The organism is Mesorhizobium mediterraneum, from assembly GCF_002284565.1.
In the GTDB taxonomy this organism is placed as follows: domain Bacteria; phylum Pseudomonadota; class Alphaproteobacteria; order Rhizobiales; family Rhizobiaceae; genus Mesorhizobium; species Mesorhizobium mediterraneum.
On the sequence record NZ_NPKI01000026.1, the window covers coordinates 1 to 57671 of the forward strand.

The following is a 57671-nucleotide window of genomic DNA, read 5'->3' on the forward strand; positions in this document are numbered from 1 at the left end:
CTGCCGGCCTTCAAAAAGGCCCTCACTGACCACCGAAATCCACTTCGCTCCCCGTGCAAAGCCCTCACAAGGGGAGAAGGGCTCGCCGCATGAGCCAGCTCGGCGCTACCATTACCCCCGAAGGTATCCGCTTCGCCGCATGGTCGTCTGCGGCCAGCCGGCTCTGGGTCTCGATCTTTGACGAACGGGGAAACCGCGAGATCGACCGGCTCGAACTCCGGTCGGAAGGCGAGGGCGTTCACGCGCTTTTCGTTGCCGGCCTCGCTGCCGGCACCCGATACGGCTTTCGCGCCGATGGCGACTATGCGCCCGAGCGAGGGCTCTGGTTTGATCCCGACAAGCTGCTGGTCGACCCCTATGCCGTCGAGATCGACAGGCCGTATGTCTGTGACGACCGGCTCGCCGCTCGCCGGGGCGAGGGGACCGACACCGCCCCGCTGCTGTCGAAGGCGATTGCCGGCGCCTTGGCAGAGCCGCTGGCTGCTTTGCCGCCGCTGTTCCAGCCCGGTGGACTGGTCTACGAAGTGCCGGTGCGAGCCTTCACCATGTTGCATCCGGACATCCCGAAGCAGCAGCGCGGCACGATTGCCGCCCTTGCCCATCCGGCCGTCGTCGAGCACTTGAAAAAACTCGGGGTCGGCGCGGTCGAATTGATGCCGGTGACGGCGTCGATCGACGAACGACATCTGCCGCCACTCGGGCTCCGCAACGCCTGGGGCTACAATCCCGTGACCTTCATGACGCTCGATCCGCGCCTCGCGCCCGGCGGTCTCGCGGAATTGCGGCAGACGGTCGCCGCACTGCGTGAGGCCGGCATCGGTGTTATCCTCGACTTGGTCTTCAACCACACCGGCGAAAGCGACAGGTTTGGACCGACGCTGTCGCTGCGGGGCCTCGACAGCCGCGCCTACTACCGGCATTGGCCGGACGGCAGCTTGGCTAACGACACCGGCACCGGCAATACGGTCGCTTGCGATCATCCGGTCGTCCAGGAAATGGTCCTCGACACGCTTCGTCATTTTGTCCGCCATGCCGGCGTCGACGGTTTCCGTTTCGATCTGGCGCCCATTCTAGGGCGGGTCGAGGGCGTTTTCGACACCGATGCGCCGTTGCTGAGAGCTGTTCGGAACGACCCGGTTCTTGGCGACAGGGTGCTGATCGCCGAGCCTTGGGATATCGGGCCGGACGGCTATCAGCTCGGCAACTTCCCGCCGCCTTTCCTCGAGTGGAACGACAGATATCGCGACGATATCCGCCGCTTCTGGCGTGGCGATCGCGGCATGATCGGCGCGCTGGCAACGCGGCTCGCCGGCTCGTCCGATGTCTTTGCCAAAGCGGGAGAGCGAACAAGCCGCAGCGTCAACTTCATCGCCGCGCATGATGGCATGGCGCTGGCCGATATCGTTGCCTACGAGCACAAGCATAACGAGGCCAATGGCGAGCAGAACAGAGATGGCCACAACGAGAACCTGTCGTGGAACAACGGCGTCGAAGGCGAAGCCGGCGATGAGGCCATCGCCAAGGCCCGCTTTGATGATCAATGCGCGCTGCTGGCGACGCTGTTTGCCTCGCGTGGAACGATCATGCTGACCGCAGGCGACGAATTCGGCCGCACGCAAAAGGGCAACAACAACGCCTATGCGCAGGACAACGAAATCACCTGGCTCGACTGGGCCGGCCGTGACCAGACGCTGGAGCATTATGCCTCTGGACTTGCCGCGATGCGTCGCGCCGCGCCGGCACTTTCCGACACGCGTTTCCTGACCGGAGAGCCGCGGCCCGGGTCGGAAGTACCGGATGTTGCCTGGCTGACCGAGACCGGGGCGCCAGTCGATGAGAGAAGCTGGCAGAACCCTGAGCGGCATCGCCTGGCCATGGTGCTCGGCGGCACTGGCGACGGGGGCTGCCGTCTTGCGGTCGTCGTCAATGGCGATCGTCGGGCCTGTATGTTCACGCTACCGGAGCGCGAGGGATTTTTCTGGGGCCCGGCCATGGAAACATCGGCTGGCGCTTTCGACATCTCGCAGCCGGTGCCTGGGCGAACGGTCGTTTTCATGATCGAGCGCAAGGTCGGGCCGGCCCGCATCGAGGAGAACCCATGATGGCTGATGACAATGCCGAGTGGTGGCGCGGCTGCGTCATCTATCAGATCTACCCGCGCTCCTTCCAGGACACGACGGGGGACGGCGGCGGCGATCTGCGTGGCATTGCCTCAAGGCTGGCTCATGTTGCATCGCTTGGCGTCGACGCCATCTGGCTGTCGCCCATCTTCAAATCCCCGATGGCCGATATGGGCTACGACGTGTCCGACTATACAGCCGTCGATCCGATGTTCGGCACGTCGGAGGAATTCGACGCGGTGGTCGCCGAGGCGCACCGTCTCGGCCTGAAAGTCATCATCGACCAGGTCCTGTCGCATTCGTCCGATCGGCATGAATGGTTCGTCGAAAGCCGCTCAAGCCGCGATAACCCCAAGGCCGACTGGTATGTCTGGGCCGATCCGAGGCCTGACGGCACCGCGCCCAACAACTGGCTGTCGGTCTTCGGCGGCCCTGCCTGGGAGTGGGATGCGACCCGCAGGCAATATTACATGCACAATTTCCTCGCCTCGCAGCCGGACCTGAATTTCCACAATCCGGAGGTTCAGGACGCCTTGCTGGAGACGGTGCGGTTCTGGCTGGAGCGCGGCGTCGACGGTTTCCGGCTGGATACGGTCAACTACTACGTCCATGACCGCTGGCTGCGCAGCAACCCGCCGCTGGCATCGAGCGTCGCCGGCACCAACACCGAAACCAATCCCTACCTCTACCAGGAGCATCTGTTCGACAAGACGCAGCCTGAAAACCTCGCTTTCCTCAGGCGTTTTCGGGCGCTACTCGATGGATATGAGGGTCGCGCCGCTGTCGGTGAGGTCGGCGACGAGGACCGTTCATTGCAGACGCTCGCCGCCTACACCGCCGACGGCGACAAGCTTGACATGTGCTACACTTTCGACCTGCTCGGTCCGCAATTCTCGGCAGCACACGTACGTGGCTGCGTCGAGGCCTTCGAGCGCGCAGTGTCCGACGGCTGGGTCTGCTGGGCGTTTTCCAACCACGACGTCGTTCGCCACGTGACGCGCTGGACAAGACCCCACGGCGATCCGGAGAGGGTCGCAAAATTCTCGATCGCGCTGCTGTCATGCCTGCGTGGATCGATCTGCCTCTATCAGGGTGAGGAGCTTGGGTTGGAGGAGGCGAAACTGGCGTTCGAGGATCTGCGCGACCCCTACGGCATCCGCTTCTGGCCCGGGTTCAAGGGCAGGGATGGATGCCGCACGCCGATGGTCTGGGAGAAAGGCGCCGAGAATGCCGGTTTTTCCACCGGCAGGCCGTGGCTTCCGGTGCCGGATAGCCATCGCGCCCGCGCGGTTGATGTCCAAAACGGCGAGGAGAAGTCGGTTCTAGCCAGCTACCGGGCGATGCTCGCCTTGCGCAAGCAGCATGTGGCCCTGGTACAGGGCTCGATCCGGTTTCTCGATGCAGAGGGTGATGTCCTTGCCTTCATTCGTGAAGGCGGCGGCGAGAAGCTGCTCTGCGTCTTCAATTTCGCCGACGCGCCGGCCAACTGGCCGTTGGCGCCGGATGTAGATGTTGCAGAGACAATCGATCTTGGCGGCACTGGGGCCGCCTTGCAGAGCAAAATTCTGTCGCTGCCGCCGCTGGGCTGCTTCCTCGGGCGAGCCGGCTGACCTTCCTACCTGGCCGTCATTGAACGAGCACGGAGCGCCCGCAAGTCGCGCCCAAGACCCGGACATCGGCCTCGCCGACACGCACGCCCAGTGCCGCAAGCACGTTATAAACCAATTCGTCGACAGGTGCAGTCACACCGTTCAGCAGCGCCACAATTGCTGGCTTCACCGTTCCAAGCAGCGCGGTTACATCAAGCCCGAGGCCCAGCGCACTGACCGAAAGCGACAAATTGTTGACCAGCGACGTGGTAAGAGATTGCGTCAGGTTTTTCGTGGAAGCGGTCTTTATCGTCTTGTTTGCGATTTCGGTGCTGTTGAAGGTCAATGCCGTCGGCTCGGTGTTGGTGATCTCGAAGGCCGCAGAGCCATTCACGCCGATCAGATTTAGGGTGAGAAACAGAAGCTTCACGCTGACCTGCGCGATTTCGGCATTTTGAAACGACTGTGGGTTGCTGAAATCGGCGAAGGCGGAGGGGCTGTTGTCGGCATCGCTGGCGCCAAGGTGCAGCGATGCTAGGCTCGGCCGTGCGGCAATGGAAACCTTCAAACTGTCGGGATGCCCCGTCGGGCAGCTGATGTCGGTCAGCTTGGCTTCGGCAGAGGCCACCTCGACATGCAGCGGCAGTTTGACGGCCAGGAGGCTGATGCCGCCACCGAGAGTCGCATTGCTGCCGCCGACCGACGCCACCAGCTTGATCCGTGTCTGCGCCGTTCGCACCACGGCGCCCTTCTCGCCAATTGTCAGCCATGGCGAGAATTGCGCAGGTTCGCCGATGGCAACGGCAAGCGTGGTGGAGACAAGCCCCGGAATCGTGGCTCCGAGATTGAGCTCGACCTGCTTCGAGCCGTTGGCCAGTGCGGCGGCGGTAGTCAGTATGCCCATGGCGCTAGCGTCGACCGAGAAACCGGCCGACTTTTGCCCGAGGCCCAGTTGGCCAATTGATCCAAGGTCGACAAGATGATTGAGCGGTATCTTGACCGTGCTGGTGGTCCTTGAGGCGATTGTCTGCAAAGCAAGCTTGCTGGTGCTGCCAACGGGTGAAACGTCAGCCATGGCCGTCGCTATCTGGCCCACCGTAGCTTTCGAAGCCAACACCTCCGAATAGCTGACACCTGTCAGCTGCAACTGAACGGCAAGTGCGTCAAAGAACGAAAGCAGGTTGACGTCGGCAGCGATCAGAGCGTTGTAGTCCATGACGCTGAGCGAAATGTTGCCGCCCAGGAGGCCGCTGAGAAGCGAGTTCAGGATGCCGCCATTGACGCTGAGAAGCCTGGACCCGACCGAAAACATCGCCTGCGGCGCTATGCTGGCAACGGCTTGGGTGCCGATCACCGGAGTCGCGATAAGCGAACTCGCGAAATAGCGGGCGGGTATCTTTTGCAGCGCGACATGGACGGCGTTGTAGGGCGTCTTGCCGGCCTCGAAGCGCTTGTCAACGCCGAGCGACGACTCTGGTGAATATCGGCCGGCGGTGACCGACACCACGGTTTTTCCGAGAGTAGGAACGATTGTCTGTCCTGCCTTCTGAACAACAATACCCGGCATTCCGTTATCGCCGAGCGTGGTCACCACCGCGGCCTCTATGTTGTTGATGTTGGAAGCCGCCGTGATCGCGGCAAGATCGACCAGTGACTGCGCCTCCCGGCGCTCCACATAGATCGAACCTTCATCGATGGCGAAGGCAGCCAGCGCCAGCGCGAACGGTGCGCACAGCGCCGTCATGACGGTGAAGTTCGCCTTCGGGTCGCCAAGCATTGAGCGAGCAACCCGGCCGATCCTCCCCAGTAAAGGTTCCGACATTCAGATGCCCCCGACCCGTATTGTCGACTTGCGTGAGATCGTGCTTCCCGGCATGGGCAGCGCCGGGAATAGATTCCAGACGGGCAGGTTGCTGGCATCGTATTGGATGGAGACCACGAACTGTTTTCCGTCGGCCGTGCTGTCTTTAGCCTGATAGGTCAGCTTGTCGGAATCGACAAAGGGATATCCACTGGCGTTGTTGTTGACGAAGCTGGTCACCAGCGCCTGGCGCTCGGTTTCGTTCAGCCCGGCAATTGCCGTGCGTGCGGCATCCGCCGCGATCTGCTGCACGGAGTTGCTTGCACCAAAATAGATACCATATGCAACCATGCCGAGCAAAAGCAGGATGAAAATGGGCGAAAGCAGTGCAAACTCGATTGCAGAGGTGCCGGAATTTTCTCTACATAGACGCCAGATTATTCTTAAGTGGAGTGTTTTTTGGCACTTTGTGGCGGCTGCCTTACTTTCTGTGCTGTTCATACCCTTTGCCCGTTGGGAGATGTGTGAGATCTATCGAAGCCCATCGTGCAATGTAACCCATGGTTGCTTAAAGGCGGCTTAAGACATTTCGACAAAGTGGAATCGACGACAGGTTTCTTGCCGGAAACGAAAATCTCGAAGTGAGAAAACGCAGCCAAGCCTATGGTTTCAATTACTGTTCTATCGGCCACGAGGTAGCTCTCGGCGCGCCTTACTTTGGGTGACCCCTAGAGCCTGTTGAAATAAAAATTCTCCACGTTACTGTCTGGCCACCAGCTGCCGGAAAGGGAACCGGCGGCGCGCTCAAAGGGGCCATCTAATCGGTTTCGGGGCGTCAACACTCAAGAGGCGTAGCTGTAGGGCCGTCTCGACAGGGAGAACTTCATGCTGAAAAATATGCTGAAGGCGACGGTATTCGCCACAACCATGACGTTGGCCGCGGGCACGTTCTACGCGCCGGCTTTCGCCGAGGTCGTCTATAACAGAGGCAGCGCCGCCGAAGTGGAGTCGGTCGACCCGCACAAGACCTCGACAGTCTACGAAGCCAATGTTTTGCGTGACCTGTTCCAGGGATTGGTCATGCAAGATCAAAAGGCGAATGTCATTCCGGGCGCCGCCGAGAGCTGGACGGTATCGGACGACGGCACCGTCTATACCTTCAAGCTGCGCAAGGACGGCGTCTGGTCGGACGGCAGCCCGGTGACGGCAGATGACTTCGTCTACTCTTTCCAGCGGCTGGAAGACCCGGCCACCGGCGCCGAATATGCCTCGATGCTCTATCCCGTGAAGAACGCCGAGGAGGTGAACACCAAGAAGGCCAAGCCCGAGGAGATGGGCGTCAAGGCAATTGACGCAAGTACCCTGGAAGTGACGCTGAAGGCGCCCACGCCCTACTTCCTCGAAATGCTGACCCACCAGGCGGCCTATCCGGTCAACAAGGCTTCCATCGAAAAGCTTGGCGCAGATTGGATCAAGCCGGGCAACCTGGTCTCCAACGGCGCCTTTACGCTGGCGGAGTGGGTTCCCAACGACCACATCAAACTGGTCAAGAATCCGAAATTCTGGGATGCTGCGACCGTCAAGATCGACACCGTCAACGTTATCCCGACCGAAGACCGCTCGTCGGCGATGAAGCGCTTCGAGGCCGGCGAACTCGACAGCTACGATGATCTCCCGACCGAACAGCTCGCCGATCTCAAGGCCAAGTTTGGCGATCAAATCCGCGTCGGGCCGTATCTCGGCACCTACTATTATGCGATCAAGACCGACAAGGCCCCATGGGATAATGTCGAGCTGCGCAACGCCATCTCCATGGCAATCGACCGCGACTTCATTGCCGAAAAGGTCTGGCAGAACTCGATGCTGCCCGGTTATTCGATGGTGCCTCCGGGCATCGAGGGTTACACGCCGGCAATGGCCAAGTATGCTGAGATGTCGCAAATCGACCGCGAGGACGAAGCCAAGAAGGTGCTTGAGAAGCTTGGCTACACGCCCGAGAATCCGCTGAAGATGGAAATCCGCTACAACACTTCGGAAAACCACAAGAACACCGCGGTCGCCATCCAGGAACAGTTGAAGCCGCTCGGCATCGAAATCACGTTGCTCAACACCGACACCAAGACCCACTACTCCTTCCTGGAGCAGAAGGGCGACTATGACGTCGCGCGTGCCGCCTGGATTGCGGACTACAAGGATCCGGAAACCTTCCTCGGCATCACCCGCAAGGCCAGTGGCAACAACTATTCGGTCTACAACAGCCCGAAATACGAGGAGGCCATGGACAAGGCGGCAGCCGCCGGCGGCAAGCCCGAAGAGCGCATGAAGGAACTCGCCAAGGCCGAGCGCATCCTCGTCGATGAGGTCGGCAACATCCCGCTTCTCTACTATAGTTATCACGATATCGTTTCTCCGAAGCTTCATGGCTTCGAGGACAACGTCATGGACGTGCATCCGTCGCGCTTCATCTCCAAGGACTGATTTTCCTTGGCCGAACTGCCGCTCTTTTGCAGCGCCGCGCGTCCTTCGGGACGCGCAAAGGACGCTGTAACGCTTTGATTTTGCGCATGGCCCTTCCGAACCTTCGGTTCGGTTCGGGGTCATGAGTTAGGGCGGCGGTTCCGGTTTGCTAGCAAAGCGGGGAACCGATGCTGCGTTACGTATTTCGGCGGCTCCTGACCGCCATTCCGACGCTGTTCGTCATCGTGACGATGGCGTTCTTCCTGATACGCGTCGCGCCGGGCGGGCCATTCAATCAGGAGCGGGGCCTGAGTCCGGAGATCAAGGCCAATCTTGAAGCGCAGTTTGGCCTGAACGATCCGCTCTGGCTGCAATATGTCCACTATCTCGGCAATCTGCTGCGCGGCAATTTCGGGCCGAGCTACAACATGCCGGATTTCACCGTCACCGAATTGTTTGCCAAGGGGCTGCCCATTTCGATTCAGATCGGCGCCTCGGCCCTGATCCTGGCGCTGCTGCTCGGCAGTCTCCTCGGCACCATTGCCGCGCTCAATCAGAACAAGCTTGCCGACTATTCGGTGATTGCGCTGGCTGCCGCTGGCAGCACTATCCCGACCTTCGTCATCGCACCAGTGATCCAGCTTTTGTTCGGTCTGACCTGGAAGCTGCTGCCGATCGGCGGCTGGGGGGATGGCGCTCTCCTCAACAAGGTCGGGCCTGTGCTGACCCTGGCTTTGCCGCAGATCGCCATCGTCGCCCGCCTGATGCGCGGCTCGATGATCGAATCGTTGCGCTCGCACCACATCCGCACCGCACGCGCGCTCGGTCTGTCGGACTGGTCGGTGGTCGTCAAGCATGCGCTGCGCGGCGCCATTCTGCCGATCGTCTCCTTCACCGGCCCGGCGGCGGCGGCATTGCTCACCGGCTCGATCATCGTCGAGACGATTTTCGCCGTTCCCGGCATCGGCCGCTATTTCGTCGAGGCTGCGCTCAACCGCGACTACACGCTGGTCATGGGCACTGTGGTGGTCATCGCTCTGTTCACCATCGTCTTCAACCTGATCGTCGACATCATGTACGCCTTCGTCGATCCGAGAGTGCGCTATGACTGACATCGCAGCCACCGTTCCGGCCGTCGTCGGCCGCTCCCTGTGGGCCGATGCCTGGGCGCGCCTCAAGGCCAATCGCGCCGCCATGTTCAGCCTGTATTATCTTGCCTTCATCGCGCTCCTCAGCGTGTTCGGGCCCTCTTTGGTGCCGCATCGATACACCACCATCTACGCCGACTATGTGCGCACGCCGCCGAGCTTCTCGGCCTATCCGAAGGCCGACAAGATCGAAACGGCGCTCAATGAGGCGATCAAGCGTATGCGTGTCGACATCAAGGAGTGGCGGCAGGAAGACAATCGCATCTTCGTCACCGTCACATCTTCCAAGCCGATCGACGACCGCAATGTCCGCTACCTCGACCGTTCCGATGCCTTCGACAACACGAAGATCGAGAGCAAATCGCCTGACGGCCTTGAAGCGGTGATGAGCGCTTCGATCAGGCAGCAGTATTTCCTGTTCGGCACCGACAATACCGGCCGCGATCTCCTGTCGCGGACGCTGATGGCCGGGCGCATCTCGCTGGCCATCGGCCTGCTCGCCGGGGTCGTCGCCGGCGTCATCGGCGTGCTCTATGGCGCTACTGCCGGCCTTGCCGGCGGCAAGGTCGACGAGGTGATGATGCGCATCGTCGATGTGCTTTATTCGCTGCCGTTCATCTTCTTCGTCATCATGCTGGTGGTCTTCTTCGGCCGGAACTTCGTGCTGATGTTCCTTGCGGTCGGCGCCGTGCTCTGGCTCGACATGGCGCGCATCGTGCGCGGTCAGGCGCTGTCGATCCGGCGGCAGGAATATGTCCAGGCGGCGGAGGCGATGGGCATCGGCCAGCGCGGCATCCTGATCCGCCACGTCATTCCCAACCTGCTTGGCCCAGTGGTCATCTACATGACGCTGCTGGTGCCGCATGTCATCATCCTGGAGAGTTTCCTGTCCTTCCTCGGGCTTGGCGTGCAGGAACCGATGACCAGCTGGGGCGTACTGATCTCGACCGGCGCCAAGAACATCGGCACCGCCAACTGGCTGCTCTTGTTCCCTGCCTTCTTTCTCGTCTCGACGCTGTTCGCGCTGAACTTCGTTGGCGACGGCCTGCGCGATGCGCTCGACCCTAGGGATCGTTGAGATGGACGCTTCCGAAACGATCCTCAACGTTAAAGACCTTCGCGTCCGCTTTCGAACGCTCGACGGCGTGGTCGAGGCGGTCAAGGGCATCAACATCCACGTCAATGCAGGCGAAACCGTCGCCGTGGTCGGTGAATCCGGGTCCGGCAAGAGCCAGACGATGATGGCAGCGATGAGCCTGCTGGCCTCGAACGGCGAGGCGACAGGCGTCGTCGACTATCGCGGCCGCAACCTTTTAACCCTAAGCAAGCCCGAGTTGAACAAGGTCCGCGGCCGCAAGATCAGCATGATCTTCCAGGAGCCGATGACATCGCTCGATCCGCTCTATTCGATCGGCAATCAGCTGATCGAACCGATCCGCCGGCATCGCGGGCTTAGTGCGGCGCAAGCACGCGAAGAGGCGCTCAAGCTCTTGCGGCTGGTTCATATTCCCGATCCCGAACGGCGGATGAAATCCTACCCGCATGAAATGTCGGGTGGCCAGCGACAGCGGGTCATGATCGCCATGGCGCTGGCCAACGATCCCGACATACTGATCGCAGACGAACCGACGACGGCGCTCGACGTGACGATCCAGGCGCAGATCCTCATGCTGCTCGCCGAGCTGCAGCGCAAGCTCGGCATGGCGATCGTCTTCATCACCCATGATCTCGGCATCGTCCGGCGCTTTGCCGACCGCGTCTACGTCATGCGCTACGGCGAAGTCGTAGAGGAGGGCGAGGCGGAAGCGATCTTCGTCAACCCGCAGCATGCCTACACCAAGATGCTGCTGGCCGCCGAGCCGACCGGAACCAAAGCGCCGCCGCCGCCAAACGCGCCTGTCCTGCTCGAAGGCAGGAATGTCGAGGTGAACTTCAAGATCGGCGGCGGGTTTCTTGCCGGAGAGCCGCTGGTGCTGCGCGCGGTCGATCACATTTCGATCCGCCTTCAGCGGAACCAGACCATCGGCATCGTCGGCGAATCCGGTTCGGGAAAATCGACGCTCGGGCGGGCTTTACTGCGGCTTCTGCCAAGCGATGGCCTCATCCGCTTTGGCGATCGCGATATCTCCTCCGCCGACCGTCAGACTATGCGGCCGCTGCGGCGTGAATTGCAGCTCGTCTTCCAAGACCCGTTCGGTTCGCTGTCGCCGCGCATGACCGTCGGCCAGGTCATCACCGAAGGGCTTCTGGTGCATGAGCCGACCCTGTCGGGTAAGCAACGCGATCTGCGCGCGGTCGAGGCCTTGCGCGAAGTCGGGCTCGATCCGAATGCGCGCAATCGCTACCCGCACGAATTCTCCGGCGGCCAGCGCCAGCGCATTGCCATCGCGCGCGCGATGATCCTCAAGCCCAAGGTGGTCGTGCTCGACGAGCCGACCTCGGCGCTCGACCGCTCCGTCCAGAAGCAGATCGTCGAGCTGCTGCGCAAGCTGCAGGCCGACCATGAATTGTCCTATCTGTTCATCAGCCACGATCTCGCCGTCGTGCGCGCCATGGCCGACTACATCATCGTCATGAAGCAAGGCAAGATCGTCGAGGAAGGGCCGACCGAGGCGATCTTCAGCAATCCGCAAGCTACCTACACGCAGACGCTGATGGCCGCGGCCATCGACGTCACTCGGTTTCGCTTAAGCGCGTAACGCGATCAGTCAGGCCTGCAGCGGAGGGAGATTTTTTCGGGAGCAAAACAGCCAACCACTGGCCGTTCCGGGAGAAGGAGACAGTTCATTCCGGCTAGGTGATTAGTATCAAGTCTGACCACACAAACCCTGAAGAGTGGGACCCACGTGATTGACCTTTCGGGATCAACGCCCACAAAAGCGTAAATGCGCAATGGGGATAAACCACGCATGCTTTGAGCTTGCATTCCAGACAGAGCACCCGCCTGATTTGCGTGACAGTTGGCTGTTGTTAACGAACATCCAGCGCAGGTCGATGTAGGAAAACGTCGCTAGTCGGGTCGAGCGCGGCAGATGCCGGCGAGAATGGTTCAGTCGAAGAAGCCCGCGTCCTCTTCCCTGAGATACTTCCTGGTTGCTTCGGCGTCGATATCGAGGCCCAGCCCCGGCGCTTCCAGCAGGTCCACCATGCTGTCCTTCACGATCTGCGACGGCAGGCCGATTACGAGGTCCTCCCACCAGGGGTCGGAGGCGCTCGGGTATTCGAAGGCGATGTAGTTGGCGGGCAAGGTGGCGCAGACATTGATCAACGCGCCGAGGCCGAGCAGGCCGTTCGCCGTGCCGTGCGGCGCCATCAGGATCGAGTGCATTTGGGCGTGCTCGGCTACCCATTTGAGCTCGGCGATGCCACCGATATCGGCCGGGTCCGGACCGATGATACGGACCGCCTGCGTTTCGATCAGCTCCTTGAAATTATGGCGCAGGTAGATCTGCTCGCCGGTATGGATTGGCGTCGAGGTGGAGGTGGTCAGCTCCCGATAGGCCTGCGGATTGACCCACGGCACATAGTCGCCAGTCAGCATGTCCTCGAGCCACATCAAATTGTACTTCTCGACCGCGCGAGCAAACTTAATCGCATCGGGCAGCATCCAGCCCGGGCCGCAGTCGAGCGCCAGGCTGACCTCGTCGCCCAGCACTTCCTTCATCGCGATCACGCAGTCGAGCATGTGATTGAAACCGCGCTCGCTGATCACGCCTTGATCCATGGCACCGTGATAGCCGGCCTTCTTCTGCGTCACGCCGTAATGGAAGCCCTCAATGGTGTCCTTCATGTTGGAGTGGAACGAGATTCCTTGCTTGATCATGAAGAAGTTCTGCGGCTGCTCCATCATCCATTTGACATCAGCGGCGTAGTCCTCCGGCCGGTCGCCCGTGCGTTTCTGGCGGATCGAGCCGTTGTAGACGCGCACCTTGTCGCGCACTTTGCCGCCGAGCAGTTTGTAGGCCGGCACGCCTGCAGCCTTGCCGGCAATGTCCCATAGCGCATGCTCGATAGCGCTCACCGCCGCGCCATAGGGCTTGAAAGAGCCGCGTTGGCGGATCTTCAGCATCACCCGCTCGACGTCGGTTGGGTCCTCGCCGATCAGGGCCTCGCGGAAATGCAGCACCCAGGGCTTGAGGTAGGGCTTGGTGTACTCGACCTCACCCAGGCCATAGAGGCCCTCGTCGGTGACGACGCGAACGATGGGGTGCTTGCCGATGACGGCACAGCGGAGATCGGTGATCTTCATGGCGCAGTCCTATTTCACAGACGAGAAAGCTGTCGGCGTGAGCAGCTGGCTGCTGATATTGGCAATGATCTGCCCGTCGCGCTCAGACTCGTCCCGGGCTCTGTGCCATGCCGGATCGGTGACGAAAGCCGCCCATTTCGCCTCACGCTCGGCCAGCGATTCCCAGGCGAGGAAATAGGTGAGGCGATTGCTGTTTTCGCCGATCGCCGTGGTGAAAAACCCGGCTTGGCGGATGCCATGCCTCTCCCAGATGGCCAGCGTTTGGTCGGAAAAGCGCTTGAGCAAAGCCGGCAGCCTGCCCGGCAGGCAGTCATAGATACGCAGTTCGTAGATCATGGTTTCGTCCGTTTCTTTCTTCGCCTCTCCCTTGGGAGAGGTCGACACGAATGGTCGGTCGTTGGCCCTGTGAGCCTGGGGGAATGAGGGAAGGGGTCTGGGCTAACTCCAGGTCCGGTCCCAGCTATATTCATTGTCCCAATGCTCGGTGGATTGCCATATCCCCGTGACCCCCGGTTGCAGGTGCAGCGAGATTACCTCGTCGACTACGTCGTCAATCCCCAGGCCCGGCTTGTCCAGAACAGTGATAAAGCCCTCCTTGACGAGCGGCTTGGGAACGCCGGTGACGATATCGTCCCACCAGTCGACATCGGCGGAGTGATATTCGAGCGCCATGAAGTTTTCGGTCGCGGTCGCGACATGCGCCGCAGCCATTGCCGCGATTGGACTTTCCGCCATATGGATCGCCATGGCGACACCATGGTCCTGTGCCGCGTCGCCGATCTTCTTGGTCTCGAGGATGCCGCCGGTGGTCAGCAAGTCCGGATGGATGACCGAGATGCCTGAGTTGAGCAGCGGCTCGAAGCCTTCCTTGAGATAGATGTCCTCACCCGTGCAGATCGGCACGGACGTAGCCTGCTGCAACTGCCGATACTGCTCGGTGTACTGCCAGGGGATCACGTCCTCGAGCCAGGCCGGTGCATATTTCTCGATCCGCCGGGCGAGACGGATGCCATCCTGCAGCGAGATGTGGCCGACATGGTCGATGGCGAGCGGGACCTCGTAGCCGATCACCTCGCGGACCTCGTGGATATATTGATCGAGCAGGTCGATGCCCTTTTCGGTGAAGTGGAGGCCGGTGAAGGGATGCGGCACGTTCTGCGCGTCATAGGCGGCATTGCGCGCCCGGCGTTCGTCCAACGTGCGTGCCCGGCCGCGGCTGGCATGCGTGCGGAAACCGTCGAGCACGCCAGCCGGCGCGACCACCGCGCCCGGGATGTGGGAGATCTGCGCCAGCCCCAGATCCATCTTGAGGAACGTGAAGCCGAGTTCCATGCGCTGCTTGAGGCGCTTGCCGGTCTCGGTGCCACTTGGCTTGTCGGCGTCGGTGTCGCAATAGACACGCACCTTGTCGCGGAACCGTCCCCCGAGCATCTGGTAGATCGGCACGCCATAGGCCTTGCCGGCGAGATCCCACAGCGCGATTTCGACCGCCGAGACGCCGCCGCCTTGCCGGCCATGGCCACCAAATTGCTTGATGCGGCGGAACAGTCGGTCAATGTCACAGGGATTCTCGCCGAGCAACCGGCTCTTCAGCATCAGCGCATAGGTGGCGCTAGCGCCGTCACGCACTTCGCCCAGGCCGACAATGCCCTGGTTGGTGTAGATCTTGATGAGCGCCGAGGTGAACGGCGCACCGACGATTTCGGCTACCCGCATGTCGGTGATGCGAAGGTCGGACGGCTTGGAGTTCGCGTTCACCCGATTGAGCGCCTCGTCGGCGCCACCCGTCTTTGGCATGGCTTGTCCTCGTTCTAGGTCAGCGGAGCTTGCCGCCCCGCACGCTGAGCATCGAGTTGCTAGTCCAGCTCGATCTCATGGGCCTGCAGGTAGTCGCGGTCCATCTCAACACCCAGACCAGGCTTCGATGTCAGCTTCAGGCTGCCGTTCGAAACGTCGAGAGGTCTGTCGATGAGGTGATCGTATTTGCCCAGGTTCCACTCCGACGTTTCGAGCTTGTAGAAGTTGGGAACGGTCATCATCACCTGCGCTCCCGCAACCACGTTGATCGGCCCAGCGGCGTCATGCGGCGAGACCGGGATGTAGTAGGCTTCGCATAGGGCGGAAATCTTCTTGAGTTCGGTAATGCCGCCGGTCCAGGTCACATCAGGCATGATGTAGTCAGCGAGCTTGTTCTCGAGTACCGGCACGAAATCCCATTTCGTGTGGCCGCGCTCGCCCCACGAGATCGCGGCACTGACCTTCTCACGCACCTGCTTGAGTGCGTTAAGGCTCTCGGGCGGACAGGGCTCCTCAAACCAGTCGATCTGGCCGGCTTCCTCCAGGCTCCGACATAGGCGAATAGCGGTGGGAACGTCGAAGCGGCCATGCGCGTCGATGAGAATGTCGACATCAGGCCCCGCCGTTTCGCGGATCAGCGCCGTGAGTTCGGCCGCTTCGCGCTCGTCCTTGCGAGTCATGCTGCCATCGAGGTAACCGTCCCGCTGTTCGCGGGACAGGCCATCGGCGGTGCGGCCCTGGTGGGGGAAAGGATCGAACTTGAGCGCTGTGTGTCCGGACTCGACGATGTCCAAAATTTCGCGGACCACAGCCTCCTTGCTGGTGAATTTGGCCTGGTTAGGATGGGTGTAGAGTGCGATTTCATCGCGCACCGGTCCGCCTAGCAGCTCGTAGATCGGCTTACCGAGGACTTTGCCCCGGATATCCCAGAGGGCTATATCGATGGCGCTCACGCATTCGACGGCGGCGCCGCGGCTGCCCATGTAGGTGAAGCTGCGGAAAATCTTGTGCCAGAGACGCTCGATATGAGCTGGATTCTCGCCTGTCACGGCGATGCCGATCTGCCGCAGGATCGTGCACAGGGCGCGGTTGGCGAGCCTTGTGGTTGTCGTGATCTCTCCCCAGCCGCTCACCCCTTCGTCGGTCGTCACCTCGACGAAAAGGAACTCTCCCCAATAGGAAGCATCGGACTTGATCAGCCACGGCCGAATGCTCGTGATTTTCATCTCAACTACCTTTTTCGAAATGGTCGGGCTAACGATGTTCTGGACCGGACATTCTATCCGGCCCGAGCGGCGTTGCGCGCTCGCATCTGTTCGAGAATATGCCGGCCTGAACCCTCGACATGGCGAGAAACGAGTTCGGCCGCCTTGTCGGCCTCTCCCGCCTTTACGAGCGCGATGAGTTCGCGGTGCTCGCGAATGATCGCGGCACGCCGTGCAAGCGTGAAGTTGAAACGCCGGCTCACGGCTCGCAGCACTTCGCGATGCTTCCACCAAAGTTCGGCGGCATGGCGGTTATAGTGCCGCTGGTACATCACGGTGTGGAAAGCCGTATCCAGCTCGCTGTGCCTGAACGTGTCGGCGAAGTTGTTCTCTTCGATCAGGCCTTGGAGACGTTCGAGCTCGGCGATGTCCTCGCCGGTCGCCATATTCACAAACCATCGCGTCAAGGCCGGCTCGATCAGAACACCGATTTCATAGATATCCCGCACAAAATCCTGATCTATGGGTCGGACGCGCGCCCCGCGGTTGGGGAGAAATATGACAAAACCCTCCCCGCGCAAGAGTTGCAGGGCCTCGCGCACGGGGTTGGTCGAGGTGCCATGACGCCGGGCGAGGTCGGTGACCACAAGCCGTTCGTTGGCGACGAGCCGCCCTTCGATGATGTCTTCCCTAATCAGTTCGTAAACTGAGGCGCCCTCGCTGGAGGCCCCTATGGGGTCAATCTCAGCCGGTGGCATGGCTTTAAAATCGCTTATTTCGGCCAAGGCCGGCTCCCCTATTCAGTACATACTCTGCCCGATATCACACACGGTTTCCCCAAACAATGTACGATCCTATGCGTTGACAGGCAATCCACGATCTGAAAACGTACAAGGTGATCGAAGGGATACATAGAATAGGGAGGCGTCCCGCGGTCGTACGAGCTAGGCCGCTTTGCCTCGGCGCAGGGCGGCATGGAGAACCAGGGAGGATACCTATGACGAGGATTACGCTCGGCAGTGCGGTCCTGCGCGGCACTGTCGCCACTGCTTTGATGGCATCGCTGATGTCCACATCGGCACTCGGTGCGCCGCCGGTCGACCTGAGCAAGTGGTCGCCGGAATATGTGCGCTCCATTGCCGGCACACAGGATTTTGACACGGCAGCCGATTGCGCCAAGGTCACCCCGCTCGACTACAAGGGACGGCTGACTTTCTGGTATCAGGGCGTGTTCGAGGGCGACCCCGACCTCCTGCGCCAGTACTACAAGGAATTCTTCGAGACCTTCCGCAAGACCTATCCGAACATCCAGCTCGAGGAACAAGCCCTCACCTATAACGACCTTCTTGACAAGTTCCGCACGGCGCTCCTGGGCAATGCCGCGCCGATGGCGGTCCGCCTGCAAATCCTGGGTGGTACCGAGTTCGCGTCAAAGGGCTATCTGGAACCGCTCAAACCCGAAGATGTCGGCTATTCGACCGATGATTTCTGGCCCGGCGCCATGAAGGCCGTAACCTGGGAGGACGTTACCTACGGCATTCCGACCAACAACGAGACGATGGCATTCATCTGGAACGCCGACATCTTCAAGCGGGCGGGCCTCGATCCGGACAAGCCGCCGGCAACCTGGGACGACGTCGTCAAATATTCCAAGCAGATCCACGACAAGCTCGGCATTGCCGGCTACGGCCTCGTGGCTCGCAAGAATGCCGGCAATACGCCGTACCGTTTCATGCCACAGCTATGGGCCTATGGCGGCGGCGTCTTCGACGAAGCCACCGCGAACCCGACCTATGAGGAGGTCCAACTCGGCAGCCCGCAGAGCAAGGCAGCGCTGCAAGCCTCATACGACATGTACGTTCGCGACAAATCGGTTCCGGTTTCGGCACTCACCAACCAGCAGGCCGATAACCAGCCCCTGTTCCTCGCCGGCCAGCTTGGCATGATGATCTCGCACCCGTCCGACTACGACGTGATGCTCGACCTGCAGAAGAAGGCGACAGGCACCGACAAAGACAAGGCGCAGACCGTCATCGACAACATGCGCTACGGCCTGATTCCGACTGGCCCCGACGGCAAGCGCGCCGTCGTGTTCGGCGGCTCGAACATTCACATTCTGAAGCCCGAATATGTCGAGGGCGGCAAGGTAGACGAGCCGGCTGCAAAGGCCATCATCTGCATGTGGGCGAGCCCTGAGTGGTCGCTGAAGATGGCCTACGCCGGCTCGAACCCAGGCAACCTTAATGGTTTCAAGACCAAATGGATGAAGGAACGTCTCGACAACATCGAGTTCCTCGATGTGACGACCTCGATGCTGCCATATGGCATCCCGTTCCCAGCGCTGCCGCAATCCCCCGAGATCATGAACATCATCGTCCCGGACATGCTGCAGAATGCCCTGACCGGAGCGATGACCGTCGACCAGGCAGCGGACGACGCGGCCCAGAAGGTCAAAGATCTGATGGGCGGACTCTAGTCCAAGCCTGACCTGCGATCTGGCCGGCTGCGCCGATAGTGCAGCCGGCTCGTTCCGAAGAACGAGGGCACGCCACAGTGACGATCGTGACCGGCAAGGCCGAGGCTCGCCGAATATTGCAACCCGGTAAATCCGGCTTGTTGCGGAAGATATGGGAGCATCGCGCCGACTACGCATACGTGCTCCCTGCGATCGCCGTGATGCTCATCGTCATCGCCTATCCGATCTACTACACGATCGAGCTGTCGTTCTTTAAGACGCCGCCTGGCCTACAGCTCCGCGACAAGACCTTTATCGGCTTCGACAACTACACGACCATCCTCGCCAGTCGTGTGTTCTGGAAAGTCACCTGGAACACTCTGATCTGGACAGTGGGATCCACTTTCATCTCTTTTGTCCTGGGGTTTGCCGCAGCGCTGGCGCTCCACCGCGATTTTATCGGCCGTGGTGTCCTGCGCGCTGTCCTGATCGTTCCCTGGGTCATCAGCGCGGTCGCCGCCTCCTATATCTGGAGGTGGATCTACCATTCGGACTTCGGGATCATCGGCGCAGTGCTGGTCGGCCTCGGATTGGCCGACCGGCCGCCGAATTTCATCGACAGCGTCAGCACGGTGCTGCCATCCCTGATCGTTGTCAATATCTGGCGCGAGTTTCCGTTTGCCATGATCATGATGATGGCCGGCCTGCAGACAGTCCCCGAACAGTTGCTGAGCGCTGCAAAAGTCGACGGAGCCAGTGCATGGCAGCGCTTCTGGCACGTCACCTTCCCGCATTTGCGCAACGTCTCGACAGTGACGATCCTGCTGCTCGCGGTGGCCAACTTCAATTCCTTCATCATCCCCTGGATCATGACCGGCGGCGGGCCGTCGAACGCATCGCATATCTGGATCACCCACATTTATGAGCTCGCCTTCGGCCGACAGCTCTGGGGCGTGGCATCGGCCTATTCGGTGCTCCTGTTCCTCATCCTGATGACGCTGGGCTACTTCTACGTCCGTGCGCTAAGCGGCAACGAGCGGAAAGAAGGGAGCGCATGAGCACGATTGTCGAGACAGCCCCTCGAGGTCAGACCCGGCGCCGCATGCGTGTCGACGGATGGCGGTGGGCCGGGCGCATCTTCCTCGTTTTCATGCTGCTTTACACCGCGCTGCCGATGATCTGGATGCTGATCACTTCGATCAAGTCTGGGTTCGCGGCGATGCAATTCCCGCCGCAATGGTGGCCGGACCAGCCTACCCTCGCCAGCTATCAAAAGCTGCTCGATCCGCAGAACAGCGTCGGTCAGGACTTCCTCCGCTTCTTCTGGAACAGCCTTTTCGTCTCGACCGTCACGACAATCCTTTCGGTGATCGTGGCTGTCCCTGCGGCCTACGCGTTTTCCCGCTTCAGTTTCCCCGGCCGAAACTTCCTGTTCTTCTCGGTGCTGCTGCGCAACATGTTCCCGGCCGTGATCTTTCTCGTGCCGCTCTTCATCCTGATGCGCGTGCTGGGGCTGGTGAACACACATGGCTCGCTGATCCTCACCTATCTCACCTTCGGCCTGCCGCTGGCGATCTGGCTGCTCAAGGGCTTTTACGACAACATCCCGGTGCAGCTCGAGCAGGCGGCGCGCATCGATGGCGCAACGCGGTTCCAGGCCTTCATCCTGATCGTGATGCCGCTCTCGACGCCGGGGATCATCGCCACCGCGATCTATTCCTTCATCGGCGCGTGGAACGAATACATCTACGCCTACACCTTCCTCTCCAAAAACGACCAGCTGACACTGCCGGTCGGCATCCAGCGCTTCTTCTCGGAAAATACGACGGACTTTCCGGGCCTGATGGCGGCCAGCTTTATGATGAGCGTGCCCGTCGTGGTGCTGTTCCTCGTCCTGCAACGATACTTCGTACGCGCCCTTACAGAAGGCGCGGTCAAGCATTAAGGAGTTGCCGATGGCCCACGTGGTCCTCAAAGATCTCGTCAAGACCTATGGCAGCTTCAAAGCCGTCAACGACGTTTCGTTGACGGTCAATGACGGCGAATTCGTTGCGTTAGTCGGCCCTTCAGGCTGCGGCAAGACGACCACGCTTAATCTCGTCGCGGGGCTGATCCCAATCACATCGGGCGACATCGTCATCGGGGAACGAGTGGTCAACGACCTCGACCCCAAGGACCGCGACATCGCAATGGTGTTCCAGAACTACGCGCTCTACCCGCAGAAATCGGTCTACAAGAACCTGGCGTTCCCGTTGCAGATGCGCAAACTCCCCAGGGACGAGATTGACAAGAAGGTCAAGGAAGCGGCGCGAGTGCTCGACATGACGCACTTGCTCGAGCGCAAGCCGCGCGAACTTTCGGGCGGACAGCAGCAGCGTGTGGCCCTGGGCCGTGCCCTCGTCCGCGACCCCGCTGTGTTCCTGATGGATGAGCCGCTCTCTAACCTCGATGCCAAACTGCGCGTGCAGATGCGGTCCGAAATAAAGCGGTTCCATCAGGACCTGAAGGCGACGATCATCTATGTAACGCACGACCAGCTCGAGGCCGTGACCATGGCAGACAGGATGGCGGTAATGAACGGTGGCTATCTGCAGCAATACGATTCGCCGGCACAGGTTTTCGCCCATCCCGTGAACATGTTTGTCGCGAGCTTCATAGGCAGCCCGGCGATGAGCCTTATTCCGCTGGAGGCATCGACGGCAAACGGCAACACCGTGTTGACCAGCGCGGAAGGCTGGAGCCTCGAGCTGTCGCAACTCAACGCGCGCAAGGTCCAGAGGGCGACGACCAAGAAGGTCGTGCTCGGAGCGCGACACTCGACGATCAAGCTGCACAACAGCGCGGTCCCCGGTGCCATTCCGGCCAAGGCCTTTACGGTGGAACCAACCGGAGACGTCACCTTCGTGCAGGCGTTCCTCTCCGGCGCCATCGTCAACATCAGCGTGCCTCCCAACATCGCCGTCGCACCTGACGAACAGATCTGGCTCGAGTTCGATCAGGAGCGGATGCATCTGTTCGACGGCGAAACTGAAATGGCCCTCACGGCCAACTGAGATAGGGCGGCGCGTGGAACGTGGGCGTAGATGACTGAGAGGCTTAAGATCACCGCGATCAAGCCCTATCCAGTATGGGTAGGAACGCGCAACCAGATGCTCGTCAAGGTCGAGACCGACCAAGGCATCTTCGGCTGGGGCGAGAGCGGCTTGAGCGGTCGCGAGAAGGCCGTGGCCGGCGCGGTAGAGCACTATCGCGAGTTCCTCATCGGCCGCGACCCGATGCAGATTGGCCGGATCTGGCAGGAAATTTATCGCAGCCAGTACTTCGAGGGCGGGCGAGTTCTGCAGGCGGCGATTTCCGCCATCGACATCGCCCTTCACGACATCAAGGGCAAGGCATTGGGGGTGCCTGTCTACGAGCTGCTGGGCGGCAAGCAGCGCGACCGCGTCCCCACCTTCGCCTCGACCGGAGACGAGGCCGAGGGGGATGTCGCCATAGAACGAGCCCGCGAACTCCGCGCGCAAGGGTGGCAGGCGATCCGCTTCTTCCCCGTCGGGCAAAACGGCAGGGACATCTTCGAGCCGCGCGAGTCGATCGGCGCCACCGCGAGTATGATGAACAAGGCGCGCGAGGCGCTGGGCGACGACGTCGTCCTCGGCATCGACTATCATCATCGGCTATCGGTGGCGGAGGCGGCGAGCTTCTGCAACAAGCTCGGCCGCGGCGTGCTTAATTTCCTCGAGGAGCCGATACGGGACGAGACACCGGAGGCCTACGAATCCCTGCGCACGATGACCGACATCCCCTTTGCCATCGGCGAGGAATTTGCCAGCAAGTGGCAGTTCCTGCCCTATATCGAACGCGGCATCCACCAGTTCAACCGGCTCGATGTTTGCAATGTCGGCGGACTCACCGAGGCGATGAAAGTCGCTGGCTGGAGCGAAGCGCACTACGTCGACCTGATGCCGCACAATCCGCTTGGCCCGGTGTGCACGGCCGCGACCATGCATCTCGCTGCCGCGGTCTCCAACTTCGCGTGGCTCGAGACCAGGGCGCCCGAAAGAAAGCTGGGCTTCGACAATTCCGACTTCTTCCCGGTGCAACCACAACTCGATGGCGCCGACTATCCGGTCAGTGACCTGCCGGGGCTAGGCGTCGAGGTCGACGAAAAGGCGGTCCAGGCGGAGAGCTTTCGTTTCTGGGAAGCGCCTCACCTTAAGCGCCGCGACGGTTCCGTTACGAACTGGTAGTTCTCTTTCAACCGGAGTCCACGATGACACATGCTCCTGACATCACGCGGCCGCCAAAAAACCTGATCGACGCGCTAAGGGAGATCGGCGCCGCGACGGTTGCCGGCACGCTTGGCCACATGGGATTTCGCAATCCGCACATGGTCGGACCGGTAGCCCAAAACCACGGGAAGTCGATCGTCGGGCCGGCGCTGACGCTGCAGTTCATGCCACAGCGGCCGGATCTATTCAGCGAGGGAGAATATGCCGATCCGGAGACGCAGTTGCATCGGCACGTGCTCTATCACGCGCAGGAGGGCGATGTGGTCGTGGTCGACGCGCGCGGCGACATGAGCTCGGGCGTCTTCGGCGATATGATGTCGACGTATTTCAAAGGCAGAGGCGGCGCGGGTATCGTCATCGACGGGTGCATGCGCGACCGGCCCAATGTTGAAAAGCTCGATCTGCCCCTATGGCTGCGCGGCTGGACGCCAAATTATCATGTGCAGACCAGCATCTACCCCAATGCCGTCAACGTTCCGATTGCCTGCGGCGGTGTCACGGTGATCCCCGGCGACATCATCGTCGCCGACGACGATGGCGTGGTGGTGCTCCCCGTCGCGATGGCCGCAAAGGTAATCGAAGAATCGCAGAAGCATCACGACTGGGAGGAGTTCTCGCGAGTGAAACTCATGGGAGGCGGTTCGTTGCAGCGCTACTACCCGCTGCATGACGATGCCCGCGGGGAGTATGAGGAGTGGCGCAAAACAAACCGCTTGGAGAACCCTAGTTAGCGCATGGATTACCCTGCGGCGGGCGGCAGACCGTCTGGCGGTATCGCCGGCGTCTACGAAAAAGTGGGGAGTCGAATTTCGCTTTGGGGCACCGCTTTCGATCTGGCAGCCGGGATTGACGTGATTCAGACTTCCTCGAAGTCCGCCGAATGTCGGCTCTTGACGGACTGTGTTGATTCTGGTTTCGGGTTTTCGAGAGTCACTTCTTGCCGACCTCGGCGAACAGGAGGGAGGGATCTTCGTTCTCGAAGCGAGGCGTTTGACGCGGTCCTAGAGGTCACGAGCGCGGTCGGACGAGTTGGTATTTGCTCGGCACACCAGGCCCCTAGTTTCCTACATCGAAACGCGCAAGTCAGCGCTGAAGCGCGAGGCCGAAGCTCAGGCTTTCCGCGTTAATGTTCAGGATGGTAAGGTGATCCTTGACGGCAAGGTCAGGGTTTAGTCCGAGCGCCAGGCTCCCAAACTTGCTGCCTGGTTGTCGCAGGGAGTCCGGACTGTGGAAGATCGGATTTCGATCATCCGATGGCTCGACAAGCTGGACGCGGCGATTGCTTTGGAGGCTACCTCCCTTCGATCGATAGGCGCGGTACTCGACAGGCCCTGCATGAACATTGTGATGTTTACCAACACATTCAGCCCGCATGTCGGCGGCGTTGCACACAGCGTTGCGTCGTTGTCGGAAATGCTGCGTGAGTTGGGGCATGCAGTCCTGATCGTCGCGCCGGACTATGCGGAAGCAGCTCGATCAGAAAGCGACATCCTTCGTGTCCCTGCGATCCAGAATTTTAACGGCAGCGATTTTTCAGTGCCGATTCCGTTCACCCGCTCGCTCGAGAAGACACTGAACGCCTTCGAACCGGATGTCGTCCATTCGCACCACCCGTTTCTTCTCGGCGACACCGCCCTTCGCACCGCGGCGTCGCGAGCATTGCCGACGATATTTACCTATCACACCCGCTACGAACTCTACGGCCACTACGTTGCGCAGGATGCACCGGTCCTCCAACGGCTCGTGCTCAGCCTGGCGGCTGGCTACTGTGACCTGTGCGATCATATCATCGCTCCAACTCACAGCATTGCCGACCTCTTGCGCCACCACGACGTCACCAAACCGATCACCACAATCCCGACCGGCATTGATCTGGCCAGGTTCGCCGATGGAGATCGGCTGAGATTGCGGAGCCGGTTGGGAATAGTGGAAACCGATTTCATCGTCGGGCACGTAGGCCGGCTGGCGCCGGAGAAGAACCTGACTTACCTCACTGAAGCGGTTTGCCTGTTTCTTTTGCAAAATGAGCGCGCGCATTTTGTCGTCGCCGGCGACGGTGCGTCAGCGTCCGAAATGCGCCGCATGCTGGACGAGGCGGGTCTTCAGGACAGGTGCCATCTGCTAGGCGTGGTCGAAGGCGCCGATCTGGCCGACGTCTATGCCGCCATGGACGTCTTCGCCTTCTCGTCGCGTTCCGAAACCCAGGGTCTTGTGCTCGTCGAGGCGATGGCGACCGGCGTTCCGGTAGTTGGGCTTGATGAACCTGGAGTCCGTGAAGTAGTACGCACCGGAAAGAACGGCTATCTCCTGTCAGCCGATGCGTCCCCAGGCCAATTCTCCAAGGCTCTCGCCAGAGTCCGCGCGCTCACTCCGCCGGGCCGAGCAGCACTGCAAGAAGAAGCCAGATTGACTGCGGCCTCCTACTCACAATCTTCGACCGCGCAGCAGACCGTCGATCTCTATTCGCACGCTGTCGCGAGCCATGCTGGTGCCCGAGCTACCCGCACCCGTTCGTTTGAGGCGACGCTCGAAGGTCTCAAGCAGGAATGGAGAATCCTCGCCAACCTTGCGAATGCCGTCAAGGACGCGGTGGCGACGCGCAGTGACTCCACAAAGTGACGGCTGTGGGACGCTGCGTTCGCGCCTGGACTGCTGCATCCGTCTTCAGCCTATCTCTTCCGCTGAAAGGAAATTTCGTCGGCTCGGTTCGTGTACCTGCCGGTCTCTCGATGCATCATCGATGTCTCTTTAATCTGCTGGCGATCCAGTCCAGGCCGGTAAACAATCCGACGCGATGAAATTCTACCCAAAACTTCGTCGCGAATCCGTTGACGAGAAATGCCCTGACAACATGAAACCCTGTCACAAGCCCGACGGACAAGTGCAGCGTTTGTGCGGTGATGGCCATTTCGACCAGGCCGCCAGGCGAGGCGCCGAGGGTCGCACTGGCCAGGTCCAGTCCCGTTAGCCAGCACAGAAGGGCAGCATAACCGAAAAGCAAGGTGGCAAGGATCAGAATGAAAACCGCGCTGCTGACGAAGACGCGAGGAAGCCGCAAGACCACCTCCCTCTTGAAGCGAGAGCCAATCGAAATGCCGATGAGAAACTGTCCGAACCAATAAGGTCCGCAGGTTGATGCCGTCGGTTGCCGAGCCATGGATGTCAAACAATGAGTGGCGGCAGAATGCAGACCAGAAGCGCCTGGCTGATGCTATGGCCGATACCGTGGTCCTCACCTACTCGCTTTGCACGATCCCGCACCCGAACGGCGCGCTGGCTGAGTTCCGCCGCGTCCTGAAGGCCGGCGGGCGGCTGGTGTTCATAGAGCATGGCGGCGGCGAAACTCCGCTCCCCGAGCACGCTGCAAGGGCGTCTTGTCGGACTGTGGGGCTGGCTTGCCGGCGGCTGGCATCTGACGCGCGAGCCAGCGTGGCTGATCGCGGACGCCGGTTTCACGATCCAGCGCCAAGAAAGAAGTTTCCCGCGCCTCTGGCAGCTCGGAATTCACACCACCGGGGAAGCGCTCCTCGGCGCTGAAACAAACGAAACACTTCGCGTTCAGCGCGGAAAAACGCCTGAAACAGGGATGGTTTAAATGCAACGGCACCGCTGCATTCCGCGGCGTTAATCATGGAGCGTTGCAATGTCGATAATGCGAGCAGCTTACCGCTCTTTCCGGGACTACCGGGTTCACCGTATGGCGGAACGGACCCTTGCGGCAATGGAGGATGCCCTCCTGAAGGACATCGGGATCAGCCGGTCCGAAATTGGTTTGGTGGTCCGCGGCTTGAAGCGCGGCCAAGAAGACAAGGCGGGCTGAAACCATGAAGCTTTCATTTAGGCTCCCGCTACTGGCCTGTGCGAGCGTGGCCGCCCTTCTGGCGGCGCCCGCCGCCAATGCCCATGACTCGGGCCTTCCGCACCGCCAGGCCAAGGCGGCGGCGGTTGCCGAGGATTCGACAAGCGTCCCGCTGTTCGAAAACCTAGGCAGCCATTCCTACCTTGTCACCACCGCTAACCCGCTGACGCAGGCCTATTTCGACCAGGGCCTGCGCTGGGCGTGGGCGTTCAATCACTCTGAGGCGCAGCGCGCTTTCAGGGCCGCGCAGAAGCTGGACCCGACCTGCGCCATGTGTTTCTGGGGCGAGGCTTACGTGCTCGGCCCCAACATCAACGCCGGCATGGATCCGGAGGCAGCCGCGAACGCCGCCGAAGCCGTCGCGCAGGCGCGCAAGTTGGCGCACCTCGCCTCCAGCCGGGAAAAGGACCTCATCGCCGCGCTCTCCAAGCGTTACAGCGCCGACACTTCGACCGACCAGGGCGCCCTCAACCGGGCCTATGCCACGGCGATGGCGAAACTGGCCGAACGCCATCCGCAGGACGACGAGATCGCCACGCTCTACGCCGACGCGCTTATGAACCTGATGCCGTGGGACTACTGGCTTGACAGCGGAGCAACGCCAAAGCCGGACACGATCAAGCTTGTGGCCTCACTGGAGCGGGTGCTGGGCCGCAATCCGGATCATGCCGGCGCGATCCATCTCTATATCCACGCCGTCGAAGCGTCCAAGACGCCGGAAAGGGCCGAACCCTACGCCGACCGGCTTGCCGCCCTCATGCCCGGCGCCGGACACATCGTGCACATGCCATCTCACATCTATCACCAGGTCGGCCGGTGGATCGACAGCCTGGAGATCAACCGCGAGGCGGTGGTCGCGGACGAGGCCTATTTCGAGCGCGTCAGCATAGCGCCGGAGAGCACGCCCGGTGTCTACACGGACGGCTATTATCCTCACAACCTGCATTTCTTGATGACCTCCGCACAGATGGCGGGCGACGTCGAGGCAATCGCCGGGGCGGCCAAAAAGCTCGAAGCGCTGGTCTCCGACACCATGGCCAGAAAGGTGGCTGGGCTGCAGCCGATCAAGGCGGCCACCTATTTTGCGCACGCCCAGTACAGCGATCCCGAGGTCATACTCGCGCTGCCGGTGCCGGCAAACGCCCTGCCGTATGTCGAGGCAACCTGGCGATATGCGAGGGGTGTCGCCTTCGCCGCAACGGGTGCGAGCGAGGCGGCGCGCGCAGAAGCCACCGCAATCCGCAAGCTCGCCGCCGAGACCGATTTTTCCACGGAGACGGCGGGAGGACTTCCGGCGCCGGACCTGCTGGAATTGAGCGCGCTAATCGTGGAGGCCCGCATTGCCCAGCACCAGGGTGACCTACAGGAAGCGCGCAACAAGCTTGAGGCGGCGGTCGCGATCGAGGACGGCCTTGCCTATATGGAACCGGCCTACTGGTATTATCCGGTCCGACAGACGCTCGGCGCGATCCACATGGCCATGGGCGAGCACGAGGCGGCCGCGGCAGCTTTCGAGCACGTCCTGGAGCAGACTCCAAACAACGCCTGGGCGTTGTGGGGCCTGCGCGAGGTTTTCCGCAGGACCGGCAGGGCAGCGGACGCCGAAGAGATGGATGCACGCCTCAAGGCCGCCTGGGTGGGAGCGCCGGACTTTCTCGGCATCGAACGGCTCTGAGCCGCGCTTAAGGTGCCGGCGTCGTTGTCGGCTCAGGAAACGTGTCGCAGCCTCGCAACCCGGCGGCTGCGGCACACAATTCCAGGTGTCGAGAAGACAGGCTTGGCCTGCACGCCTGCCTTTCAGTGCCCACACGTCATAGTGGAACCGCAACCCAACGCAGCATGGATCCCGAAAATCAGAAGTTTGAGCGGGGGAGCCACAAAATCGCAATACCTCGGCCGCAAGGGCTGCGCCGGTCCAACTAGGCAGCGGCGCGCTCAAGAGTAGAGGTAACCCATGCCGCGGATTGTCCTGATCACCTCCGGCTTGGAGGGATCGACCTCAATTTTCTTCCGCAGGCGCGAAACGCGAATGTCGATGCTGCGATCGAAGGGATCCCATCCGCGGTCGTGGGCGAGTTCGAGCAGTTGATCGCGGTTGAGTACTCGTCCGCGATGTTCGCTGAATACTTTCAGAAGCCGGAACTCCATCGCGGTGATCGCTATTTCGGCCCCGTCGGCGTTGTATAATTTGTGTGCGTCCGGGTCGAAGCGGCACTTGCCGAACTGGACCTGGTGGCCCGGAGTGCTCGCTTTCTCCGCAGCTCTTTCGCTCGCCGATGTTCTGCGCAGCACGGCCTTTACCCGCGCCAGCAGCTCCCGCAGGTCCACGGGCTTCGCGACATAGTCGTCGGCGCCAATCTCCAATCCGACAACGCGGTCGACGATTTCCGCCGATCCGGTCAGCATGATAATGGCAACGTCTGAGTGCTCTCGTAGATATCGCGCCAGGGAGAGGCCATCCTCTCCTGGCATTCGGATATCCAATATGACCACATCGACGTGCTGGCTATCAACAAGTTCACGCAGGGCAGGCCCTGCATTGGCCGGCGTCACGGCATAGCCATGATGCTCCAGATATTCCGCCACCGTGTCGCGGATATCCGGTTCGTCATCGCAGACAACTACGTGTGCGTGCGTCGTCAAAATCGACCACCGAGCAACTAGCCTAATGGAAAAGTTGCCTCTGGAGTGACGTGCAATTCAATGGATCTGTCAAGTATTGTTGTTAACCAAGTTCGAGACAAACGAAAGGAGCTCGTTAGGTTTGATCGGTTTCTCAAGATAGGGCCGTTTCGCGGCGCGCAGGAACATCTGCGCGTCCGGGCTGATCGTGTCCCCCGTCAGGAAGGCTAACCTGTCGAGCTCGGCCGGATGGAGCTTGGCAATCTGGTTGAACAATCCCCGTCCGTCCATGTTCGGCATTTTCAGATCGCTCAGGATCAGCGCGAAAGTGCGGTTCTGGAGGTGCAGCAGCGCTTCTTCGCCGGATCTGGCAAAGGTGACGTTGAAACCATCTCGTCTGAGCACCTCAGCGACCAGCTCACCCACTTCCTCTTCGTCGTCTACCACCAGACAAGCAATGCCGGTTGAATTCGGGAGCTCGTCTTCGGCCGTTTCGGCTCGTTCGTCGAGACGGTCCGAAGCAGGCAGCGAAAGTATGAAGGTCGAGCCACCCCCCTCGGGGGATTCGACCTCGATGGTTCCTCCATGGGATTGAACGATCCGATGACAGAAGGATAGCCCGATCCCGGTTCCTGCCCCAATCTCTTTCGTCGTGAAGAACGGCTCGAAAATGCGGGGAAGTATCTCTTTGGAAATTCCCGGACCCGTGTCGGCAACGCTGACGACTATGTTGCCGGTCGTGGGATGAAGCCGCGTTGAAACCGTGATTGTCCGTCGCCCTTCCCAGCCGTGCAGCGCCTGTTCTGCATTGACAAGCAAATTGATCAGCACCTGGGCAAGCTGATCGGGATCCGCCCAGATCGGGGGAAGACCAGGTTCAAGATGAACTGAAAGCCCGATGTCCGACGATCGAATCGAATAGCTCGCCACGTCCACCGCTTCGGAAATAATGTCATCGATCGCAACGTTTGAGGTTCGCGTCGGCTGCTGTCTGGCCATAGCCAGGAAAGTCTTGACGATCCTGGCGCAGCGTTCGGCTGCCTTGCTCATCTTGTCGGCGCGTTCCACGACCTTGGCGTCGGTTGCGGTCTCCTTCAACAGCGATGACAGGCCAAGCACCACCGAGAGCGGATTGTTGAGTTCATGCGCCACCCCCGCCAGCAATCCGCCGAGCGCCGACATTTTCTCGTTCTGGTGCAGCGTCTCGCGCTGCCGCTCCAATTCCTGCTGCATTTCGATACGGTCGGTAAGATCGTAGGCGTGGGAAACAATCACCTTCTCACCGTGGTAATCGATCAGTCGAGACGAAATCGAGCACCAGCAGGTTCCACCGTCCTTGCGTTTGAGCTGGGTTTCGAAATCGTCGACCAACCCCATCGCGAGCAGCCGCTCAACGTATCGCATCCGCGCTGAAGGATCGACATAGTAGTCGATGGCGCTGGTCACGTTGCCGAGCAGCTCAACGGTGGCGGGGCTGCGGTAAAGCAGCTTCCCGTCATGCGCGCGGGTCATCTGGATGTTGACGGGGCAGGCTTCGAGGACCTTGCGGACCATTTCATCCGCTTCCTTGGCGGCCTCCTCGGCCCGCTTGCGCTCTGTAATGTCGACACGGGTGACCACGAACCCGCCTTCGCGGGTCGGACAGTTCGAGACGAAAAACCAACCCCCGTCTGTGTGACGGAATTCCTGTTGCCGGAATTCGCGGCGGTCCCTTGCCCTCTCGGCAAGCCAGTCGTCGATCTTGTCCCGTGGAACCGGAAACTGGTTGCGCTCTGCGGTCACGCGGAGGAACTCGAACCAGTTCACGCCGGGAACGAGCACATCCGCGCTTATCGCGTGCATCTGGCGGTACCTGCTGTTGGCCAGCACCAGGCAATCGTTCCTGTCGTAGAGGGCAAACCCTTCGGCCAGAGATTCGATCGCGTCGATCAGCCGCTCGTTGGCCTTGCGCGTTTCTTGCTGGGCGGCGATCATGTCGGTGATATTCGTCGTGTTCGACACTATCACCTGCCTTCCCTGGAAATCGATCAGGCGAGCGGAAATCGAAGCCCAGAAGGCCTTGTTCTCGGTGTCGTACTGCTGGATCCGAAAATCATCGATCCTGCCCTTTTCGATCAGGGTGCGCTCCAATATTGCGCTATAGTCTGGATCGACATAGTGGTCGGTTATTCGAGGACGGTCGGCGTAGAGATCTCTGGTAGCAGGATTGCGGTAGAGCGTTTCTCCCTCGATCGTGGTCATGTGTATCGGCGAAGGGCAGGCATCGAGCACCTTTTGCAGCAGTGCCGTGGCGTCGCGCTCGGCAGCCTCGGCCTTCTTGCGCTCGCTGATGTCGGCGCGCGTTACGACGAAGCCGCCAAGATCGGTGGGATGTATCGATACCGAGTGCCATTTGCCGTCGGAGAGGGGGACTTCGAAATGGGAGTGAAACTCGATCCGGCCTTGAATCCGCTCGTCCAGCCACTCATCCTCGCGCCCAACCGCATTGCGGTACACGCCGCGCTTGGCGGATTCGCGAAGGAGTTCGGCCCATTCCACGCCCGGTTTAACGAGATCCCGCACCGGGTGGTTCAGCTCGCGGTAAAGGCTGTTGCACATGACCAGGCGGTGATCTTCGTCGTACAGTGCGAACCCCTCGGAGAGTGATTCAACGGCGTCTGCGAGCATCTCCCGCGCCGCAGCGACCTCGCCGTCACGCTTCTTCTGCTTGGTCACATCGGCGATGCCGGCGAGAACCACTCGCCGGCCCTGGAACTCGACGATCCTGAGATTGCCCGTGGCCCAGAACTCTTGGCCGTCGGGTCTTTTAAGAAGCACCTCGCAATTTTCGACGACGCCCTTTTGCATGAGCTCCCGATTGATTTCCCGGTGTTTCTCGGGGTCGACAAAGTAATCGCCGAGCCGCACCGTCTCGCGTTGCGCCTTTTTGCTCCATCCAAGCAGCCGTTCGGCAGCATTGCTCTGGTAGATGAGTTCCCCCGAACTCGCGTCGTTCATCCATACCGGCAACGGATGATGCTTGATCAAGAAACCGAACAGATCCTCGCGCTGCTTCCGTTCCGTGATGTCCAACACCCCGATGATGAGCGAGCGGCGCCCGCCATAAACACCGCGACGGCAGTTGGTCGAACACCAGACAGTCGATCCGCTCGCGTTTCTAAGCTGGATTTCGTGATCCCGCACGATGTCGCTGTTGTTGGCAAGAGACCTGATTTCATCGAATTCGCCAGTATTCACGAAATGATCCGTCAGGAATTGCGGTTCGTTCGACGTCCATTTTCGGCCAAGCAGGTTCGACGCATCGAGGCTTTCATAGAGGATTTGCCCGCTTCCCGCGTCCACCACCCAAACGGGCAGCGGGTGACTGTCCGTGATGCAGCGGAATATCTCGGCGTTTTCCAGGTGCGCGATCTGCGCTCGCTTCATGTCAGTAATGTCGACGCTTACCAGGGCGATGCCACCGTCCGGCCGAGGATGTGCCGTGAGCAACTTCCACCGCCCATCCAAAGTCTCCGCTTCAACAGGAGCGTCGTCGATTTGCATCCATCGCGCCGCAGCGCTTTCAGCGAACGCGTTGCCCGGCTCGATGGGGCGGCCGTCGAAACTTTTCAGACATGAGAGGGCTTCGGCGATTGCGGCAATGGCGTCCATCGGCTGCATCTCGCCGCGGTCGAGCCGCTGGCTTCCAAATATCTCCGGATTGCTACCAACGAGGACATTGTTGGCGTCAAAGAGGGCATAGCCTGTGGGTGTGGATGTAACCGGATTATCAGGCCGCATGGACGTTCCCTTTGTTCGCGTGATGTCCCGAGGGCGGATACTAGACCCTCTTTGTTTCAGCACACATTCAGACGCTGCGTGATTTGTTTCAACTGTTTCGGCGCGTGGGAGTCTTCGCCAGCGCTGGCGTGAAAACGAAATCTATCCAACGCTCCAGAAAAACGGCCGAAACATGAATGGCCTAGATTGCACGGCCGAAACCACGGCTCGAGCTAACGACTCGGGATCTTAACCAGCCACAAAATGCCGCCTGTCATCCCCTTCGAGCGTGCCGCTGAAACAAACGAAACATTCCCACGGCGTCACAGAAAAACGTCTGAAACGAAGGCGGTGTATGACAAGAAGAGCCGCAGTGCGGCAGATTCAACCGGCGAAACGCAAATGTCCGGCGCCCAGGACGAACAATCTAGTCTTGGCGAGTTGCCGACGCGTCTTGCTCCGAAACCTGAGGGTTCAAAATGGATAAGCCAGTAACTTCGTATGATTTCCCCGACCGGCTCCGCGCGAGCCTTATTGACCAAAACCATCCGGTCTATGAAGAGGCTCGCGGGCTCTACAACGCTATGATCGACAAGAGGCCGCGCTGGATCATCCCTTGCGCCGAGGTCGCCGACGTCGTCGCGGCCGTCAATTACGCCCGAGAGAAGCATTTGCTTCTTGCCATTCGCGGCGGCGGCCACAACGGTCCAGGCTTCGGCAGTTGCGACGGCGGGATGGTCATCGACATGTCGCCGATGAAACGGGTCGATATCGATCCCACGACTCGAACGGTTCGCGTCGAGGCCGGCTGCACCCAAGGCGATGTCGACCGCGCCACCAGCGTTCATGGGCTGGCGGTGCCGGCGGGCATCGTCGCGACCACAGGCGTCGCCGGACTGACGCTGGGAGGCGGCACCGGCCATCTCACGCGCAAACACGGCCTCACCATTGACAATCTGCTTGCGGCCGAGGTCGTGCTGGCCGACGGCAGCGTCGTGACGGCAAGTGAGGACGAACACCCGGAGCTGTTCTGGGCGCTGCGCGGCGGCGGCGGCAACTTCGGCGTTGTGACGCGCTTCATATTTCAGGCGCATCCGGCGAAGGATGTCTATGCCGGGCCGATCTTCTTCGACATCGCAGATGCCGCGGAGATCATGCGCTGGTACCGCGACTTCCTGCCCGGAGCGCCGCGAGAGCTCGGGATGTTCTTCGGCATCAAGACGGTGCCCTCCTGCGACCCTTTCCCGCGCGAGATCTGGGGAAGGCGCATATGCGCGCTGATCAGTTGCTACAACGGCGCAGAGGAGGACGGCATCCGGGCGATGCAGCCCGTGCGCGACGCGCTTCCCAAGCCTTTGATGGACGGTATGGTGCAAATGCCCTTCGTCGATCTGCAGGCGCTGTTTGATCCGCTGCTGCCGAAGGGCTTGCAGTGGTACTGGAAGGGCGATTATGTCGACGAGCTGTCCGATGCGGCCATCGCTGCCCATGCCGAGCACGGCTCGAAGACCCCGAGCGAGCTGTCGCTGATGCATCTCTACCCCATCGACGGAGCGGTTCAGGACGTGGCTCCGGACGCCACCGCCTGGGGGGCGCGGCGAGCGCGTTGGTCCATGGTTATCGCGGGCATCGATCCCGACCCGACGAAGGCGTCGGAGCTGAGGCGCTGGGCAAGCGAGTATTGGGCCGCGGTGCACAAGCACAACCCGCATGGCGGCGCCTACATCAACTTCATGATGGATGATGAAGGTGAAGCGCGCGTGCGCGCCGCCTACGGTGCCAACTATGAGCGGCTCGTCTCGGTTAAGCGCAAATACGATCCGGCGAACCTCTTCCGCGTCAACCACAACATCCGGCCGTAAGCCGGGCTGAGCCTGTCCGTCTTTGGGTCACGCCGAGGCGGACAGGCTTGTGGCATGCGAAAGCCGGTGTCGCGTTCCATCGAGGGCTGACCGGAAAGCGGCCCTTACGAACTGGAAATGCAAGACAGCAATTGGCCTGCGATCATCAGCCCTCGCCGTCATCGTCGCGGGTAGTGGCGCGCCCCCATTTCGGTCGACAATCCCTCTAAGACGACTTTTCCCAACATGCGGCCGCCCTCAACAAGCCGATGCGCCTCCAGAAGACTGCTGGGCGTGAGCTTTCCAAGGTCGGTCGTCACTGTGGAGCGCAGGACACCGGAGTCAGCGAGCGCCGAGACCTCTTCGAGAATCCTGTGATGAGCGACCATGTCGGCACCGCCAGAATGAGGTCGCGTCACCACGTCCTCCCAATGCAACGAAGCGCTTTTCGACCGAAGCGGCGTCGCATCAAGGATTGCATGGTTGGTGATGACTCCGACCTTGCCGTAGGGGGCAATGATCGCTGCGATCGCAGCCCAATGCTGCTCTGTCTGGTTGAGGGCTGCGATGTGGGTGATTGCCGAAGCGCCTGTAGCGGCAAGCTCCTCGATCATCGATCGCGAATGATCGATGACATGGTGCGCCCCGAGCGACAGGCACCACTCCCGGCTCTCGGGCCGTGAGGCGGTCGCGATGACGGTCAGGCCGGTGAGGCGTCGCGCCAGCTGGATCAGCATCGAGCCGACACCGCCCGCCCCGCCGATGATCAGCAGCGTGCCGCCATCGTGCAGGCTTCCGGGCGTAACGTCGAGGCGGTCGAACAGTAACTCCCAGGCCGTCAGCGACGTAAGAGGCAGCGCTGCCGCCTGCATGAATGTGAGCCGGGCCGGCTTGCGACCCACGAGACGTTCGTCTACCGCGTGCAATTCCGCATTGGCACCGGGCCGATTGAGATTGCCCGAATAGAAGACTTCATCGCCTGGGCGAAAGAGCGTGACGTCGGCACCAACATCGACAACGACCCCTGCAACATCCCAGCCGAGGACGTCGATCTCTTCGCCTAGGAAAACCTGGCCGTTGCGGATCTTGGTATCGACCGGATTGACAGAGACCGCGCGTACCGAGACCAAGAGATCGCGCGGGCGCGGCTTGGGATACTCTTTGCTGATCTCTACGAAGCATTGAGGGTCGGACAAGGCGGAGCCTGGACGGTAGCCGATAGCCTGCATGGGAATTCCTTTTCGATGCTGAAACACCGAGCAAATTGCCATTGCGACAGACTTTGCCAATACGGCTGTTTGGCGTATTAACTTCCCAAAAGGGAACCGTCGGGATGAAGGTAAAGCACTATGTTGATGTGCCGGGGTGCCCGGTGGAGGTTACGCTCGACCTTATCGACGGGCGTTGGAAGGGCGTCGTGCTATTTCATCTGCTCGACGCCGGCTGCTTGCGCTTCAACGAGCTGCATCGCCGTGTACCCGGTATCACCGCCCGGCTTCTCACCAAGCAACTTCGGGATCTGGAGGAGGCAGACCTGGTCAGCAGGACGGTCTATGCCGTAGTTCCACCGCGGGTGGAGTACCGCGTCAGCGAGGAAGGTGAAAGTCTCCGGCCTATTGTGGAGATGCTTTCGAAATGGGGCGAGGCGCGGCTCGAGCGCCAGCGTACGAAGCAGGCTGCAACTCACGCCCGCCGGACTGTTTCGCGGAATTCATAGATAGCGGCAGCATGCGGACTTTGAGATGGCGCAATGCGACCTTGAGGTTGGTGACCTCCGACACAAATTAATAATAACTGCAATATCAATAGCATAGTGGAAGTCGAGCTAGGGTCATGCTCCGGCGCCGGTCCACATGCACGAGGTCAGCCGCTGCGATGGCGAGCATGGTGTCTCGCTCGGCGGATGCGCCAAGCAAGTATGAAATATATTTCTGCATATGAATTTTATTGACAGTTGAGCGAACTCCTGCAAATGATCAACTGCTGGGCCTCGGGAGGAGGTTCGGTGTCAGCAACCACGAGCGGCGGCACGTAAGTGTCCGACCGTCCAATTGACCAGGCTTCGGCCGAGGGAGGATTCTTGCGCAAATTTTTGAGCATGCTCGCCATGTCGGCAGCAGCCACCACTGTGTTGGGGGCAAGCCACGCCGCGGCCCAGGCCGCCAACCCGTTCAAATGCGAGCCGGGTGAAAAATACGTCATGAACGTCATGGTTTCCGGCGTCGAATATTGGTTCCCGGTCTACGAGATGTTCAAGCAGGCTGGACAGCAGTTCGGTTGCGAGACCGAATACACCGGAACGCCCGAGTACGACGTGAACAAACAGATAGCGACATTCGACCAGGCGCTGGCTCAAAAGCCGGCTGGCATCCTGGTGCATCCGATGAACTCCGATCCATTCATCGAGCCGATCAATCGGGCTATCGACCAGGGAACGGCAGTAGTCACATTCGCCGCAGATTCGCCCAACTCCAAACGCGTGTCCTACATCACCTCCGACAATGTCGCTGAAGGCACCTATGCCGCCGATGCCGTTGCCAAGGCGATGGACGGCAAGGGCGAATACGCGGTTCTCGAGAACCCCGGACAGGATAATCACGACAAGCGCATCGCCGCCTTCATCGGCCGCATGGAAGCCAAATGGCCTGAGATGAAGCTCGTCGGCCGCGCGGCGTCGAACCAGGATGCGACGAAAGCCTATCAGGCCGTGCTCAGCCTTGCCCAGGCGCATCCCGAACTGGGCGCAGTGTTCATGCCGGAAGCCAACTCGGCAATCGGCGCGGCGCAGGCCGCGAAGGAGGGGGGCGGCAAGATCCGGGTTATGCTGGCCGACGTCAACGCCAAGATCCTCGATATGATCAAGGCCGGCGAAATCTTTGGCTCGGTCAACCCGAACCAGGGCATGCAGGGCTACATGGGGTTCATGCTGCTGTGGCTGGCCAAGCATCCGGAGCTGATCGATCCGATGAACGACGCTCGGCGGTCGGGATTCAACGGCATGGGCGTGCCTTTCGTCGACAACGGCTTTTCCATCGTAACTGCGGAAAATGCCGATGATTTCTATTGGGACGCCTATCTCAAGCGGCGCGGCACCAAGGGCATCGAGGAATAAGGTCTCTTCGGAGATGCTCGAACCGGACGGGGCGCTCGCGCCCCGTCGACTGGGCCATTGTCGTCAATATCAACGCTGCAGGGGGACGCAGTGACTGCCGCCGCCATACTTGAAATCTGCGACATCTCGAAATCCTTCGGCGCCATCAAAGCGCTGACCGGGGTTGATTTCACGCTGCAGGGGGGTGAAATTCACGCGCTGTGCGGCGAGAATGGCGCGGGCAAATCCACGCTGATGAATATCATCGCCGGCATTGTGCAACCCGACGAAGGCACCATCCGTCTCGAAGGCAAGGAGGTCACCATCGCATCGCCATCCGCCGCGCAGCGGCTTGGCATAGGCCTTGTCCATCAGGAAATTGCGCTCTGCCAGGATGCTACGGTCGCCGAGAATATTCTCATGGCGGCGATCAACAATCGGCGCGCGCCGCTGATGAACTTTCGCCGGCTCTACGCCGATGCGCAAAAGATAATGGACCTGCTGGCGCCGATCCCGGTCGAGACGCCGGTCGCCTATCTTTCGATTTCCAACCAGCAACTTGTGGAAATCGCCAAGGCGTTGACGCTCGAATGCCGCGTGCTGATGCTCGACGAGCCGACAGCCGCCCTGACCGAGACCGAGGCGCGGCGCCTTTTCGCAATTGTGCGCGATCTCAAGGCGCGCGGAATTTCAATCATCTACATCAGCCACCGCATGGCCGAGATCTTCAGCCTGTGCGACCGCGTCACGGTCTTTCGTGACGGCAGATATGTGGCGACCGATTCTATCGCTTCGGTCACTCCCAATGATGTCGTGCGCAAGATGGTCGGGCGCGAAATCACGCAGCTCTATCCGCAAAAGCTCTCGCCTGAGCGGCGCAGCGATCGCCCTGTCCTGTCGGTCGGGAATCTCACCTATCGACAGGGTTCCGACGGCGTCAGCTTCGCGCTTCGTGCAGGCGAAATTCTTGGCATTGGCGGATTGATTGGCGCCGGCCGCAGCGAGATGGTTCAGACCGTCTGCGGCTTGCGCCCGAAAGTGTCGGGATCGGTCGAACTCAATGGCGAGCCGGTCAGCATCAGGAACTACAGCGATGCAGTGCGCGCGGGCCTGGTCTATCTCTCCGAGGACCGCAAGGCGTCGGGCCTGTTCCTGGACCTGTCGATTGCGTCGAACATCTCCGCGCTGGACCTTCGGAAACTGACCACACCCCTTGGGCTGCTCGATCGCCGCGCCGAGGCAAAGCAAGCCACCGAGCTGGTGGAGCGCCACGGTGTGCGCATGGGCGGCATCGAGACACAGGTGTCGACGCTTAGTGGTGGCAATCAGCAGAAAGTAGCCATCGCCAGGCTTCTTTCCGTTGGCCCCAAAGTGGTCATTCTGGACGAGCCCACACGCGGGGTCGATGTCGGCGCCAAAGTGGAAATCCATCGCCTGCTTCGCGACCTTGCCGAGCGAGGCGTCGGCGTCATCGTGATTTCATCCGAGCTTCCGGAATTGATCGGGCTCAGCGACCGGGTGCTCGTCATACACGAAGGGGCCATCGTCGGCGAAATAGGGGCGGACGAATTGACTGAAGAGGCGATCATGCTGCTGGCGTCGGGTGTCCGGCAGCAACGATCAAACGCAAGGCAGGCCCACAATGTCGCTTAGACAGACCGGAAGAACCCTCATGGACGCTGAAATCAAGGCGAGCGCCCCGGGGCTTGGCGGGCGCAACTGGCTGCGTCTGGGGTCAATGCGCGAAGCGGGGCTGATCGCAATCATGCTGGCGCTGTGCGTCGCCATGACATTTGCCTCGCCGCATTTCCTGACCTGGGGAAATTTCCGGGCCATGCTGATGAGCTTCTCCATTGAAGGCATCGTCGTGGTCGGCATGACGATACTCCTCATTGTCGGCGGCATTGATCTTTCCGTCGGGTCGGTGGTCTGCTTCTCCATGGTCGTGTCAGGCGCTCTCTTCCTGATGGGACTGGACCCGTGGACCGCGAGCCTCATTGGCATAGGCGCCAGCGCGCTGATCGGCGCGGCGATGGGCTTCTTCGTGACCGTCATCGGGCTCAATCACTTCATCACATCGCTGGCGGCAATGGTCATCGTGCGCGGCCTTTGCCTTGTCATCACCAAGGGAACTCCGCTTTCGCTGTTCACCCTGCCGCCCGGGTTCAAGGCGATCGGCCAGGGCAGCTTCGGCAACGTGCCTTATGTCATCGTCATCTTTGTCGTGGTCGTGGCCATCTTCGATTTCCTGCTTCGGCGCGCCACCGCGTTCCGCAAGGTCTTCTATACCGGCAGCAACGAGAAGGCGGCTCAGTTTTCGGGCATCAAGACCAAGCAGGTCAAATTCTGGGTCACGGTCCTCTGCTCGACCCTCGCGGGCTTTGCCGGCGTCATCTACATGTCGCGGTTTGGCGCTGCGACCCCGACCTTCGGCGCCGGCATGGAGCTCAACATCATCGCGGCGGCCGTGATTGGCGGGGCATCGCTCAATGGCGGCTCGGGCACCATCTTCGGCGCCATACTGGGCATGGCGCTGCTCTCCGTCGTCACAAGCTCGCTGATCCTGCTCGACGTCTCCGTCTATTGGCAGGACATGATCAAGGGATGCATCCTGCTCGCGGCGGTATCCATCGACCATTTCCTGCACAGCAGGAAATCCTGAGCAGCAGCGCAAGAGTTGAGCATCCATCATGTCACCAACCAATTCGCGGGACGACATCACAATCGTCCGCCAGATGTATCAGGCGCTTGTGCTTCATTACATGGAAGGCAAGACGCAGGCTGAAATCGCCAAGGAGCTCGGCATCTCGCATGCGACGGTCAACCGGCTGATCAAACGCGGTCACCAACTCGGGCTTGTCGAGATCAAGATCAAGTCGCCGATCGAGCAACTGGTCGACATCGAGGCGCGACTTGTCGCGATAGGTGGCATCCAAAGGGCCGTCGTCGTCCCTTCCGTATCGGACAATCCGCAGACCGCGCTCCAGCGCGTCGGCGAGGCCGCGGCCCGGCTGGTGCTCGAGACGATCAAGGACGGCGATACGATTTCCATAACCGGGGGCAAGGGGGTGAGTGCCGTCGTCGCCGGCCTCAAGCCGAACCGCAGCTATGACGTCGAGGTCGTTCCCGCGACCGGCCTGGTCCAGGGCAAGCATTACACAGACGTCAATCATGTCGCGTCGCTGATGGCCGACAAGCTCGGCGGGCGCGCCTATCAGATTCACGCGCCGCTGTTTGCCGACAGCCCGGCCCAACGCGACATGTTGATGGGCGTCCGGGCCGTATCGGATGTCTTCAGCAAGGCGCGGGAAGCAACGCTTGCGGTTGTCGGCATCGGCTCCATCCTGACCGACGATTCGAGCTACTACGATCTGCACCCGTCCTCGAGCGCCGACCGGCTGGCCATCGAGCGCTCGGGCGCGGCGGGCGAGCTGCTCGCCCATCTCATAGACGGCAACGGCAAGCTCGCGGACTACCGCCTCAACCACTCGCTCGTTTCGCTGACGCTCGAGGAATTCGCGACCATTCCGCAATCGATCGGGGTCGCCAGCGGCGCAAGCAAGGTGGTCCCGATCCTCAGTGCCATGCGCGGCTCCCATTTCGATACGCTCGTCACCGACGAAACCACCGGCTTGAAAATCCTCGAGCTCGCCGAAGGAAATGCAGCATGAATTCTCGACAGATCACCCGCTCAATCGGCAAGTCCGGCGTTGTCACTTCGGCGGTCGGGCTCGGCACCTGGGCCATCGGCGGCTGGATGTGGGGTGGCACCGATGAAGCAGAATCGATCGCTGCGATTCAGGCGTCCATCGAAGCCGGCGTCTCGCTGATCGACACCGCGCCGGCTTACGGTCTCGGCCGCAGCGAGGAGATCGTCGGCAAGGCCATCAAGGGCCGGCGCGATCGCGCGGTCATCGCCACCAAATGTGGCCTGAACTGGCATTCGAAAAAGGGCAACCACTTCTTCGATCAGGACGGAAAGCCCGTGAACCGATATCTGAGCGCCGACGGCATCGCTTATGAAGTGGAGCAGAGCCTAAGGCGGCTCGGCACCGATTATATCGATCTCTACATCACTCATTGGCAGGACCCGACGACCCCCATTGCCGAGACAATGGAAGCGCTCGAACGCCTCAAATCAGCTGGCAAGATCCGCGCCATCGGCGCAAGCAATCTCAACGCCGCCGAGCTGCAGCAGTATGTAGAAGCTGGCCAGCTCGACGCGATCCAGGAGAGATATTCGATGCTGGATCGCGAGATTGAGCAGACATTGCTGCCGATCGCGCGCCGGCATCGAGTGGCTACGCTCAGTTACTCGTCGCTTGCGCTCGGCCTGCTTTCGGGTGCGATCGATCCGGCACGTGAGTTCAGCGGCGACGACCAGCGCAAAGACAATCCGCGCTTCTCTCAGGCCAACCGGCGCAAGATAGCCGCTTTGAAGCATGCCCTGACCCCAGTCGCGGAGGCCCACCAGGCAAGCATGGCGCAGATCGTCATCGCCTGGACGCTGGCGCAGCCCGGCATCACCTTCGCGTTGTGTGGAGCACGAAACGCGAAGCAGGCGGTCGACAATGCCAGGGCAGGGGAGATTTCGCTGAGCGCCGCGGAACTGACGGCCGTCGATGCGGCGGTGGCCGGGCATCTCGTGGCGATAGATGCGTGATCGAAAGCGCATCCTGAGATGAATCGCATCCAGACGATCGCCGGCTTGCGCGAGAACCCCGATGTTGACGTGCTCGTCATAGGCGGCGGCATTAACGGCATCAGCGTGTTTCGCGAACTCGCTTTGCAGGGCGTCGATGTGCTGCTCGCGGAAAAGGGCGATTACTGCTCCGGCGCCAGCGCAGCCCTCTCGCGCATGGTTCATGGCGGCTTGCGTTATCTTGAAAACGGTGAGTTCAAGCTGGTCCGCGAATCTCTGCTCGAACGCGACCGGCTGTTGAAGAACGCGCCGCACTATGTCGCGCCATTGCCAACCACGGTGCCGATCTTCGACCTGTTCTCAGGCATAGCAAATGGCGCAGTCCGCTTCCTTGGGCTAAGCCGTCGTCCGGGCCGGCGCGGCGCATTGGTCATCAAGACCGGCTTGGCGATGTATGACTTCTTCACCGCCGCACGGCGTGTCGTCCCGATGCATAAATTCAGAAGCCGCGCTGAGACACTCAAGGTCTGGCCTGCAATCAATCCTGCTATTCGAAATTCGGCGACATACTATGATGCCTGGGTCAGCCACCCCGAGCGGCTGGGTACCGAGATGCTGTGCGATACCATGAAGGAAAAGCCGTCCGCTCGGGCGCTCAACTATGCACGCGTATCGCTCGGTGACGCGAGCCTGGTGCTTAACGACGGACTATCCGGCGAAACGGTAGCCGTGAAGCCGCGGCTCGTCGTCAACGCAACAGGCGGCTGGATCGACCTGACCAATTCAGCGATCGGAGCCGTTGCGCCGAAGCTTATGGGCGGCACCAAAGGTTCGCATCTGATCGTCGACAATCGCGAGCTTCATGACGCGCTCGACGGGCACATGATCTATTATGAGAACGAGGACGGCCGGATCTGCATCCTGTTTCCCTATCTCGGCAACGTGCTGGTCGGGTCGACGGATATCCGTGTCGACGATCCCGACCAGGCGCGCTGCATGGATGACGAGCGGCAATACATTCTTCAGTCCCTGTCCTTCGTGTTTCCTGGGATAGAGATCGCCGATGCCGATATCGTCTTTCAGTTCACCGGAGTGAGGCCGCTGCCGATAAGCCAGGACAGTTTTACCGGGCGCATACCCCGCGATCATTTCTGCGAACTCGTCGAGGGCGCCGGTATGCTGCCGCCGACGCTCTGTATGATCGGCGGGAAGTGGACAACCTTCCGATCGTTTGGCGAACTGGCAGCGGATATCGTGCTTGAGCGATTGCGCCGACAGCGCGTCGTCGGCACCGAAAACATGCCGATCGGCGGCGGCCGGAATTTTCCGATTGCGCCGACAAAATGGTGCGCAGAGCGCGCGGCGGCACACGGCCTATCGCTCGACCGTATGCGCAGCCTTTTCGAGCGCTACGGTACCGCGGCGGATACCGTCGCCGCCTATATGGCAGCGGGACATGACGAACTCTTGCCCGGCAGCGACTACTCGGCCCGGGAGATTCAATATCTCATCGCCAATGAATATGTCGAACAGCTGGGGGACCTGCTGCTCCGTCGCACGACAATCGCCATTACCGGTGCGCTTTCGGCCGACCTTCTCGATGCGGTTCTCGACATTCTCGCTGTCGAAAAGAACTGGGACGCCGCGCGCAAGGCATTCGAGTGCACCGATTTCCTCGCCCTGTTGCAACGCCGGCACGGCGTCGATCTCGACCAGCTATCAAAAAAAGACCAAGGAAGGAGCGCCGAATGCGCATCAACAAGAAAGTCCGCATGAACCGGTTGTTCGGCGGAGCGCGCTGTCTCGACGTCGCAATCGACCATGGCGTGTGCAACGAGCCGTCGTTCCTGGAAGGGCTAGAGGATATGGCCGGCGTCGTCGCCCAGCTGGTCGCTGCGGGCCCGGACGCCATTCAGATGAATTATGGCCAGGCCGATCTGCTGCAGTCCTTGCCTGGCAAGGATAAGCCAGCATTGGTCATGCGCATAGATATGGGCAATCCATATAACAAAACCCGTCATCGTTCGATGTGGGCCATCCTGCAGAACGAAGCCGAGCCACTGATCGGCGCGCTGGAAATGGATGCAGCTTGCGTGGTCGTCAATCTATTCATGCTGCCCGATGAGCCGGACCTATTCAGGCAATGCGTCCACAACATTGCCCGCGTTCGCGCCGACTGCGAAAAATACGGCCTGCCGCTGATGATCGAGCCGCTGGCAATGCTGCCAAACTCGGAGCGCGGAGGCTACATGGTCGACGGCGATCCCGAAAAGATCGTCACCCTGACCCGGCTCGCAAGCGAGATGGGCGCCGACATCATCAAGGCAGACCCGACCACCGATCCGAACGACTTCCACCGCGTCGTGGCGGCGGCGCGCTGTCCTGTCCTTGTGCGCGGTGGGGGCAGGGAGGACTTGCGCGCCGTCTTCGACAAGTCGGCGGCGCTGATGGCCCAGGGCGCGGCAGGCATGGTCTATGGCCGCAACATATACCAGCATTCCAACCCTCGTGCCGTCGTGAGAGGATTGATGGCGATCATCCATGAGAATGCGGACGGCGCGGCGGCCTGGGAGCTCTACCAACAAGAATAACCCTGGCGCTTGGGAGGAGCTCAATGCAGCAATACATTCTGGGTCTTGATGCGGGCAACACCGTCATCAAGGCCATCATCTTCGACACCGCCGGTCGCGAACTCGCGCTCGCCGCTCGAGACGGCCGCTCCTGCATGCCAAAACCCGGCCATGTCGAGCGGGACCTCGGCGAACTGTGGCGCAACGCCGTCGAGGTCATCCGCCAGTGCCTCGACCAGTCGGGCATCGACCCGCGCGACATCGCCGTGATCGGCTGCGCCGGTCACGGCAACGGGCTCTACGCGCTGGACCGCGGCGGCGACCCGCTGCTCGGCATCCAGTCGCTCGACACGCGCGGCGTCGACATCGTGAGCGAATGGGCCGCCGCAGGCGTTGGCGACCGGACCTATGTCCACTGCCTGCAACGGCCCTGGGCGGCGCAGACGCCGACTCTGCTGGCGTGGCTCAAGCGTCATGACCCGGCGCTTTTTGCCCGAATGGGCACGGTTTTCCTGTGCAAGGATTTTGTCGTCAACCGCCTCACCGGCGCGCGCTCGACCGAGACCTCGGATATGTCGGGCTGCGGGCTTTTGCACATGCCCGGCCGACGCTACGAGCGTGAGTTGCTGGCCGCCTACGGTCTCGACGATTGCATGGACCTGTTGCCGAACGTGCTGGAAGCCTCCGAGATCGCCGGCCATATCACGCCCGATGTCGCCGCCGCCACCGGCCTTCGTGCGGGAACGCCTGTGGTGGCGGGCCTGTTCGACGTCGTCGCCAGCGCCATCGGTTCGGGCGTCACCAGCACCGGCGCCGCCTCCATCATTGCCGGCACCTGGAGCATCAACCAGGTCATCACCGAAGAGCCGATCCACGATCCGTCGATCTTCATGCTGTCGACGTTCGATCCGGTGCGCTATCTCGCCATCGAATCGAGCGCCACTTCGGCCGCAAATCTCGAGTGGATCGTTCGTGAGTTCTTCGAGCATGCGCCGCCGGCAGGCGCATCGCCATTCGAGATCTGCAGCGAGCTTGTTGCTTCCGTCGATCCCGCGGGAGACATCCCGATCTACCACCCATTCCTTTACGGCTCGCAGCAGAACGGCAAGGCGCGTGCAGGTTTCTACGGTATCGCCGGCTGGCACACGCGGGCGCACATGCTGCGCGCACTGTTTGAGGGCGTCGTCTTCGAACATCGGCGCCATGTCGAGACGCTGCGCCAAGCGGGAGCCAATGTCAGCCAGGCGGTGCTTTCGGGCGGCGGCTCGCGCAGCGCCATCTGGCCGCAGATATTCGCCGATGTGCTGAACGTGCCGGTGACCGTAGCGCGCAGCCGCGAGACTGGTGCACTGGGAGCTGCAATTGCAGCCGGAACGGGTGTCGGCTTGTTTGCCGACTTCTCTGCAGGCGCGGCCGCGATGACCGCGCCCGACCGCTGCTACCAGCCCAATGGCGAGATCGCAGCGGCTTATGAGCAGCGCTATCGTCTGTATGGTGAGATCAACCAGGCCATGGGTCCGCTATGGGACAGGATGGCAAGCGAACGGACCTCTAATTGACACAGACGCCTGCCGATTTTGGACAATACGACTTCATCATTGTCGGCGCCGGTTCAGCCGGCTGCGTGCTGGCCAACAGACTGTCGGCCAACCCAGGCATGCGCGTGCTGCTTCTGGAGGCTGGCGGAAGTGACCGCTACCACTGGGTCAACATTCCCATCGGCTATCTCTATTGCATGGGCAACCCGCGTACCGATTGGCTGATGAAGACCGAGCCGGAGGCCGGGCTGAACGGTCGTGCGCTCAACTATCCGCGCGGCAAGCTTCTGGGCGGCTGCTCGTCGATCAACGGCATGATCTATATGCGCGGCCAGGCGGCCGACTATGATGGCTGGCGGCAAGCCGGAAATCTTGGTTGGGGCTGGGACGACGTACTTCCATATTTCCGCAAGTCCGAGGACCATTTTGGTGGCGCCAACGACCTTCATGGTGCCGGTGGCGAATGGCGCGTCGAGCGCCAGCGCCTGTCCTGGCCAATCCTGGATGCCTTCCGCGATGCTGCCGAAGAACTCGGCATTCCCCGGACCGAGGATTTCAACGGCGGAACCAACGAGGGGTCGGGCTATTTCGAGGTCAACCAGAGGAAGGGCGTGCGCTGGAATACCTCGAAAGCATTCCTGCGGAGCGTGCTCCGGCGGCCGAATTTGCGCGTCGTGACCGGCGCCGAGACCGAGACCCTGGATTTCGACGGAGCTTGCGTCACCGGGGTTGTCTTCCGGATGGGCGGTCAGTTGCATCGTGCGCGGGCAGGTGAGACGATACTTGCCGCTGGCGCGATCAATTCGCCGAAGCAGCTCGAGCTTTCCGGCGTCGGCCGACCTGCCGTGCTTGGCGCAGCAGGAATCCCGGTCCGCCACGCGCTGGAAGGCGTCGGCGAGAACCTGCAGGATCATCTCCAGATCCGCACAGTCTTCAAGGTCGCCAATGCCTCGACGCTAAACCAGCGCTACCACAATCTGTTCAGCCGCGCGGCCATGGGCGTCGAATACGCCATCCGTCGCACCGGACCGCTGTCGATGGCGCCGAGCCAGCTTGGCATCTTCGCCAGAAGCGACCCACGCCTGGAGACGCCCGATCTCGAATACCATGTTCAGCCGTTGAGCACCGACCGGCTGGGCGAGCCGCTGCATCGCTTCCCCGCGGTCACGGTTTCGGTCTGCAACCTCAGACCGGAAAGCCGCGGCACTGTCCACATAGAGACGCCCGATCCGCAGACTGCCCCGAAGATCCGGCCGAACTATTTGTCTACCGAGGGAGACCGGACGGTGGCTGTAGCATCGCTCCGCCATGTCCGCCGCTTGATGAAGGCGCGCGCCGTTGCCCGTTTCGCGCCTGAGGAAATGCTGCCCGGCGCACAATATGAAGGCGATGAAGATCTCGTCCGCAAGGCTGGCGATATCGGCACGACGATTTTCCACCCGGTTGGCACCTGCAAGATGGGCGCAGACCCGATGGCGGTTGTCGACGGCCGGCTGCGGGTGCACGGCATTTCAGGCCTGCGCATCGTCGATGCTTCGATTATGCCGACGATCGTTTCCGGCAACACCAACTCTCCAGTGGTGATGATCGCGGAGAAGGCATCGGAAATGATCTTGCAGGACGCAACCACGAGAGTGACACCTCTTGACTTGAGGATCAGCGTGCCGATGCGCCAATCGCGCCATCAGTACCTTCGCGGCGATGGACCAAAGTAGCCAGCAGTGCCCAGTCCTGGGCTGGCACACCGCCGCGGGACGCCCGAATCGGCCAACAGCATCGGCGTATGGTCGAACTTCAGGTCCCTCAGAGGCTTCGCGGGCGACATGCCCAAACACTCATTGGCTGTTAAAAGCCGAGCGTCCCCTGGCGGATATCGGAGGGTGTCGCGCCGTAGAGCCGCCGGAAGGCGCGATGAAAGTAGGAGAGATCCCCGAAGCCGGCTTCGAATGCGATCGAGCTGATCGTCCAGTCGGCGTAACGTGGATCACTGAGGAGCCGACGGGCGCGCGCGAGACGCTGATCGAGCACGAAGGAGGAAAACGTCCTCCCCTCGGTCTCGAACAGCTTTTGAACGCAGCGTGGCGTGACGCCTTGGCGCAGTGCAACGGCGCCGACGGTGAGGTCGTGGTAGCCGAGATTGCTGACGATATCGGCCTTGACAGCCTTGAGCCGTGCTGCACGCAGGCCGCGACCTTCGGCGATCGCCGCGGCATCCCGGGTCGCGCCGATCGCCAGCGCGACGAGGTCTTGGATATGGGTTGCCGCAAGGTTCGCAACCGCTGGCGTTAAGGGCTGGTCCACATCCTCAAGTGTGGCAGCGTAGCTGACGAGCAATCGCAAGGAATCGACTGTCGACGGAATGGGTTTGCAGATCGCGTCCTCCACGTTGCCGACCATCGGGGCGAGCACATCGTGCGGGGTGCGAAAGGCGAGCCGGTGTTGACGTTCACGAGGAATTGCAAGGCCCGGCTCAGCACATGCAAACACTGTGGCCTCGCCCGCACTGATCGTGCACTCGCGGCCGATTTGGTCGACCGTTTGGGCGCCGGATAAAGCCACAAACAGAACGATGTCGTAGCTGTCGATCAGCGCCGGTGTGCGCCTGTACTGCATGCCGGCAGCTGCTCCACTGGCAATGTCAACACCGGGCAGCGCACGCAGCGTGATGCTTGCGTCAGGCGAGCTGTCCGGCACGGGGTCAATCTCGAATTTCGTAATCGCGCGCCCGAGCACTTCGCGCCAAAACTCGAAGCGGTCCGGCTCTGGCAACCCCTCGGTTGAAAAGCAGATTGACGCAAACTCGGCGGCTGAGCAGGCCATTTAAACCCTCTCTGTGCTTCCCGATTTGTGCGAGAATTGCAACTTATCGACGAGAAATACAACTTTCCAGTAAAAAATCACGTTTTCGCGCGAGTCCATAATCGCGTTCGCTTCTGCCCACGACTCGACGAGCCGGGTTCGGTAGCATCAACAAACATGGTGATCGCGCACGGTGAAAAACGCCACGACCTTTCGAAGCGATAGACGAAACGACGCTGCGATGGCCTGTTGATCCACGGCAGTTCTCCAAGTCTACGCAGCGCAGGAAGGAACCCGACGTTCCGTTTGGTGGCAGTATTCGACATGCGTTTGTCATGGCCGCCACAACTCAAGTCTCGCGGCGGCGAGGTTGCCCGGCCGTGCTTTGGCGCAAACGCCTTTGTGCTGCCTCTTTCCAGGGGGGCGCAGTGTCCTGATCCAAGCGAACGCACGAGCCGAGCCGCGAATGACTTCTGAGCAGAGGAGGAGCCAGATGATCTGGAAAATCCGAAGAGTGCACGTGGAATGGAGATTCGTCCACGAAGACGCTCTCAGTCCTCATTCATTCCCACCTCCTGTCAAGGCGTGCGGGGACGACGCTGCAAGATGGCGTCAGTGGTTGCGCGACCCACTCTCGCATCCAGATCTCGAGGTGATGTCGCTGACCCAACTCGCCGACCTCCCGTTCGACCCGCGTCGTTTCAGCCGGGAATGAGGCCGGCCAGTTCTGTTGTTTTCAAATGGACAGCCGCCATAGGCAAAAGGCTCACCTGGCCGCGAGAGTTTCCACTTCAATGCAAACAAAGTGGCTCACGATGAAACATGACATGTCGAACACCCTTGCCGACATTTCCGACGTGCAAGACGTCCTGGCGATGACACTCGGCGTAGCGAAAACCCACGTACTTGGCGTCGCTGCAGAACTAGGCATTGCCGACCTGCTCAAGCACGGCCCCCGGTCGGTCGCGGAAATCGCCGCGACAACGAAGACAAATCAAGGCGCGCTGCTGCGTCTGATGCGCGTTCTGGCCAGCCTCGGTATTCTGGAAGAACCGACGCCCGGCATGTTCGTCAACACCAGCAAGGGGCGGCTCCTTCAGACTGGCGCGCCACGCTCGGTCCGCCACTATGCCATGCTGATGGCGCAGGAGTGCTTAGCCGCCTCGTGGCCGTGCCTGCTGCATAGTATGCGCACCGGCGAGAGCGCGTTCGAGAAGACGAACGGCCATGGGATATACGAGTACTTCCGCATGAACCCAGCGGCGGGAGCAGTCATGAATCAGGCCATGAGCGAGATGTCCAGCCAGGAAGGCGTAGCCATTTGCGACGCCTACGAATTCGCACCGGACCTTTCGGTCGTCGACGTCGGCGGCGGGCGTGGCGGACTTTTGCTGAGCATTCTCGAAGCCCATCCGGGCATTAGGGGAACGCTGCTCGATCTGCCGCACGTGGCCACCGAGGCGCAGGAGATGCTGGCGGCGCGCGTCGTTGATCGGTGCAAGATCGTCGGCGGTGACTTCCTTCGTGAGGTCCCGGGTGGCGGTGATCTCTACATTCTGAAGCGCATTCTCGTAGACCAAACCGACGATACGGCAATGGCGGTGCTGCGGAACGTCCGCACCGCCATCGCCCCACAAGGCGCCCTGCTGATCGCCGACCCGGGCGTAGAGTCCCTCTACGGCCGGAGCTTCGACATGCTCATGCTCATGATTTTCGGGGGAAAGCTCCGCAGCGAGTCTGATCGTGCGGCGTTGTTGGAAAAAGCCGGCTTCCGGCTCACGCGAACGATGAAAACTGCATCTGCAATCCATCTGGTCGAAGCGGTGCCGATCTAGGCACTGAACTATCGCCAATATGGAAGAGGGCCCGGCATTTGCAGCTCATCGCCTGGGCGACGGCTCTCAGCGGGGGAGAGCGTCCTGCGTCCTGGTCCATCTATGACCGACTGCGACCTCAAGGCATTGCCGGTATTCTGATTCCGAGTTTGCTCCGGGCGCCGAGACGGAGGGGCCGCAACCTGGTGCTGTGGGACTGGGGTCCGGATCTTTCGCACAAGGTGAACGTGTTCGATCCGAGCGGCCGGCTGCCGAAGGACTAGCTGTCCTGGCGATGAAGCATTCGCGGAAGGGCAGGGGCTTCGGCCGCAGGCGTCAGCGCCAGCCCAGGGCCGGGGCGACATGGGTCAGGATCGCCTCGATGACATGCGCGTTGTAATCGACGCCGAGCTGGTTGGGAACGGTGAGCAGCAGCGTGTCGGCCTCCGCAACGGCCTCGTCCTTCTTCAGTTCCTCGATGAGGTCGTCCGGCTCGGCGGCATAGGTGCGGCCGAACACGGCGCGCCTGTCCGCTTCGATGTAGCCGAAATGATCCTCGCTCTCATTGCTGCCGAAATAGGCGCGGTCGCGATCGTCCACCAGCGCGAAGATGCTACGGCTCACCGACACCCGCGGCTCGCGTTCGTGACCGGCCGCTTTCCAGGCCGCACGAAAGGCCCGGATCTGTTCGGCCTGCTGAATGTGAAAAGGCTTTCCGCCCTCGTCGAATTTGAGCGTGGAGCTCTGCAGGTTCATTCCCAGTTTCGCCGCCCATTCCGCGGTGGCATTGGTCGCGGCGCCCCACCAGATCCTGTCGCGCAAACCCTCCGAGTGTGGTTCGACGCGAAGCAGGCCGGGCGGGTTTGGAAACATCGGCCGCGGGTTCGGCTGGGCAAAGCCTTTGCCGCGCAAGACTTCGAGCAGCACTCCCGTGTGCCGCCGGGCCATGTCGGCGTCGCTCTCACCCTCCTGCGGGGCGTAGCCGAAGTAGCGCCAGCCGTCGATCACCTGCTCGGGCGAGCCGCGGCTGATGCCCAGCTGCAGACGCCCGCCGGCGATCAGGTCGGCGGCACCGGCGTCCTCGGCCATGTAGAGCGGGTTCTCGTAGCGCATGTCGATCACCGCTGTGCCGATCTCGATGCGGCTGGTCTTGGCGCCGACTGCCGCCAACAGCGGGAATGGCGAGCCGAGTTGCCGTGCGAAGTGATGCACACGGAAATATGCCCCGTCGGCGCCCAGCGCCTCGGCAGCAACGGCAAGCTCGATGGATTGCAGCAGAGCGTCGGAGGCTGATTGCGTCTGCGATTGCGGCGAGGGCGCCCAGTGTCCGAACGACAGAAACCCGATTTTTTTCATGAGAATGCCACGTCAGAGTGAAAGGCGTTTTCGTTATCTAGTTATTGAACCGCTCGCCTGCCACGCCAATTCAGACCTGCGGCTTTGGAAGCGCCATACGCAAACGCGTATTTTCGTCTTTTATACGACTTCGCGTATATCTAAATTTTAAACGCGAACGCGTATATTGACAGTTTATACGCTCTCGCGTATATTGATGTGTGGAGGACTGCTATGACCGATCAGATCGCCCGCACAGAAAAACAGCTTGGCGCCATCCTGCGCCGCGCTCGAAAACAGGCACGGCTGAGCCAGGGAGCTCTAGGCGAACAAATCCATCTGCGCCAGGGCACTGTCTCACGTCTGGAAGCCGGAGAGCCCGCTGTCCAGCTGCGCACTTTAATGGAAGCGCTTTCGGCTCTGAACCTTGAACTGGTCGTCCGGCCACGCACCCAAGGCAGTGCCGCCGATATCGAGGACCTGTTCTGATGGCACGGAAACGCGCTCACGCTCCTCTCAATGTCTTTCTGAACAGCCGCCATGTCGGCGTCCTGCGCCGTGAGGCGACAGGTGCTATCGACTTCCAGTACGGACGCGACTGGCTGAACTGGCGCGGCACGTTCCCAGTGTCACTGTCGCTGCCCTTGCGCGAGGATCGGTATATTGGCACCCCCGTCATCAATGTGTTCGACAACCTGCTGCCTGACAGCGACCTCATCCGAAAGCGCGTCGCCGAACGCGTTGGCGCAGACGGCACAGACGCCTTCAGCCTGCTGACCGCCCTCGGTCATGATTGCGTCGGCGCACTCCAGTTTCTGCCTGATGGCGTCGAGCCCGGGACCGCCGGCGACACCGACGGCAAACCGATCACTGACGACGAGATCACCGACATTATCAAGAATCTCGCGGCAGCACCCCTCGGCATGGGCGAAGACGAAGATTTCCGAATCTCGATCGCCGGCGCTCAGGAAAAAACCGCGCTGCTGCGTAAGGACGGCCAATGGTTCAAGCCGACAGGAACGACGGCAACCACCCACATCCTCAAACCGCAGATCGGGCAGCTTCCCAATGGCATCGACCTCTCCAACAGCGTCGAGAACGAATATCTATGCCTCAGACTGCTGCATTCGTTTGGTATCCCAACACCCCCCGTTGAAATCGCCGTTTTCGGGGAACGCCGCACACTGATCGTCGAACGCTTCGATCGTCTTTGGGCAAGAGATGGGCGACTGCTGCGACTGCCGCAGGAAGACATCTGCCAGGCGCTATCGATCCCGCCGACAAGAAAGTACCAGTCTGATGGTGGTCCCGGTATGCGCGAGATCATCAATCTGCTCAAAGGCAGCGACACGCCTGATGCCGACATCACGACTTTCATGCGTGCGAGCATCATATTCTGGTTGCTCGGCGCAACCGATGGGCATGCAAAAAATTTCAGCATTTTCCTCGGTCCCGGCGGGCGCTATCGCATGACGCCGCTGTACGATGTGCTGACAGCGCAGCCGAGCCTCGACCAGGGCCAAATTCAACGCAAGAAATTCAAACTTGCGATGTCCGTCGGAACAAATCGCCACTATGCCATCAGTGACATCGTGCCACGACATTTCATGCAGACGGCCGATGTCGCTGGTGTCGGCACTCCGGCGATGCGGGCGATTTTTGAAGACATTGAAGCCAATGCCGATCGGCAAGTACAAGCTGTTGTCGGGTCGCTGCCCGGTAGCTTCCCCGATCAGCTTGTGACCTCGACAGTGGCGGCCATCAAGCACCGCAGCCAGCTCGTCGCAAATTCTCTGGAGGCTTCTCATGTCTGAGTTGGGGCAACGCCCGCGGATAGCAATCCTTGGCTGGGGCTCTCTGATCTGGGACAAGCGCCCCGAATTCGATGAAACATGTCCCCTGGGAAGATGATGGCCCGGCACTTAAACTGGAATTCTCGCGTATTTCCGATACCCGAAAAGGGGCTATGACCCTGGTGATCGACACTGACTACGGTCAGCAGTGCATCGTCCAATATGCGCTTCGCGCAAACCCGGCCGATGTCGTCGCTGATCTGCGCTGCCGCGAAGGTAAGCTAAAGCAGACTGGCAGCTATTCGTTGGCGTGTCGCCGCCCCGCTCCTTTGAGGCGACGAACGGCTTCAAACGAAGCAGGCATGAAACGACCGACGCTGGCAGCGCCGAGGAGTTTACTTCGGCTTCGTCGCGCAGATCGCGAAGCGGTGTTGGATGGCTCGCTCGATCGCCTTAGGCCAACTCATCTGTCGAGCCTGAGCGCGATGGATCGCGCCCAGTTTCCAGTCGACGACGGGCTGATCGAACCCGGCTTCGGCCAGCAAGCGCACTATCTCTCCCGCCCGTGCGCCGCCTGAGAAATGGACGCGGGCAAGAATGCGTTTGTGGCGTCCGGCCATGGCGGTGCATTCATTGTCTGCGACCCGCGACTTGCCTGCCGTCAGCTTCTCCCAAACGTCCCGCAATCTCGTCGCCCAGTTGCGGCTGACGAAATCCCCGTCGATGACCAGCAGCTTGCCGCCGGGCTTCAGCAGCGAGAACCATTCGGCAAAGGCCGCCTTCGGATCCACCAGCGTCCAGACGAGGTGACGGGTGACGATGACATCGTAGCTCGCCTTGTCCTCGAGCGTCCGTTCGGCATCCCTCACGATGAAGCGGATATCGGCGCCGCGGTTTTGTGCCTTGGCGCGCGCCTTGGCGAGCATGGCTTCCGACCAGTCGAGGCCCGTCACCACAAATCCCAACTCGTGCATCAGATGCGAAATCACGCCCGTCCCGCAGGCGAGGTCCAGAGATGTCCGCCCTGCGCCTTGCCCAAGGTGCCTGCTTATGAGCGCATGCCAGGCAGCGCGCTCGCGCTCGGAAAAAATCTCGTGGCCGACCTGCAGGTCGAACGTCTCGGCGCGGTCGGACCAGTAGTCCCGAATTTCGTCGCGCAGCGAATAGTTTGCGTGAGCCGTCATCGCCCGAAACGCTCTCCCCCAAAGCCGTACATTGGAATTGCTCTAAAAGATAATTCTTGATTACACAACTCATGTTTTCTAAGCCGTGGCGGCAAACTAAATCACGAGAGCACAATGATTTTGAAGTCGATATTTGCGGCCGCGGTCGCCCTCGCGGCGTTCATGCCGCTTACCCTCGGCGCGCGCGCCGAAACCGTCACCGACATTAGCGGCCGCAAGGTCGAGGTGAAGACGCCGGTTGAGAAGGTCATCCTCGGCGAAGGCCGGCAGACCTACCTGATTGCCGCGCTCGATACCGACAATCCCTTCAAGCGGATCGTCGGCTGGCGCGAGGATTTCTCGCAGGCCGATCCCGACAATTACGCCGTCTATCTGGAAAAATTCCCCTCGATGGCCACGATCCCGACCTTCGGCGGTTTCAAGGACGGCACCTTCGACATCGAGCAGGCCATCGCGCTTCAGCCGGACGTGATGATCATGAATATCGAGTCCAAGCAGGCAACCGAGGACGCGCAATACATCGAAAAGCTCGCCGCCGTCGGCATCCCGGTGGTCTATGTCGATTTCCGCGAGCATCCCTTCACCAACACCGAGCCGAGCATGCGCCTCATCGGCAAGCTCTTTGGCCAGGAGGAGCGGGCGGAAGCGTTCATCGCCTACCGCGCGGCCCAGATCGCGCGGGTCACCGATGTTATCGCAAAGAATGTTCCCAAGCGCCCAACCGTGTTCATCGAGCGCGCCGGAGGCTATTCCGACGATTGCTGCATGAGCTTCGGCAACGACAATTTCGGCAAGTTCGTGGAGATGGCCGGCGGCCAGAACATCGCGGCGGACCTGATCCCGGGCACGTTTGGCGCGCTCAACCCCGAACAGATCATCGCAAGCGATCCCGACCAGGTGATTGTGACGGGCGGTAGCTGGGAAGCGTATGTGCCGGGCGGCAAATGGGTCGGCGTCGGTCCCGGCGCGGACGAGGCGGAAGCACTGAAGAAGCTCAAGGGTCTGACGGAACGGCCCGCGCTAACCGGCGTCAAGGCGGTGGAAAACGGGCAGGTCCACGCCATCTGGCACCAGTTCTACAACAGCCCCTATCAGTTCGTCGCCATCCAGCAGATGGCCAAGTGGCTGCACCCCGAACTGTTCGCCGATCTGGACGCCGAGGCCACCTTCAAGGAGTTGCACGAGAAGTTCCTGCCGGTCGAGTACAGGCCTGGCCATTGGGTCTCGCTCTCCAATGAGCAGTGAGCCAGCGGCATTATCGGCCAAGGAAGGGCGCGGCCTCTACCGCACCCTCGTCCTGCGCAAGCAGCTTATCCTCGCAGGCCTCGTCCTGGCGCTGCTCCTGAGCCTTTGCATCGACCTCGCCCTCGGCCCTGCCAGCTACAGCCTCGACCAGGTGGTGCTCGCCCTCGTTTCTCCGGGCAGCGTGCCGCTTCAGGTGCGCGTGGTGCTGTGGGAAATCCGGCTTCCCATCGCGCTGATGGCGGTGGTCGTGGGCGCATCACTGTCGGTCGCCGGGGCGCAGATGCAGACCATCCTGAACAATCCGCTCGCCAGTCCGTTCACGCTCGGCATTTCGGCGGCGGCCAGCTTCGGCGCCGCGCTTGCGCTTGCCTTCGGCGTCGCGCTCATCCCCGCCGCGATCGAATATGTCGTGCCGCTCAACGCCTTCGTGGTTGCGATGCTGACCGCGCTCGTCATCCACCTGCTGAGT

45 protein-coding genes and 4 pseudogenes (1 of these 49 running past the window's edge) are annotated in these 57671 nt (G+C 61.0%); 35 read left to right on the plus strand and 14 right to left on the minus strand.

The genetic code is table 11. From position 1 onward, the window contains the following. Positions 1 to 89 precede the first annotated feature (89 nt). Positions 90 to 2102 carry a glycogen debranching protein GlgX gene (gene glgX, locus CIT25_RS19965; RefSeq protein WP_095486235.1) on the plus strand — a complete coding sequence of 671 codons (2013 nt, stop codon included), beginning with the start codon at positions 90 to 92 and terminating at the stop codon, positions 2100 to 2102. Beyond that, a complete protein-coding gene (gene bglA, locus CIT25_RS19970) occupies positions 2102 to 3730 on the plus strand; it encodes a beta-galactosidase BglA (RefSeq protein WP_095486236.1) in 1629 nt (542 codons plus the stop codon). Before glgX ends, bglA begins: the two co-directional genes overlap by 1 nt. 16 nt (positions 3731 to 3746) lie before the next feature. Here bglA and CIT25_RS19975 read toward each other — a convergent pair whose 3' ends face one another. Together CIT25_RS19975 and CIT25_RS19980 are read right to left on the minus strand one after the other, a co-directional pair. Continuing rightward, positions 3747 to 5531 (minus strand): pilus assembly protein TadG-related protein, encoded by a 1785-nt coding sequence (locus CIT25_RS19975; protein ID WP_245329915.1) that lies wholly within the window; start codon positions 5529 to 5531, stop codon positions 3747 to 3749. Beyond that, positions 5532 to 6011, minus strand: coding sequence for a TadE/TadG family type IV pilus assembly protein (locus tag CIT25_RS19980; RefSeq protein WP_095486238.1), 480 nt, complete (start codon positions 6009 to 6011; stop codon positions 5532 to 5534). A gap of 384 nt (positions 6012 to 6395) precedes the next feature. On the opposite strand from CIT25_RS19980, the gene CIT25_RS19985 reads away from it, so the two are divergent. From CIT25_RS19985 to CIT25_RS20000, 4 genes are all read left to right on the plus strand, one after another. Continuing rightward, positions 6396 to 7988, plus strand: a complete 1593-nt coding sequence (locus tag CIT25_RS19985) for a peptide ABC transporter substrate-binding protein (protein WP_095486239.1) — start codon at positions 6396 to 6398, stop codon at positions 7986 to 7988. Between the two features lie 167 nt (positions 7989 to 8155). After that, complete coding sequence (locus CIT25_RS19990; protein ID WP_095486240.1) at positions 8156 to 9079, plus strand: ABC transporter permease subunit; 924 nt, start codon at positions 8156 to 8158, stop codon at positions 9077 to 9079. Then, entirely contained in the window at positions 9072 to 10193 is a 1122-nt protein-coding gene (locus tag CIT25_RS19995) for an ABC transporter permease (protein ID WP_095486241.1), read from the plus strand. Before CIT25_RS19990 ends, CIT25_RS19995 begins: the two co-directional genes overlap by 8 nt. Before the next feature lies 1 nt (position 10194). Further along, positions 10195 to 11814: an ABC transporter ATP-binding protein gene (locus CIT25_RS20000; protein ID WP_095486242.1), complete on the plus strand. Its 1620-nt coding sequence runs from the start codon at positions 10195 to 10197 to the stop codon at positions 11812 to 11814. A 350-nt stretch (positions 11815 to 12164) separates the two neighbouring features. On the opposite strand, the gene CIT25_RS20005 is transcribed toward CIT25_RS20000, so the two are convergent. The 5 genes from CIT25_RS20005 to CIT25_RS20025 form a co-directional block, all read right to left on the minus strand. Further along, complete coding sequence (locus tag CIT25_RS20005) at positions 12165 to 13364, minus strand: mandelate racemase/muconate lactonizing enzyme family protein (RefSeq protein ID WP_095486243.1); 1200 nt, start codon at positions 13362 to 13364, stop codon at positions 12165 to 12167. Between the two features lie 9 nt (positions 13365 to 13373). Further along, positions 13374 to 13700, minus strand: a complete 327-nt coding sequence (locus tag CIT25_RS20010; RefSeq protein WP_095486584.1) for an NIPSNAP family protein — start codon at positions 13698 to 13700, stop codon at positions 13374 to 13376. A 102-nt stretch (positions 13701 to 13802) separates the two neighbouring features. After that, positions 13803 to 15161: a mandelate racemase/muconate lactonizing enzyme family protein gene (locus CIT25_RS20015; protein WP_095486244.1), complete on the minus strand. Its 1359-nt coding sequence runs from the start codon at positions 15159 to 15161 to the stop codon at positions 13803 to 13805. Between the two features lie 59 nt (positions 15162 to 15220). Next, on the minus strand, positions 15221 to 16387 hold the full coding sequence (locus CIT25_RS20020) for a mandelate racemase/muconate lactonizing enzyme family protein (protein WP_095486245.1): 1167 nt from the start codon (positions 16385 to 16387) through the stop codon (positions 15221 to 15223). A 53-nt stretch (positions 16388 to 16440) separates the two neighbouring features. Further along, complete coding sequence (locus CIT25_RS20025) at positions 16441 to 17151, minus strand: GntR family transcriptional regulator (protein ID WP_095486246.1); 711 nt, start codon at positions 17149 to 17151, stop codon at positions 16441 to 16443. 212 nt (positions 17152 to 17363) lie between these two features. Between CIT25_RS20025 and CIT25_RS20030 the strand changes: the two genes are divergently transcribed. The 7 genes from CIT25_RS20030 (at position 17364) to CIT25_RS20060 (ending at position 25729) form a co-directional block, all read left to right on the plus strand. After that, entirely contained in the window at positions 17364 to 18842 is a 1479-nt protein-coding gene (locus CIT25_RS20030) for an ABC transporter substrate-binding protein (RefSeq protein WP_095486247.1), read from the plus strand. Between the two features lie 77 nt (positions 18843 to 18919). Continuing rightward, entirely contained in the window at positions 18920 to 19879 is a 960-nt protein-coding gene (locus CIT25_RS20035; RefSeq protein ID WP_095486248.1) for a carbohydrate ABC transporter permease, read from the plus strand. After that, complete coding sequence (locus CIT25_RS20040) at positions 19876 to 20766, plus strand: carbohydrate ABC transporter permease (protein ID WP_095486249.1); 891 nt, start codon at positions 19876 to 19878, stop codon at positions 20764 to 20766. The genes CIT25_RS20035 and CIT25_RS20040 overlap by 4 nt, the downstream gene beginning before the upstream one ends. Positions 20767 to 20776: 10 nt before the next feature. Beyond that, the gene (locus CIT25_RS20045; RefSeq protein WP_095486250.1) at positions 20777 to 21874 is read left to right on the plus strand and encodes an ABC transporter ATP-binding protein; all 1098 of its coding nucleotides are present in this window, start codon (positions 20777 to 20779) and stop codon (positions 21872 to 21874) included. A gap of 30 nt (positions 21875 to 21904) precedes the next feature. Beyond that, positions 21905 to 23068 (plus strand): mandelate racemase/muconate lactonizing enzyme family protein, encoded by a 1164-nt coding sequence (locus CIT25_RS20050; RefSeq protein WP_095486251.1) that lies wholly within the window; start codon positions 21905 to 21907, stop codon positions 23066 to 23068. A gap of 23 nt (positions 23069 to 23091) precedes the next feature. Next, positions 23092 to 23841: a ribonuclease activity regulator RraA gene (locus tag CIT25_RS20055; protein ID WP_095486252.1), complete on the plus strand. Its 750-nt coding sequence runs from the start codon at positions 23092 to 23094 to the stop codon at positions 23839 to 23841. A gap of 496 nt (positions 23842 to 24337) precedes the next feature. Continuing rightward, on the plus strand, positions 24338 to 25729 hold the full coding sequence (locus tag CIT25_RS20060) for a glycosyltransferase (protein ID WP_095486253.1): 1392 nt from the start codon (positions 24338 to 24340) through the stop codon (positions 25727 to 25729). A gap of 115 nt (positions 25730 to 25844) precedes the next feature. On the opposite strand, the gene CIT25_RS20065 is transcribed toward CIT25_RS20060, so the two are convergent. Next, positions 25845 to 26267 carry an AbrB family transcriptional regulator gene (locus tag CIT25_RS20065; RefSeq protein WP_095486254.1) on the minus strand — a complete coding sequence of 141 codons (423 nt, stop codon included), beginning with the start codon at positions 26265 to 26267 and terminating at the stop codon, positions 25845 to 25847. A 2-nt stretch (positions 26268 to 26269) separates the two neighbouring features. On the opposite strand from CIT25_RS20065, the pseudogene CIT25_RS38510 reads away from it, so the two are divergent. From CIT25_RS38510 to CIT25_RS20080, 4 genes and pseudogenes are all read left to right on the plus strand, one after another. Then, a pseudogene (locus tag CIT25_RS38510) lies at positions 26270 to 26419 on the plus strand (class I SAM-dependent methyltransferase); the annotation flags it as partial. A 19-nt stretch (positions 26420 to 26438) separates the two neighbouring features. Next, positions 26439 to 26705, plus strand: a complete 267-nt coding sequence (locus CIT25_RS37585; RefSeq protein WP_245329945.1) for a hypothetical protein — start codon at positions 26439 to 26441, stop codon at positions 26703 to 26705. A gap of 57 nt (positions 26706 to 26762) precedes the next feature. After that, complete coding sequence (locus CIT25_RS20075) at positions 26763 to 26930, plus strand: YjiS-like domain-containing protein (RefSeq protein ID WP_280953381.1); 168 nt, start codon at positions 26763 to 26765, stop codon at positions 26928 to 26930. 4 nt (positions 26931 to 26934) lie between these two features. Continuing rightward, positions 26935 to 28644: a tetratricopeptide repeat protein gene (locus CIT25_RS20080; protein ID WP_095486257.1), complete on the plus strand. Its 1710-nt coding sequence runs from the start codon at positions 26935 to 26937 to the stop codon at positions 28642 to 28644. Positions 28645 to 28904: 260 nt separating this feature from the next. On the opposite strand, the gene CIT25_RS20085 is transcribed toward CIT25_RS20080, so the two are convergent. Next, positions 28905 to 29612 (minus strand): response regulator, encoded by a 708-nt coding sequence (locus CIT25_RS20085; RefSeq protein WP_095486258.1) that lies wholly within the window; start codon positions 29610 to 29612, stop codon positions 28905 to 28907. 69 nt (positions 29613 to 29681) lie between these two features. After that, positions 29682 to 33371: a PAS-domain containing protein gene (locus CIT25_RS20090; RefSeq protein WP_095486259.1), complete on the minus strand. Its 3690-nt coding sequence runs from the start codon at positions 33369 to 33371 to the stop codon at positions 29682 to 29684. A gap of 563 nt (positions 33372 to 33934) precedes the next feature. Here CIT25_RS20090 and CIT25_RS38515 point away from each other — a divergent pair. Both CIT25_RS38515 and CIT25_RS38520 read left to right on the plus strand, forming a co-directional pair. Further along, a pseudogene (locus CIT25_RS38515) lies at positions 33935 to 34342 on the plus strand (FAD-binding oxidoreductase); the annotation flags it as partial. A gap of 621 nt (positions 34343 to 34963) precedes the next feature. Beyond that, a complete protein-coding gene (locus CIT25_RS38520) occupies positions 34964 to 35212 on the plus strand; it encodes a BBE domain-containing protein (protein ID WP_370453269.1) in 249 nt (82 codons plus the stop codon). Positions 35213 to 35370: 158 nt separating this feature from the next. Here the strand turns inward: CIT25_RS38520 and CIT25_RS20100 are convergent, their stop codons facing one another. Next, on the minus strand, positions 35371 to 36420 hold the full coding sequence (locus CIT25_RS20100) for a zinc-binding alcohol dehydrogenase family protein (RefSeq protein WP_095486261.1): 1050 nt from the start codon (positions 36418 to 36420) through the stop codon (positions 35371 to 35373). A 104-nt stretch (positions 36421 to 36524) separates the two neighbouring features. Here CIT25_RS20100 and CIT25_RS20105 point away from each other — a divergent pair, with 104 nt between their 5' ends. From CIT25_RS20105 to CIT25_RS20150, 10 genes and pseudogenes are all read left to right on the plus strand, one after another. Further along, the gene (locus CIT25_RS20105; protein WP_095486262.1) at positions 36525 to 36908 is read left to right on the plus strand and encodes a winged helix-turn-helix transcriptional regulator; all 384 of its coding nucleotides are present in this window, start codon (positions 36525 to 36527) and stop codon (positions 36906 to 36908) included. Positions 36909 to 37271: 363 nt separating this feature from the next. Beyond that, positions 37272 to 38303, plus strand: coding sequence for a substrate-binding domain-containing protein (locus tag CIT25_RS20110; RefSeq protein ID WP_095486263.1), 1032 nt, complete (start codon positions 37272 to 37274; stop codon positions 38301 to 38303). Between the two features lie 90 nt (positions 38304 to 38393). Further along, complete coding sequence (locus CIT25_RS20115) at positions 38394 to 39935, plus strand: sugar ABC transporter ATP-binding protein (protein WP_095486264.1); 1542 nt, start codon at positions 38394 to 38396, stop codon at positions 39933 to 39935. A gap of 19 nt (positions 39936 to 39954) precedes the next feature. Continuing rightward, positions 39955 to 40944 (plus strand): ABC transporter permease, encoded by a 990-nt coding sequence (locus CIT25_RS20120; RefSeq protein WP_095486265.1) that lies wholly within the window; start codon positions 39955 to 39957, stop codon positions 40942 to 40944. Between the two features lie 28 nt (positions 40945 to 40972). Beyond that, positions 40973 to 41953, plus strand: a complete 981-nt coding sequence (locus tag CIT25_RS20125; RefSeq protein ID WP_095486266.1) for a sugar-binding transcriptional regulator — start codon at positions 40973 to 40975, stop codon at positions 41951 to 41953. Next, positions 41950 to 42945: an aldo/keto reductase gene (locus CIT25_RS20130; protein ID WP_095486267.1), complete on the plus strand. Its 996-nt coding sequence runs from the start codon at positions 41950 to 41952 to the stop codon at positions 42943 to 42945. The genes CIT25_RS20125 and CIT25_RS20130 overlap by 4 nt, the downstream gene beginning before the upstream one ends. A gap of 18 nt (positions 42946 to 42963) precedes the next feature. After that, positions 42964 to 44700, plus strand: coding sequence for a glycerol-3-phosphate dehydrogenase/oxidase (locus tag CIT25_RS20135; protein WP_095486268.1), 1737 nt, complete (start codon positions 42964 to 42966; stop codon positions 44698 to 44700). Continuing rightward, positions 44673 to 45515, plus strand: coding sequence for a class I fructose-bisphosphate aldolase (locus tag CIT25_RS20140; protein ID WP_095486269.1), 843 nt, complete (start codon positions 44673 to 44675; stop codon positions 45513 to 45515). The genes CIT25_RS20135 and CIT25_RS20140 overlap by 28 nt, the downstream gene beginning before the upstream one ends. A 23-nt stretch (positions 45516 to 45538) precedes the next feature. Further along, positions 45539 to 47053 carry an FGGY-family carbohydrate kinase gene (locus tag CIT25_RS20145; RefSeq protein WP_095486270.1) on the plus strand — a complete coding sequence of 505 codons (1515 nt, stop codon included), beginning with the start codon at positions 45539 to 45541 and terminating at the stop codon, positions 47051 to 47053. Continuing rightward, positions 47050 to 48657: pseudogene (locus CIT25_RS20150) on the plus strand (GMC family oxidoreductase); the annotation flags it as partial. The gene CIT25_RS20145 and the pseudogene CIT25_RS20150, both read left to right, overlap by 4 nt. A gap of 220 nt (positions 48658 to 48877) precedes the next feature. Here the strand turns inward: CIT25_RS20150 and CIT25_RS20155 are convergent. Further along, positions 48878 to 49852 (minus strand): AraC family transcriptional regulator, encoded by a 975-nt coding sequence (locus tag CIT25_RS20155; RefSeq protein ID WP_095486272.1) that lies wholly within the window; start codon positions 49850 to 49852, stop codon positions 48878 to 48880. Positions 49853 to 50706: 854 nt separating this feature from the next. Here CIT25_RS20155 and CIT25_RS20160 point away from each other — a divergent pair. Together CIT25_RS20160 and CIT25_RS20165 are read left to right on the plus strand one after the other, a co-directional pair. Further along, positions 50707 to 51666, plus strand: coding sequence for a methyltransferase (locus CIT25_RS20160; RefSeq protein ID WP_483423520.1), 960 nt, complete (start codon positions 50707 to 50709; stop codon positions 51664 to 51666). Then, positions 51657 to 51929 (plus strand): annotated as a pseudogene (locus tag CIT25_RS20165) (RES domain-containing protein); the annotation flags it as partial. The gene CIT25_RS20160 and the pseudogene CIT25_RS20165, both read left to right, overlap by 10 nt. 52 nt (positions 51930 to 51981) lie before the next feature. Here CIT25_RS20165 and CIT25_RS20170 read toward each other — a convergent pair. Beyond that, positions 51982 to 53001 carry an LLM class flavin-dependent oxidoreductase gene (locus CIT25_RS20170; protein WP_095486275.1) on the minus strand — a complete coding sequence of 340 codons (1020 nt, stop codon included), beginning with the start codon at positions 52999 to 53001 and terminating at the stop codon, positions 51982 to 51984. 213 nt (positions 53002 to 53214) lie between these two features. Between CIT25_RS20170 and CIT25_RS20175 the strand changes: the two genes are divergently transcribed. Together CIT25_RS20175 and CIT25_RS20180 are read left to right on the plus strand one after the other, a co-directional pair. Beyond that, entirely contained in the window at positions 53215 to 53469 is a 255-nt protein-coding gene (locus tag CIT25_RS20175; RefSeq protein WP_095486276.1) for a helix-turn-helix domain-containing protein, read from the plus strand. Next, entirely contained in the window at positions 53469 to 54794 is a 1326-nt protein-coding gene (locus CIT25_RS20180) for a type II toxin-antitoxin system HipA family toxin (protein ID WP_095486277.1), read from the plus strand. Before CIT25_RS20175 ends, CIT25_RS20180 begins: the two co-directional genes overlap by 1 nt. Positions 54795 to 55168: 374 nt before the next feature. Here the strand turns inward: CIT25_RS20180 and CIT25_RS20185 are convergent, their stop codons facing one another. After that, entirely contained in the window at positions 55169 to 55957 is a 789-nt protein-coding gene (locus CIT25_RS20185) for a class I SAM-dependent methyltransferase (RefSeq protein ID WP_095486278.1), read from the minus strand. Between the two features lie 162 nt (positions 55958 to 56119). Here CIT25_RS20185 and CIT25_RS20190 point away from each other — a divergent pair, with 162 nt between their 5' ends. After that, positions 56120 to 57202 carry an ABC transporter substrate-binding protein gene (locus CIT25_RS20190; protein WP_245329936.1) on the plus strand — a complete coding sequence of 361 codons (1083 nt, stop codon included), beginning with the start codon at positions 56120 to 56122 and terminating at the stop codon, positions 57200 to 57202. After that, on the plus strand, positions 57192 to 57671 hold the 5' end (the start) of the coding sequence (locus CIT25_RS20195; protein ID WP_095486280.1) for a FecCD family ABC transporter permease. The gene runs 588 nt beyond the window's last position; 480 of the gene's 1068 nt are visible here — the first part of the coding sequence; the start codon lies at positions 57192 to 57194; the stop codon falls past the right edge of the window. Before CIT25_RS20190 ends, CIT25_RS20195 begins: the two co-directional genes overlap by 11 nt.

Coding starts and splice junctions, on each gene's coding strand:
- CIT25_RS19995 (WP_095486241.1), top strand. CDS start 9,072: ATGACTGACATCGCAGCCACCGTTCCGGCCGTCGTCGGCCGCTCCCTG.
- CIT25_RS20065 (WP_095486254.1), bottom strand. CDS start 26,267: ATGGCTCGGCAACCGACGGCATCAACCTGCGGACCTTATTGGTTCGGA.
- CIT25_RS20140 (WP_095486269.1), top strand. CDS start 44,673: ATGCGCATCAACAAGAAAGTCCGCATGAACCGGTTGTTCGGCGGAGCG.
- CIT25_RS20160 (WP_483423520.1), top strand. CDS start 50,707: ATGACACTCGGCGTAGCGAAAACCCACGTACTTGGCGTCGCTGCAGAA.
- CIT25_RS20030 (WP_095486247.1), top strand. CDS start 17,364: ATGACGAGGATTACGCTCGGCAGTGCGGTCCTGCGCGGCACTGTCGCC.
- CIT25_RS20075 (WP_280953381.1), top strand. CDS start 26,763: ATGCGAGCAGCTTACCGCTCTTTCCGGGACTACCGGGTTCACCGTATG.
- CIT25_RS20175 (WP_095486276.1), top strand. CDS start 53,215: ATGACCGATCAGATCGCCCGCACAGAAAAACAGCTTGGCGCCATCCTG.
- CIT25_RS38520 (WP_370453269.1), top strand. CDS start 34,964: ATGGTTATCGCGGGCATCGATCCCGACCCGACGAAGGCGTCGGAGCTG.
- CIT25_RS20040 (WP_095486249.1), top strand. CDS start 19,876: ATGAGCACGATTGTCGAGACAGCCCCTCGAGGTCAGACCCGGCGCCGC.
- CIT25_RS20100 (WP_095486261.1), bottom strand. CDS start 36,420: ATGCAGGCTATCGGCTACCGTCCAGGCTCCGCCTTGTCCGACCCTCAA.
- CIT25_RS20120 (WP_095486265.1), top strand. CDS start 39,955: ATGGACGCTGAAATCAAGGCGAGCGCCCCGGGGCTTGGCGGGCGCAAC.
- CIT25_RS20020 (WP_095486245.1), bottom strand. CDS start 16,387: ATGAAAATCACGAGCATTCGGCCGTGGCTGATCAAGTCCGATGCTTCC.
- CIT25_RS20000 (WP_095486242.1), top strand. CDS start 10,195: ATGGACGCTTCCGAAACGATCCTCAACGTTAAAGACCTTCGCGTCCGC.
- CIT25_RS20005 (WP_095486243.1), bottom strand. CDS start 13,364: ATGAAGATCACCGATCTCCGCTGTGCCGTCATCGGCAAGCACCCCATC.
- CIT25_RS20135 (WP_095486268.1), top strand. CDS start 42,964: ATGAATCGCATCCAGACGATCGCCGGCTTGCGCGAGAACCCCGATGTT.
- CIT25_RS20185 (WP_095486278.1), bottom strand. CDS start 55,957: ATGACGGCTCACGCAAACTATTCGCTGCGCGACGAAATTCGGGACTAC.
- CIT25_RS20105 (WP_095486262.1), top strand. CDS start 36,525: ATGAAGGTAAAGCACTATGTTGATGTGCCGGGGTGCCCGGTGGAGGTT.
- CIT25_RS20130 (WP_095486267.1), top strand. CDS start 41,950: ATGAATTCTCGACAGATCACCCGCTCAATCGGCAAGTCCGGCGTTGTC.
- CIT25_RS20055 (WP_095486252.1), top strand. CDS start 23,092: ATGACACATGCTCCTGACATCACGCGGCCGCCAAAAAACCTGATCGAC.
- CIT25_RS20145 (WP_095486270.1), top strand. CDS start 45,539: ATGCAGCAATACATTCTGGGTCTTGATGCGGGCAACACCGTCATCAAG.
- CIT25_RS37585 (WP_245329945.1), top strand. CDS start 26,439: ATGGCGGCGGCGAAACTCCGCTCCCCGAGCACGCTGCAAGGGCGTCTT.
- CIT25_RS20155 (WP_095486272.1), bottom strand. CDS start 49,852: ATGGCCTGCTCAGCCGCCGAGTTTGCGTCAATCTGCTTTTCAACCGAG.
- CIT25_RS20170 (WP_095486275.1), bottom strand. CDS start 53,001: ATGAAAAAAATCGGGTTTCTGTCGTTCGGACACTGGGCGCCCTCGCCG.
- CIT25_RS20180 (WP_095486277.1), top strand. CDS start 53,469: ATGGCACGGAAACGCGCTCACGCTCCTCTCAATGTCTTTCTGAACAGC.
- glgX (WP_095486235.1), top strand. CDS start 90: ATGAGCCAGCTCGGCGCTACCATTACCCCCGAAGGTATCCGCTTCGCC.
- CIT25_RS20010 (WP_095486584.1), bottom strand. CDS start 13,700: ATGATCTACGAACTGCGTATCTATGACTGCCTGCCGGGCAGGCTGCCG.
- CIT25_RS20080 (WP_095486257.1), top strand. CDS start 26,935: ATGAAGCTTTCATTTAGGCTCCCGCTACTGGCCTGTGCGAGCGTGGCC.
- CIT25_RS20190 (WP_245329936.1), top strand. CDS start 56,120: ATGCCGCTTACCCTCGGCGCGCGCGCCGAAACCGTCACCGACATTAGC.
- bglA (WP_095486236.1), top strand. CDS start 2,102: ATGGCTGATGACAATGCCGAGTGGTGGCGCGGCTGCGTCATCTATCAG.
- CIT25_RS20045 (WP_095486250.1), top strand. CDS start 20,777: ATGGCCCACGTGGTCCTCAAAGATCTCGTCAAGACCTATGGCAGCTTC.
- CIT25_RS20015 (WP_095486244.1), bottom strand. CDS start 15,161: ATGCCAAAGACGGGTGGCGCCGACGAGGCGCTCAATCGGGTGAACGCG.
- CIT25_RS20050 (WP_095486251.1), top strand. CDS start 21,905: ATGACTGAGAGGCTTAAGATCACCGCGATCAAGCCCTATCCAGTATGG.
- CIT25_RS19975 (WP_245329915.1), bottom strand. CDS start 5,531: ATGTCGGAACCTTTACTGGGGAGGATCGGCCGGGTTGCTCGCTCAATG.
- CIT25_RS20090 (WP_095486259.1), bottom strand. CDS start 33,371: ATGCGGCCTGATAATCCGGTTACATCCACACCCACAGGCTATGCCCTC.
- CIT25_RS19985 (WP_095486239.1), top strand. CDS start 6,396: ATGCTGAAAAATATGCTGAAGGCGACGGTATTCGCCACAACCATGACG.
- CIT25_RS19980 (WP_095486238.1), bottom strand. CDS start 6,011: ATGAACAGCACAGAAAGTAAGGCAGCCGCCACAAAGTGCCAAAAAACA.
- CIT25_RS19990 (WP_095486240.1), top strand. CDS start 8,156: ATGCTGCGTTACGTATTTCGGCGGCTCCTGACCGCCATTCCGACGCTG.
- CIT25_RS20125 (WP_095486266.1), top strand. CDS start 40,973: ATGTCACCAACCAATTCGCGGGACGACATCACAATCGTCCGCCAGATG.